Here is a 54,960-nt window from a genome sequence, read left to right as displayed (position 1 = left end):
CGTGTCGATCCTCGCGAGGTCGGTGCGGCGGCGGGCGCGGGAGAGTTCGGGCTCCAGCCACTCGTCGGCGCGGGCGAGGAGGGCCTCGTCGCTGACGTCCGGCCAGGGGGCGCCGATGGCACTGTGGAGGAAGGCGAGGCGCTCGCGCAGGTTCGACCGGAATGTCAGCAGGGTGCTCACTCCCTCGCGGGCGAGGCCTTCGAGGAGGGCAGACCGGACGAGCAAGGGGTCGGGGCGGTTGAGCGGCTTCTCGGCCAGCTCGATGGCGCCCAGCGATTCCACCCGGCGGGAGACGACTTCGCTCCGCCGGGTGTCCCAGTGGACTTCGGCACGGTTGCTGAGCAGCGGCGCCCCGGCGGCCAGGGCGGTGGCCTCGTCGAGCGCCGCCGCGTGCAGGATGCGCGCCGAGTGCGACCCCGCCGGGCGGTCGGCGACGGCGACGGCGAGCCAGGGCAGGGCGCCGAGCACGGTGCCGGGGGCGAGTTCGGCGGCTGTGCCGGAGGCCATCAGGTACGGGCTGCGTTCGCCGGGGGCGGGCCGTTCGACGCGGGCGCGGGCGATCCGCTCCGGGAAGGCGAGGGCGACGACGAGTCCGGCGGCGGCCGCGTCGGGCAGGTCGGTGGCGGGTTCGTCGGAGGTGGCGCGGAGCAGGCGGCGGACTTCGTCGCGCCAGCGGCCGGCGTACGGGTCCTTCGTGGACCGGACGGTCCGCCAGACCGCCCCGAGGTCGTCGCCCAGTGCCCGCGGCGGCTCCTCGGAGAGCAGTGCGACGACCTCGGCCGCCCGTCGCGCTCCGACCGCCGCCGCCCCGTCGACGAGGGCGCGCCCCAGTCGGGGGTGCAGCCCGGTGCGGGCGAGCCGGACGCCACGCGGCGTGGCCCGCCCGTCCGGGGAGACCGCGCCGAGGGCAGTCAGGGTCTGTCGGGCGGCGGCCATCGCCCCGGCGGGCGGGGCGTCGGGCAGGGCGAGGCCGGTGGCGTCCGGGTCGCCCCAGCAGGCGGCCTGGAGGGCGAAGGGGGTGAGGTCGGCGAGCGCGATCTCGGGGGTGGGGAAGCGGGCGGCGAGGGCGTCCTCGGCCTCGTTCCAGCAGCGGTAGACGGTGCCGGGGGCTTCGCGCCCGGCGCGGCCGGCGCGTTGGCGGGCGGCGGCGAGCGAGGCGCGGACGGTGACCAGCCCGGCGAGGCCGCGGGCGTGGTCGGTGCGGGGTTCGCGGGCCAGTCCGGCGTCGACGACGACCCGGACGCCGGGCACGGTGAGCGAGGATTCGGCGACGGCGGTGGTGAGCACGACCCGCCGTGAAGGGGACGGGGTGAGCGCGGCGTCCTGGACGGCCTGCGGGGCGCGGCCGTGCAGTTGGAGGACATCAACAGAAGGCAGGCCGCCCAGCTGCCCGGCGACCCGGGAGATCTCGCCGACGCCGGGCAGGAAGCAGAGCACGTCCCCGTCCCGCTCGTTCAGCGCTCGCCGCACCACCGCCGCGACGTGGTCGAGCAGCGCCGGGTCGACCCGGGTGCCGTGGGCGGGCCGGACGGCGCGCGGCGGCGGTGCCCAGACGACCTCGACCGGGTGGGAGGTCCCGTGCGCCTCCACCACCGGGGCGCCGCCGAGGAGTTCGGCCCAGGCCTCGGTGTCGGAGGTGGCGGAGGCGCAGACCAGGCGCAGTTCGGGCCGCAGCGCCGCCCGGACGTCCAGCAGGAAGGCGAGCGCGGTGTCGGCGTCGAGGTGCCGTTCGTGGCACTCGTCCAGGACGACGACGTCCACGCCGGGCAACTCCTGGTCGCGCTGGAGGCGTTGCAGCAGGACGCCGGTGGTGACGACCTCGACGACGGTGTCCGGCCCGGTGCGGCGCTCGCCGCGCACCGTGTACCCGACCTCGCGGCCCACGGACGAGCCGAGCAGCCAGGCCATCCGCCGGGCGGCGGCCCGTACGGCGAGCCGGCGCGGTTCGGCGACCAGCACCCGGCGTACGGGCCGGCCGTCGGCGAGCAGTCCGGCCAGGGCGAGCGGCACCAGGGTGGTCTTGCCGGTGCCGGGCGGCGCGGCGAGGACGGCGGTGCCGGGGCCGTCCAGCGCGTCGTGCAGGGCGGGCAGGGCGGTGCGGACGGGCAGTTCGCGCCAGGCCGGGTTCAGCAAGACATCAGCCCCGTTCGGCGACGAAGATCGCGGTCCCGGGGATCAGCCGTCCGCGCAGCGGGGACCAGCCGCCCCACTCCTGCTCCAGGCCGGCCGGCCACTCGGGCTCGACCAGGTCGACCAGCCGGAAGCCGGCGGCGACGAGTTCGCGGACCCGGTCGCCGACGGTGCGGTGGTGCTCGACGTAGGTGGCCCGGCCCTGTTCGTCCTGCTCGACGTAGGGGGTGCGGTCGAAGTAGGAGGAGGTCGCGGTGAGGCCCTCGACGTCGGGCTCGTCCGGGAAGGCCCAGCGGATCGGGTGGGTCACCGAGAACACCCAGCGCCCGCCGGGCCGCAGGACCCGGTGGACCTCGCGCATCAGGGCGGCGGTGTCGGCGCTGAACGGGACGGCGCCGTAGGCGGAGCAGGCGAGGTCGAAGGAGGCGTCGGCGAAGGGGAGGACGGCGGCGTCGGCCTGGACGACGGCGACGGGCGTGGTGCCGCGGCCGAGGTCGATCCGGCGGGAGTGCTGGAGCTGGCGGTAGGAGATGTCGAGGGCGACCGGCCGGGCGTCCCGGGCGGCCAGCCAGCGGGAGCACTGGGCGGCGCCGGCGCCGATCTCCAGCACGTCGCGGCCGGCGACGTCGCCGAGCAGGCGGGCGTCGGCCTCGTCCAGGCCCTCGGGGCACCAGGTGAAGCGGTCGTCGCCGAGGAACTCGCCGTGCTCGTCCTGGTACTCGTCGGCGTTGCGGTCCCACCAGTGCCGGCTGGCCCGGCTGCTCTCCCCGGTGCCGGCCGCGCGGCGCACCGCGTCGTCGCCCTCTTCCTCGACCCGCGCGGCGGAGGTGTCAAGATCGTGCAGGTCTGCTTGGGGGGTGGTGGCCACGGTGACAATGCCCATCGCGTAGGGTATGGAGTGCGGAAGCGCCGCTGCCGCGAACCGGCCCGTCAGGGTCCGGATCCTGGCGGTGGCATCCGGGGACGTGGCCCCTTCGGGCGCCGCCGCGAGGCGCGCATTCGGAGGATATGGCCTGATCCGTACCGGGCTCCACCGTCTTGCCGTCCTTCGGCATTGACCGTGCCTGGCCGTCCCCGTATGCTACAAGTTGCGCTGCGGGCCTGCGCGCCTCGGACGGAGCAGGTCGCGCTCGCATCTGTCGAAGACCCCACGGTCGCAAGACGGACGCCGGTTCTCGTTGTTACGGGACCACCGGTGTGCCGTGTTCTTGGCTGTCCGGCTTTCGGTGGGAGCGATACGGGCCCTCCGCGTGGCATTACCTACGACTTTCATGTCCGTACCGGAGCCCTTTTCCTAATGACGAGCCCCACCGACTCCTCCCTCAGCACCACCCCGCAGGTCGCGGTCAACGACATCGGCGACGCGGAGGCCTTCCTCGCCGCCATCGACGAGACCATCAAGTACTTCAACGATGGCGACATCGTCGAGGGCGTCATCGTGAAGGTCGACCGTGACGAGGTCCTCCTCGACATCGGTTACAAGACCGAGGGCGTCATCCCGTCCCGCGAGCTCTCGATCAAGCACGACGTTGACCCGCACGAGGTCGTCGCCGTCGGTGACAACATCGAGGCCCTGGTTCTCCAGAAGGAGGACAAGGAGGGTCGTCTCATCCTGTCCAAGAAGCGCGCTCAGTACGAGCGTGCCTGGGGCACGATCGAGAAGATCAAGGAAGAGGACGGCATCGTCACCGGTACCGTCATCGAGGTCGTCAAGGGTGGTCTCATCCTCGACATCGGCCTCCGTGGCTTCCTTCCGGCCTCGCTCGTCGAGATGCGCCGCGTCCGCGACCTCCAGCCCTACGTGGGCAAGGAGCTCGAGGCCAAGATCATCGAGCTGGACAAGAACCGCAACAACGTGGTCCTGTCCCGCCGTGCCTGGCTGGAGCAGACCCAGAGCGAGGTCCGCCAGACCTTCCTCACCACCCTGCAGAAGGGCCAGGTGCGCTCCGGCGTCGTCTCCTCGATCGTCAACTTCGGTGCCTTCGTGGACCTGGGTGGCGTCGACGGCCTGGTGCACGTCTCCGAGCTGTCCTGGAAGCACATCGACCACCCGTCCGAGGTTGTCGAGGTCGGCCAGGAGGTCACCGTCGAGGTTCTCGACGTTGACATGGACCGCGAGCGCGTCTCCCTGTCGCTGAAGGCGACCCAGGAGGACCCGTGGCAGCAGTTCGCCCGTACCCACCAGATCGGCCAGGTCGTTCCGGGTAAGGTCACCAAGCTGGTTCCGTTCGGTGCGTTCGTCCGCGTGGACGAGGGCATCGAGGGTCTGGTCCACATCTCCGAGCTGGCCGAGCGCCACGTCGAGATCCCGGAGCAGGTCGTCCAGGTCGGCGACGAGATCTTCGTCAAGGTCATCGACATCGACCTCGAGCGTCGCCGCATCAGCCTGTCGCTCAAGCAGGCCAACGAGGCCCTGGGTGCCAACCCGGCCGAGGTCGAGTTCGACCCGACCCTGTACGGCATGGCCGCCTCGTACGACGACCAGGGCAACTACATCTACCCGGAGGGCTTCGACCCCGAGGCGAACGACTGGCTGCCCGGCTTCGAGAAGCAGCGCGAGGAGTGGGAGCGCCAGTACGCCGAGGCGCAGTCGCGCTTCGAGCAGCACCAGGCGCAGGTCATCAAGAGCCGCGAGGCCGACGCCCAGGCCGCCGAGGAGGGTGGCGACGCCGTCGCCGCTGCCGCCGGTGGTTCCTACTCGTCCAGCAGCGACGAGGGCTCGGGCGCCCTGGCCTCCGACGAGGCCCTGGCCGCTCTGCGCGAGAAGCTGGCCGGCGGCCAGAGCTGAGGCTCTCGCTTCCCGCTAGCCGATAGCTAGACGGTGGGCTCCACCCGGATTTCCGGGTGGGGCCCATTTGTTTTTCCCCATGCGCTTTCCGTCATTTGCTTTTCGCCCTGACTTATCACGCCCTGACTTATGTGTGGTTTATGTGAAGGAAAGTGTGAGATGGGGCTCATTGCCCATCTATAGGCCGTAGTTCGGGTTGCCCCTAGATTGAGGGGAGCCGCCCGAAAGGCTCCTCATGCGCACTCCCTCTCCCGCCGCCCCCACCGCCGTGGTCGGCGGCAGGCTCGCGGCCGTCGGCCGGTTCTGCTTCCGCCACCGCCGCTGGGTGCTCGGCCTGTGGGCCGTCGTCCTGGTGGTCGGCGTCCTGATCGGGGGCCGGGTCTTCGAGGGCTCGGTGGCCGGGGCCTCCTCCGCCAGCGCCGAGGCCGACCGGGGCGGTGCGGTGGTCGCCGCCGCCGACCCGGCCAAGGGCACCGTCACCGCCGTGGTGGACGGCCGACCGGTGGACGATCCGCAGGTGAGGGCCGCCGTCGAGCGGGCCACCGCCGAGATCGCCGCCCTGCCCGGGGTCTCCTCCGCCCTCGACGCGTACGGCACCGGACCGGCGCCGGCCGCGCTGCGCTCCGCCGACGGGACGGCGAGCCTGGTCACCGTACGGATGGCCGACACCGCGAGCACCGCCCAGACCGACGCCGTCACCCAGCGGCTCGCCGCGCTGAACGGGGCGGGCGGCGCCCACGTCACGGTCGGCGGGGACCTGGTGCTCCAGCAGGAGGTCAAGAAGCAGACCGAGAAGGACACCCGGTTCGGCGAGCTGGTGACGCTGCCGCTCACGCTGATCGTCATGGTGCTGGTCTTCGGCGGGCTGGCGGCGGCCGCGCTGCCGGCGATCGGGGCGGTCGCCTCGGTGGGCGGCGCGCTGCTGGCGATGTTCGGGTTCAGCCGGATCATGGACATCGACACCAGCGTGCTGCCGATCGCCACGGTGCTGGGGCTCGGCCTCTCGATCGACTACGCGCTGCTCATGGTGAATCGTTTCCGCGAGGAACGCGGCCACGGCGCGGACATCGCCGCCGCCGTCGAACGGACCGCGGCGACCGCCGGACGCACCGTGGCCTTCTCCGGACTGACCGTCGCCGTCGCCCTCTCCGGTCTGTTCGTCTTCACCAGCCCGGTGCTCGGCGCGGTGGCCGCGGCCGGGGTGAGCGTGGTGGTGATCGCCGTCGCCGCCGCGCTGACCCTGATCCCCGCCCTGCTCGGCTTCGCCGGCGCGCGGATCAAGGCGCCCACCGCGCCCGTGGCCGACGAGGGGTTCTTCAGCCGGACCGTGCGCCGGGTGCGCAAGCGGGCGGTCCTGGTCACGCTCGCCTCGGTGGCGCTGCTGATGGCGGCCGGGGCGCCGTTCCTCCACGCCGAGATGCGCAGCTCCGGCGCCGCCGTCCTGCCCGCCTCCTCGGCCGGACGGCAGGTCGCCGAGACGATCGACCAGCGCTTCCCGCAGGCCTCGGCCGCGCCGATCACCGTGGTGGTCGAGGGCGGGGCACCGGTGGCGCAGGCGTACGCGGACGAGGTGGTCGCCAAGCTGCCCGGGGTGAGCGGGGTGCGGGCCGTGTCGCCGGTGGGCGACGCGGTCTCCACGATCGACGTCCTGGTGCCCGGGGACCCGCAGGGCGGGCAGGCCAGGCAGGTGGTCGAGGAGCTGCGGGCCGACCGCGGCGGGCTGACCACCTACGTCACCGGCGGCGCGGCCTCGGTGGTGGACTTCCAGGACGAGCTGCTCTCGCGCGGACCGTGGGCGCTGGGCCTGGTCGCGGCCGGGACGCTGGTGCTGCTCTTCCTGATGACCGGCTCGGTGGTGATGCCGGTCAAGGCGCTGCTGATGAACCTGCTCTCGCTGGGCGCCTCGCTCGGCGCGCTCACCCTGGTGTTCCAGGACGGCTGGTTCAGCGGGCTGCTCGGGTTCAGCCCGACCGGCGGGCTGGAGACCTTCATACCGGTGCTGGTCTTCGCCTTCGCCTTCGGGCTGTCGATGGACTACGAGGTGTTCCTGCTCGCCCGGATCAGGGAGCTGACCCTGCGCGGGCACGACTGCGTCCGGGCGGTGGAGCTGGGCGTGCAGCGCAGCGGTCGGATCATCACCTCGGCGGCGCTGCTGATGGTGATCGTCTTCGCCGGGTTCGCGCTCGGGGACATGCTGATGGTCAAGCAGATGGGCATCGCGCTGGCCGTCGCCGTCGCGGTGGACGCCACCCTGGTGCGGTGCCTGCTGGTGCCCGCCGCGATGAGCCTGTTCGGTGAGTTCAACTGGTGGGCGCCCGCCCCGCTGCGGCGGCTGCACCGGCGGTTCGGACTGAGCGAGCACGTCGACCTGCCGGAGATCGGGGCGGCGGATGTCCCGGCGCCGCGGCCGGTGGTGCCGGCGGCGGAGAGCGGGTCGGTGCCGGAGATCGGGGCGGCGGTGGTCCCGGCGCCGAGGCCGGCCGACGGGGAGGCGGCGGCCCGCGACGGCCTGGTGGGCTCAGCCCAGCCGGCGTAGCAGGTCGACCGCGGCGCGGAGCCGCTCCCGTTCGGCGGGGTCGAGGCGGGACTCGATGGCGGTGGCGATCCGGTGTTCGCGGCGGGCGCGCTGGTCGAGCAGGGCGGTGCGGCCGGCCCCGGTGGCGGTGACGAGCAGCTTGCGGCCGTCGGTGGGGTGGGGCTGTTGGACGACCAGTCCGGCCTCGGTCATCAGCGCGACGGTGCGGGCCATCGACTGGTGGCGGACCCGCTGGAGGGCGGCGAGTTCGGCGACCGTGCAGGAGCGTTCGTCGCGGACCAGCAGGCCGAGGACGGCGGCCTGGTTCTGCGGCAGTTCGTCGCTGTCGCGCAGGGAGCGGACCAGGCTGCCGAGGGCGGCGCGCAGGTCGGCGGCGAGTTCCAGGGTGTCCGGGTGCGGGGCTTCGCTGGTCATGGGGGAAGTCTATCGGCAAAATGTCCAGCACTGCTGTACAGCCTTGCTGTAGGGTTTCGAGCATGCGAATCACCAAGTTCGGACATGCCTGCGTACGCGTCGAGCACGGCGGCAGCACGGTCGTCGTCGACCCCGGGAGCTTCACCGACCCCGCCGCCCTGGCCGGGGCGGACGCCGTCCTGATCACCCACGAGCACATGGACCACTTCGAGGAGTCCCGGCTGCGCGCCGCGCTGGAGGCCGACCCGGCGCTGCGGGTGTGGACCAACCGGGCCGTCGCCGACCAGCTGGACGGCGTGGCGCAGCGGGTCGGCGTGGTCGGCGAGGGCGACGCCTTCGAGGTCGGCGGGCTCGGCGTCTCGGTGCACGGCGAGTGGCACGCGGAGATCCACCGGGACCTCCCGCCGGTGCGGAACATCGGCTTCCTCTTCGACGGCCGGCTGTTCCACCCCGGCGACGCGTTCACCGTGCCGCCGCACGCCGTGGAGACCCTGCTGCTGCCGATCGCGGCCCCCTGGAGCAAGGCCTCCGAGGTGGTCGACTACGTCCGGGAAGCCTCGCCGCGCCGGGCGGTGCCGGTGCACGAGGCGGTGCTCAGCCCGATCGGGCTCGCCGTGCAGACCCGGCTGGTCGGGCCGGACGGGCCGGGGACGGGTGCGGAGCTGTTGGTGCTGGGGGAGGGCGAGAGCCTGGAGCTGGGCTGACCGGGCCTGTGCTCGACCGGATCCGGGCTTCGCCGGGCCTGTTCGGGTCGGAGCCGGGCCGACCGGGCCTGGGCCGGCCGGGCCTCTGCTGACGGGTTCGAGGGGGCACCGGTAGCCTGACGCCATGCTGAAGATCGGACTGACGGGCGGCATCGGTGCGGGCAAGAGCGAGGTGTCCCGGCTGTTCGCCGCGCACGGCGCGGTGATCGTGGACTCCGACGTGATCGCCCGCGAGGTGGTCGCCCCCGGAACGGACGGTCTGGCGGTCGTGGTCGCCGAGTTCGGACCGGGGGTGCTGCGGGAGGACGGCTCGCTGGACCGTCCGGCGCTCGGCGCGGTCGTGTTCGCCGACCCGGAGCGGCTGAAGGCGCTGAACGCGATCGTCCACCCGCTGGTGCGGACCCGCTCCGCCGAGCTGGAGGCGGCGGCCGCGCCGGACGCGGTCGTGGTGCACGACGTGCCGCTGCTGGCCGAGAACGGCCTGGCGCCGCTGTTCGACCTGGTCGTGGTGGTGGACGCGGCCGACGAGGTGCGGCTGGACCGGCTGGTGCGGCTGCGCGGGATGGCCGAGGAGGAGGCCCGGGCCCGGATGGCCGCGCAGGCCTCCCGGGACGGGCGGTTGGCGATCGCGGACCTGGTGATCGACAACGGCGGCGGCCTGGCGGAGCTGGAGGCGCGGGTGGCCGAGGTCTGGGCGGAGCTGGTGCGGCGCGCGGCGGCCTGACGCCGGGTCGGCCCCCGGCGGCCGATCGGGGCGGCCGGCGGCCGTCGGCCCGAGCAGTCGTCGGACCGAGTGGCCGGGAAGGGACTGGTGGAAGGCTCCGGCGGGAGGGGAGCATGGCGGAATGGATGATCGTTTCTCGCCCGCGCCGCCGCTCGCCGGACAGCCTCCCGCCGGACAGTCTCCCGCCGAACAGCCGCTCGTCGGAGCGCCCGTGGTCGAACGGCTCGCGCAGTACGGCCGCGCCGAGCAGGCCGAGATCCTCGGCCCCGGGGACGACCCGTACGGCGTCGCGTACACGGGGCTGAGCTTCCGCCCCAAGGAGATCCACTTCGGCATCCGGGCCGCCGACGGCCGGCTCGTCGCCCACACCGGACTGGTGCCGCTGCCGCTCACCGTGGGCGGCACCGACCTGGCCGTGATGGGCGTCGGCGGGGTCTGCGTCGCGCCCGACCGGCGCCACGGCGGCCTCGCGCAGGCCGTGGTCGGGGCCGCCCTCGACCACGCGCGCACGCTCGGCCACCGGTACGCGCTGCTGTTCTGCCGCCCGCCGCTGGCCGCGTTCTACCGGGGGCTCGGCTTCCGGGAGGTGGCCGAGCGGGTGACGGTGGAACAGCCGGAGGGACGGCTGGCGGAGATGCCGCTGCGCACCATGTGGGCGCCGCTGGCCGTCGGGGCCGGGTGGCCGGAGGGGCCGGTGCGGCTGCGGTCGCTGCCGATGTGAGACGCGCTCGCGCATGAGGCGCGCTCAGGTGCGGGGCTTGATCAGGCCGTTGTGACCGTCGCGGCCGGGGTGCCCGCGTCCGCGTGCGCCACGGCGGCGCCGGCCAGGGCGCGGATCATGGGGTGCGCCCGGGTGCCGTCGCCGGACAGCTCGGGCTGGAAGAGCGAGGCCAGGAAGAACGGGTGGCCGGGCAGCTCCAGGACGCGCACCTCGCCCGACTCGTCCGCGCCGCTGAACCGCAGGCCGTGCGCGGCCAGCCGCTCCAGGTAGGCGCCGTTGAGGCCGTACGCGCAGTGGTAGCGCTCCAGGGTGCGGGTGGCGCCGAGGACCCGCTCGGCGAGGCTCCCCGGGGTGACGGTGACGGCCCCCTCGTGGCCGACCAGCGAACAGGCCAGCGGGACGATCACCTGCTGCTCCGCGTCCGGGTGGTCCTCGCCGTTCACGGCCCCGGCCAGGCCGCAGACGTTCCGGGCGTACTCCAGCACCGCGTGCTGGAACCCGGCGCAGGTGCCGAGGAAGGGGATGCCGCGCTCGCGGGCGGTCCGGACGGCGGCCAGCGCGCCGGCCTCGCTGCGGAACGGGCTGCCGGGCAGCAGCCAGACCGCGTCGAAGCCGTCCAGGGCGCCGGGCGCGGCGGCGTCCCCGGTCGGGATCCAGTAGGCGTCCAGGACGAGGTGGTCGTGCTCGGCGAGGGCGTCCAGCAGGCCGGGGATCCGGGCGTGCGAGCGGACGGCGGGGGAGCGGTCGCCGACGAGGGCGACCCGGGGGGTCTGATGCGTCATGCGGCTATCCTGACCCCGCACCCGAGATCAGCGCCAACGATGATTCCTTAAGCTTCGATCAGAACGGTTGATGTCCACCGTGGACCCGCAGCAGCTGCGCACCTTCGTCACCGTCGCCCGCCTCGCCTCCTTCTCGGAGGCGGCCCGGGAGCTCGGCTACACCCAGTCCGCGGTCTCCCAGCAGATCGCCGCGCTGGAGGCGGACCTCGGGACCGCGCTGCTGCTCCGCCGCCCGGTCGGCCCGACCGGGGCCGGGCAGCGGCTGCTGGAGCACGCCGCACCGCTGCTGGTCCGGCTGGAGGCGGCGCGCGCCGACGTCGCACGCCTGGCGGGCGCTGCGAACACCCGGCTGGTGCTCGGGGCCACCGCGCTGGCGGTCGGTGCGGCACTGGGGCGCGCACTCGGCGAGGTGCGCCGGGCGTACCCGAGGGTGGAACCGGTGGTCCGGGTCCTCGCCCAGGACGTGCTGCCCGCCCAGGTCGCCACCGGCGAGGTCGACCTCGCCCTGGTCGACGGACTGGCCGCGCCCAGCGACCCGCTGCCGCTGCCCGACGTCGGGCCGCTGCGCACCGTCGCGGTGGCCGAGCGGCCGGTCGCCGTCGCGCTGCCCGTCGGCCACCCGCTGGCCGGGCGCGCCGGCCTCGCGCTCGCCGACCTCTCCGCCGCCCGCTGGCTGGACGCCCCCGACCTCACCCCGCCCGCGGCCCGGCTGTGCGCGGCCGCGGGCGTCGACGGCTTCCGGCCGGCCACCCGCTACCAGGGCACCGACCTGCACGGACTGCTCGCGCTGGTGGCGGCCGGGCACGGGCTCACCCTGCTGCCCGAGCCGGTGCTCGACGCGGCGCCCGGGGTCGGGTACGCGCCGATCGCCGCGCCCCGGCTGGTGCACCGCACCGAACTCGTCCACGGCAGCCTGCCGGAGGGGCCGGCGGCGCTGCTGGCGCGGCTGCTGGAGTCGTCCCGGGGCTAGAGGTCTGCGGCCTTGGAAATCGGTTGCGCGGGCCAATGGTGCCGATGGAATGATCAGGCGATGAGCACCGGAATCATCATCAGACAGGTACGGGTCGAGGACTGGCAGCGGGCCCGGGACCTCCGCCTCGACGCGCTGCGGGACCCGGTCGCGGCCGTGGCCTTCCTGGAGGTCTACGAGCAGGCCGTCACCAAGCCCGACGAGTTCTGGCAGGACCGCACGACCCGGGCGGCGACGGACCCGCACGCGGCGCAGTTCATCGCGGAGGCCGAGGACGGGCGCTGGCTCGGCAGCATGACCGGGGTGGTCGAGCTGACCGGCGGGAACGGCGCTCTGGAGGGCGACGTCATCGAGGTCGACCAGGTGCACGTGGTCGGGGTGTTCGTCCGCGAGGAGGCGCGGGGCACCGGGCTGGCGCTCGACCTGATCCGGACCCTCCAGGAGTGGGCGTGGTCGCTCACCGGGCCCAGGATCGAGCGGGTGCGGCTGTTCGTCCACGAGGACAACCCCCGGGCCGAGGCGATGTACCGGAAGGCCGGCTTCGAGCCCTCCGGGGTGACGCTGCCGGCGCCCGGCGGCCTGGCCGGCCGGGAGGTCGAACTGGCGGTCCTGCGGGGCTGACCGCACGGCCGGGAGGCGGGGGCGGGGAGACGGGCGCGGGGAGACGGGGGCGGGGCGCTCGTCGGGGCGCGGTTGTGGAGACGCGGTCACCAGGCGTTCACGTCACGGATCTGACGGTGGTCGGCCGGGTGGTGCTGTCATGAGCACAGTCGCCCGGCGAGAGGCCGGGCCGGACCAGGAGTGCTTCCCCCATGATGCTCCGTCACCGTCTCACCGTCACCGCCTCGGCGGCCGCCCTCGCCGCCGCCGGGCTCGCCGCCGGCACCGCGCAGGCCGCCGCCCCGGCCCACGGCACCGCCCAGAAGGCCCGTACGCTCGCGGCGAGTTGTTCGCAGGCGTACCTGCCGCTGCCCGACCCGTCCTGCACCCCCGGTGCGTACAACCCGGACGTCACCCAGGCGACCATCGGCCAGACCATCTGCGTCTCCGGCTGGACCGCCACCGTCCGCCCGCCGACCAGCTACACCAACGCGCTGAAGGTGCAGCAGATCGCGGCCTACGGCTACGCGGACACCAGCACGGCGGACTACGAGGAGGACCACCTCGTCCCGCTGGAGCTCGGCGGCGCCCCGCGCGACCCGGCCAACCTGTGGCCCGAGCCGCGCTACGGCAGCCAGCCGGCGCAGAGCAAGGACTCCGTCGAGACCAAGCTCAAGAACGCGGTCTGCGGCGGCCGGGCCGGCCTCGACGACGCGCGCGCCGCGATCGCGAAGGACTGGACCACCGCGCTCAGCGTCCTGGGGCTGTGAGCCCGGGCCTGATCTGATCGGGCCGCCCGGTCCGTCCGCCCCCGTCCCGGTCCTCGGGAGGGGTCGGGCGGACCGGGCGCGCGCCGGACGTCAGCGCCCGTCGCAGCCGGGGAGCGCCTCGCACATCGCCGCCGTCATGCCGGTGCCGACGGCCTTGTCCTCGGGGGCCTTCCAGGCGTCCTTGGGCTGGGCACCGGCCTTGGTGGTGGCCCAGACGGCCAGCTCGCTGACCGTACCGCCGTCGCCGACCACGTACTCGTGCAGGGTGACGGTGCCGCCGTCGGCCTGCGGAACGGTCAGGACGGCGGCGAAGTACGGCGCGTCCGGGGCGCTTTCGACCTTCACGGTGGCGCCGGGCGCGGTCTTGGCACAGGACTTGAGCGCCTCCGCCAGGCGGGCCTCGGCCATGTTGGTGGACTGCTTGGCGGCGCTGCTGTGGACCGGGTCGCCGTGGAACAGCAGGGTCTGCTGGGCCGCCCAGCGGTCCCCGCCGAAGCCGACCTCGGACTTCGCGGCGGCGGTGCCCGTGAACAGCGGCTCGTCGTCCTTGGCGATCGCGGCGCGGCACAGCTCCAGGCCCTTGAACTGGACCGGCCCGGAGACCTGCTTGGCGTTGGCCGCCAGCGGCGTGTAGTGGTAACTCTCGTCCATCGGGATGTTCTTGGTGTCCATCCAGGCCTTGTCCGGGATGCCCTTGTCGGAGCCGGCGGGCTTGGTGGGGTTGGTGCTGGGCGTGGGGGCCGCGGCGGGGAGGGCGGTCTGGCCGCCGTCCCCGCTGTCGGGCCCGCAGGCGCTGAGCGCGCCCAGGCAGACGAGGGCGGCGGCGGTGGCGGTGACGACTCTGGTGGTGCGCAACTGACTGTTCCTCGGGTGTCCGGTGGCGTGGAACGGGGTCGGCCGCGCACCGCCCTGCCGTTGGGGGCGAAGGGCGGGGTCGGCCGCGGGCCGCTGGTGCGCGGCGCCGGCCGTCCGTCCTCGCCGCCCGCGCGACGCGCGGTCGCGGGCACTCGGCATGGCGGGCCTCCCCCTGTGCGTTAGGGCCGTCGGCTCCTCGGCCCGCCGCCCGCCTCGGAGATGAGGGGCGGTCAGGGTCGTGGCGGCGCATCGGCGGCGGTCGAAACCTATGCCACCGAACGGCCGCTCGCAAAGCCGGGTTCCGGCCGGAGGCCCGGATTCCCTTTGGGGTTGGTGGGTCCTGTGGGGTGGGTGGGGTCGGGTGGCGGACGGCGTGCGGGGGATCCCCGGGGCGCGCGACCGGCACCGCGCGCGGGCCGGGTGCGGCACATCCGGGCTGGTGGGGGGGTGTGCCGGGCCCGGCGACCGGCGGCGAAGGGGTGCGCGATGTCAACACCCGGAGCTGAACCGCGCGACGGGCGGCGGCCGTCGAACGGGGAGGAGGGAGCGCGCCGTAGTGCGGGTGAGCCGTTACGCGTGGGTGCCGTTACGCATGGGTGCCCGGGACGCCGAGCTGCTGGGCGAGCCAGGGGAGGGCCTGGGCGAAGGACGCGGCACCGGTCTGCCAGGTGTGCCTGCCGGAGCCGACCACGTTCACGGTGCGGATGCCGTCCTTCCGGGCCGCCGCCTCCAGGGCCCTGGCGGAGTCGATCTGGCCGTGCTCCTCGTCGCCCTGGGCGAAGTAGCCGGAGACGCCCTGGTACTTGGGGTGGTGGGCGAGCGCGGTCAGCGGGTCGTGGGCGGCCCAGGCCGCGGCGTCGCCCCCGTACAGCTCCTGGACGGTGTGGTCCTTGTCGCCGGTGGACGGGCCCTTGTCGCCGGAGAAGTCGCCGAAGTGGGTGAAGACGTTCGGGTGCTCGACGGTGAGGTCGACCGCGCAGGTGCCGCCCATCGACCAGCCGGCCACGCCCCACTTGTGCGGGTCGGTGGCGGCGTTGAAGGTCTTCTGGACGAACGGCGGGACGTCCTTGAGCAGATGGCTCTCGGCCTGGCCGTGCGGACCGTCCACGCACTCGGTGTCCACCCGGAAGCCGCCGGTGGCGTCCACGAACACCAGGATCGGGGCGAAGCCGTTGTGCCGGGCGGCGAAGGCGTCGGCGGTCTTCACGGCGTTGCCCGAGCGGATCCAGTTGTCGGGCGCCGCGAACTCGCCGCCGATCATCTCCAGGACGGGCAACTTGGGCCGGGTCTGGCTGCGGAACCAGGCGGGCGGCAGGTAGACCAGCTCCTGGCGGTGGGCGAAGCCGCTGGCGGTGTCCGGTATGTCGACCTGGACGATGCGGCCCGTGCCCGTCCGGCCGTGGATCGACTTCAGCTCGTCCAGGGTGATCTGCTCCGGCAGCGGCTGCCCGCCGAGCTCGCCGATCGCGTCGTCCAGCGTCGGGTAGTAGCCGGTGGCGATGTTCACGCTGTTCGCCGCGCAGAACAGCGCCAGCAGCACGGTCGGCGCCACCAGCGCCCGGCGCCACCACCGCGCGCCGCGCCAGCCGAAGCCGAGCACGCACAGCGCCGCGACCGCCACCCCGCTCCACAGCCAGACCCCGAACGGGACCGGGTCGGTGATCCCGCCCAGCGTCAGCACGGCGACGGCGCCGGCCGCGGTGAGCGCCAGCGCCGTCCCGAGCGCGATCGGCCCCCGCCTCCGCAGCCACGCCCGCTCCCGTCGGGCGGCGGTGGCCAGGAGCAGCGCGAGGGCCGCGGCCTGGACCGTCCACGGGAACCAGCCGTCGAGCAGGGAGACGTTCATAGGGCCGGAGGCTAGGGGCGGAGGATGAGAGGCTGGTTAGAGGCTGGCAGTTCGCTGGAAGAGCGCTGTGAGGAGGAAGGGGACGCCGAAGGCCTCGGAATCCGGGCCGTGCGCCGCCATCGGGCGGATCTCCAGCGGCTCGAACTCGCGGAACAGCGAGCGCAGTTCGGCCGGCGAGTAGGCCAGCCCGCCCTCCAGTGAGCCGAGCCGGTAGAGCTCCTCGTCGGGCCGCTCGGAGCCCATCGCCCCGGCCGCGAAGGTGGTGACGGCGAAGTGCCCGCCCGGGGCGAGGGCGCGGTCCAGGAGGGCCAGGTAGCCGACCCGGCGGTGCGGCGGCAGGTGGTGCAGGCAGCCGGAGTCGTAGACCAGGTCGTAGGTGTCGCAAGGGAGTTGGACCTCGAAGATGCTCGCCCGGTGGAAGCGCGGGCGGGCTCCGGGGCCGGCCTCGTGGGCGCGCTCCTCGGCCCAGGCGAGGGCGGTGGCGGAGAGGTCGACGGCGTCCACCTCGAAGCCGAGCGAGGCCAGATGGATCGCGTTGCGGCCGGTGCCGCAGCCCAGGTCGAGCACCCGGCCGGGGGCCGGCGGCAGCAGGCCGCGGTCCAGGTAGGAGACCAGGTTCTCGTCCGGCTTCGGCGCGAAGAACGGGCGCTCGGCGGACCGGTCCTCGTAGAACCGGTCCCAGAACGGTTCGGCCGGCCGGAAGAAGCCGTCGAGGAGGGCGAGGACGTCTTCGGTGGTGCGGATCGTACGGTTCATACGGCCGAGCGTAGGACGCTCGGGGGGTGGGCGCGATCGCGGCAAAAGCCGCTGGGTGGTGGGCTGTTGGGGGCTTCCTCGCCTTGGTGTGGGCGGGTGCCTCGGGGGCGTGGAGGAGGGCGGCGTCGCTGTCGCCGGAGGCCGGGACGGGCCGTTTCCGTCGGGCGGGGAGAGGTGCCGGGGAGGGGGCCGACATCACGCTTCGATCAAGGATTCCCGGCAGGGATTCCCAGGCTTCCGCCAGTGAGGTGGTGTACGTTCGAAAAGTTTTGCCCGCTCCAAGCTCCGCTCGCCATGCCCGCCGCTCACCCGGAAGACCAAGTGCCTGCTGTGATACAGCCGACGACCGCCCAGACCCACGAAGCCCGACCGCTGCGCCCCTCCCGCCGGAGGCGGGCGACCGCCCTCGCCGCCGCGGCGCTGGCCGCCACCCTCCTCACGGCCGGGTGCAAGGCCTCGGCCGACGAAACGTCGTCGGCGGCGACGCCGATTCCGATCCCGAGTGTGATCGGAATGCACGGGGACAAGGCCAAGGACGCCCTCCAGCAGCCGGACGCCCGGGCCGCCAAGACCGTGACGTTCCAGGACGTCCACGCGGGCGAGTCCCACACGCGGTCGGTCCTCATGCCGAGCCACTGGAAGGTCTGCTCCCAGCAGCCGGCCGCCGGGGAACCCTCGGCGAAGGACACGACGGTGACGCTGTCCGTGGTGAAGAACGAGGAGGACTGCCCGGGAGGCGCCGCGCCCGCCCCGGCGGACCCCGCCCCTGCCCCGGCCCCGGCCTCCCCGACCGCGACCGCACCGGCCGATCCGGCGGCACCGAGCGTTCCCGCGGCGCCCCCAGCCCCGGCCGCCCCGGCTCCCGCCGCTCCCGCTCCCGCCGCCCCGCCCGCCCCGGCCCCGACGCACGCCCCGCCGGCGCCGCAGCCCGCCGCACCCTCGGAACACCAGGCGTCAGCCTGCACCACCGATTCCAAGGGCAACTGCATAGTCCGGGGTCGCATCTGCCCCAACAGCGCCCACGGCGACACCGGCAGCGACGCCAACGGCCGTGTTCTCACCTGCCGGGACAACAACGGCTGGCGCTGGGAGTAGCCACCCGACCAGCCGGGGCGGTTTGTCGGCCGCCCCGGCTCGGTCGCGGGCTACGGCACCCGGCCGACGACGGCGGTCGGCTCGTCGAGGAAGACGAGCTGTTCCTCGACGGTGATGCGGAGCCCGAACCGGTCCGGGCCCGGCCGGTTCTGCTTCTCCCACCAGGCGTGGGCGTCCTCGATCTCGGTCCAGAGGCGGCGCGGGCCGTACTGCCGGACGGCGAAGCGGTCCTCCTGCCGGCCGTCGTGGTCGACGGCGGCCCACGAGCGCGCGTCCGTCGTGGCCACCCAGAGCCGGGAAGTCACTCCTTCGGCATCCGGCTCGTGCTGCCAGGCCGTCCACACGTCGCCGAGCTTCAGCCCGAGGGCGAACCGCGCGTCCAGGTCCTCGCCGCTCACCTGCCACGGTGAGAGCCGGGTGGTGGACTCCTCGGGTTCGTGGTCGTCACGGACGACGTCCCGGAAGATGCGCAGGTCGATCCGCTGGCCGCGCATCAGCATGAACGAGGCGTCCGGGCTGAACCGCCCGGTCGCGCGCCCGCCTTCGACGGTGAGGGTGAGCAGTCCCCAGGAGAGCATCGGGCTCTCCCACGGCGTCACGATGGTGCCGCCGGGGCGGGTCTGCTCGATCCACGCCGTCGGCACCCGGCTGACCGAGCAGGTGGAGACGACCCGGTCGTACGGCTGCCGCCGGGCCCAACCAAGGGCTCCGTCCCCGCAGACGACCTCCACGTCCACGCCCGCCGCGTTCAGGGACGAGTGGGCCCGCCAGGTGACCGCGGGGTCGATCTCGATCGAGACGACACGGCCGGGACCGGCCCGGTGCGCGAGCAGAGCCGCGTTCCAGCCGGTGCCGGTGCCGACCTCCAGGACGGTCTGGCCGGGGCGGGCATCGAGTGCTTCGAGCATTCGCACGACCATCGCCGGTGAGGACGCCGAGGACGACGGCCAGGCGTCGGAGCCGTCGGCCGGCTCCACGCCGTCATTGACCTGGGTGACGACCGGAGCGTTGTCGTAGGCGGCCGCGAACCAGCGGTCGGGCTCGGAGCTGATGTCGCACGGTTCGAGGTCGCCGCTGTCGTCGGAGAGCCAGATCCGCTCCGGGAGGAAACGGTGGCGCGGGACCGCCGTGATGGCGTCCTTCCACTCCGACGGGACGGGACGACCGAGCTCTTCGCTGATGGCCCGCAGCAGGCCGCGCGAGGCGGCCTGCTGCGGGTGGAGGCTCTCCGTCACTTGTCCTTCTTCTCGTGCTTCGGGGCGGGCGCCGGGCGCGAGGTGTCCTTCGACGGCTTGTCCTTGCCCGGGTCCTGGTCGCCCGCGTGCTTCCCTGCCACCCCGATCGCGGGTCCGCGGTGGCCACTGCTGCGGGTGTGCGGCCCGGTGGGCCGGTACCGGTCCGGCGGACGCGGTGTCGTCGGCCTGGGCTCGGACTTCGGTTTCGGCTGCGGTGGGTCGGTGACCTGCAAGGCACTGCTCCGCTCAGCTCGTAGGAGTGGTGACGCTGGAGACGGTAGGCAGTGGGGACGTAGGCAGTCGACGAACTTGCCGGAGCTTGCTCGGAGTCATCCGAGCGCATCGATGGCGCTGGTGATGAGCGACCTCGCATCGGCCCCGTAGACAGCGATGCCTGCCAGTTCGGAAAACGCCTGGCCGTACTCGGCGATCTCGGCGGGCTGAGTGATGGTGAGGTGGGCGGAGACGAGTTCGACGTTCACCTGCATGTCGTCATACATCGTGAAGGACTCAACCGGCCAGCCAGACCCCCTGGTCGAGCCGAGCGGGATCACCCCGAGGCTGACGGACGGCAGGGTGCCGACCGCGATCAGATGGGCGAGTTGACCGACGAGGACGTCCGGGGTGCCGATGACCGTCCGAAGTACCCACTCCTCGACCAGGACGGCGAAGCGGTGGTCTCCGGTGTGCAGCACCTTCTGCCGATCCATCCGAACCGCGACGGCGTCGTCGACGTCGTCGGGAGTGCTGCGCAGCGACACGATCGTGTTGAGCACGGCACGCGTGTAGGCCGCTGTCTGAAGCAGGCCGGGGACGACCCACGACTGGTACATGCGGAATCGGCGTGTGCGGTCGAAGAGGGGACGCACGGATTCCTGCGCCCGTTTGAGACCTGTCCGCTCAAGCCGGCGCCATTCGATGTACATGCCCTCGATGTTCCGGGCGGTTGCGATGAGGTCCGCTGCCTGATCGGGAGCGCCGCAGATGGCGGTCCAGACACGGATGTCGGCCTCTGACGGCATGACGCGACCGCTCTGGATCTTGGAACATTTGGATTCGTGCCACCGCGCAGCTTCGGCCAGCGCCCGCGCGCTGAGTCCGGAATCTCGCCGGATGTCGCGCAGACGCTGGCCGAGGGTTTGCTTCGCTTGCTGGACACTGGATGACGCGGACACGGGTCAGGTCAGCCGGAAGTCCTCGTGCGGCACCCCGCGCCTCCACACGGCCTCGAAGGCCGAGGTACAGAGAGCCACGGTGTCGGGTTCGGTGCTGACTTCGTCGTCCACGAAGTCGCCCTCGCCGCTGAAGTGGTGGACCAGGAGGTACTGGCCGTCGATGAGCCAGAAGTCGTTGCCCGGGAGCGCCAGATCCGTCGTCTGGCGGCGGGGGAGCCACCGGACCTGTTCGCCGGAAGCGAGGTTCCGGAACGTGATCTCGTGCTCGAAGCGGATGTACTCGCTCGCCGGTTCGGAGACGATGCGGGCTCGTCGCACGTCGACTCCGCGACCGGTGGTCTCCTCGATCAGCTGCAGCCAGGGGCTCCACCATGAGGAGCGGTCGGCCGGATCGTCCCGGTGCCCGCTGAGCCAACGGAGGAACAACGGGTCGTCGCGCATGTAGCCGTCGCGCATCTCAAGGTGGAGCGCCGACCTGGTGCAGCTCCGCAGCAGGTCCTCAAGCGTGGGGGCCACCGCCACCGTTCACCTCCGGGAAGAACCGCATCATGCGCTTGGGGAATTCGATCACGGTCTCGTGCGCGGGGATGTCCATGTGCGTGAGACGTTCCGGGTCGAGCACCTTCCAGCCCTGGAGGATGTAGTTGCCCGTCACGTCGTCGAAGTAGACGGTCGGGGACTTGCCTTCAGGACTGTCAGGGTCTTGGCCGAGCTTGTGCAGCGCCATGATGGGCCTCCTGGTGGCCGGAGTCGATCGCTTCGAACGATCTTCCCGTGGAGATGGCTCTCCGCGCGATGAACTTGCTCGAACTTGCCCGCGGTCGACCAGGTTCCGGATGGACCGCTGCGTCGCGAATCCGTTGGCCGAAGCGACGCGGCGCCCATAAGGGGTGGGCGGCCCCGCGTTGGGTGCGGGGCCGCCCGAGGGTGAGGGGGTGGGGAAGTCTTAGCTCTCTTCGTGCCTTGCGGTTACGAGACTGGCCCGGATCCCATGGCGCCCCCATCGTCAGCCCCGTGGTGAGGAGTTCGCCGGTCAGTGGGGGATCAGGCGGTGCAGGAGGCGGACGTACGGGCTCCAGCGGGCGGGGTGGGGGACGGTGCCGCCGACTGCCCGTACCGCCCGGTCGAGGCAGTCCTCCAGGAGGGCGTCGTGCAGCCAGCGGAAGGCGAGGGGCCAGGCGAGCAGGGCCGGGCCGTGCAGGCGCATGGCGATGGTGTGGCGGAGGACGGTGGTGTCGCCCGCCGGGTGGACGGTGAACTCGTGGTGGCCGTCGAAGCCGCGCGGGCCGTCGAAGCGGAAGCGCACCCGCTGGCCCGGCGCGTAGTCGGAGACGGTGTAGCGGACCGGGCCGTGGCCGCCGGTGGCGCCGGGGGCGAGCGGGCGGTCGAACCGCATCCGGGGCCAGCGCGGGCCCGGCCAGAGCCGGTCGTCGGGGCTCGCGAGGCTGTCGATGAGGGCGCCGACGGTCTCCGCCGGTGCCGGGACGGTGCGTTCGTGGATGTTGAGCACGGCCATGCCGGGGCTCCCCTCCTGGTTTTGGATGATCCCCTCCAATTGAATTGGAGAGTACTTTCTACTACATGCCCAGGCCACCCCGCCATGACGAATCCGCCCTCCTCGACGCCGCCGTACGGCTCGCGGCCGCCGGTGGGCCGGCCGCCGTCACCATGTCCGCCGTCGCCCGGGAGAGCGGCGCGCCCAACGGGTCCGTCTACCACCGCTTTCCCCAACGCGCCGCGCTGCTGGCCGAGTTGTGGCTGCGGACGGTCGAGGAGTTCCAGGACGCCTGCCTGCCCGCCATCGACGCGCACGAGGAGCCGCACCTCGCGGCGGGCGCGCTCGCCCGGCAGGTCGTCGCCTGGTGCCGGGCCCACCGGGAGCGGGCCGTCGTCCTGCTGCACGGCCCGGAGGCCTTCGGTCGGGCGGAGTGGTCCGAGGAGCAGCGGCTGCGCGACCGGCAGGGCGGCCTCCGGGTGCGGGAGGCCCTGGCCGGGCTGGCCGGGCGGCTCGGCGCCGCCACGCCGCTGGACCTCGACCGGGTCACCCTGGCCGTCACCGGCCTGCCGCTCGCCGTCGTCCGCGGCCCCCTGCACGCGGGTGCGCCGCTGCCGCCGCACGCGGAGGAGCTGGCCGAGCAGTCCGCGATCGCCCTGCTGCGGGGCGCCCCCTAGGATCGGTGGATGATCACCGTTCCGGCCGGCCGCGTCACCCTCTCCGACCGTCGTACCCAGCGCAGTTGGGCCGTCGACGTGGCCGCGTACGAGCTGGCGGCCTGTCCGGTGACCCGTGGGCAGTACGAGGGCGCGAGCGGCGACCGGCGGCCCGCGCACAGCGTCTCCTGGTTCGACGCCGTCCACTACTGCAACGAGCTCTCCCGGCGCGAAGGCCTCGCCCCCGCCTACCGGGTGGACGGCGAGGAGGTCTCCTGGGACCGCGCCGCCGGCGGCTACCGGCTGCCCACCGAGGCCGAGTGGGAGCACGCCTGCCGCGCCGGCACGGACGGCCCGCGCTACGGCCCGCTGGACGAGATCGCCTGGCACCGCGGCAATTCGGACGAGCGGCCGCACCCGGTGGGCGAACTGCTCCCCAACGCCTACGGGTTGTACGACCTGCTCGGCAACGTCTGGGAGTGGTGCTGGGAGCGCTACGACCCCGAGGTGTACGGCGACTACCGGGTCCTGCGCGGCGGCGGCTGGTTCGACGAGCACTGGAGCTGCCGCGCCTCCGTCCGCCGCCGCAGCCACCCGACCCTGCGGATCGACGACGTCGGATTCCGGCTCGCCCGCTCGATCGTCAGGTGAAGGCGGCGCCGACGTCGTGCCCGGCGCGGTGAATCGCGAGGCGATGGGGCAGGCGCGGGGCAGGCGCGCGGAATTTCCGACGGAATGAGGAACCGGTGCCACCGGATCCTGCGTTGACGCCGACATGAGCGAAGAAAGCGTCACCCTGCGCCCGATGGTCGAGGCCGACCTCGGCGCCCTCGAGGAGCTGGTGAACGATCCGCAGGCGCTGGGTGAATTCCAGTGGTACGGCTGGCGGGACCCGCAGCGGCACCGTCGTCGCTGGGCGGCGAGCGGGCTGCTGGAGGACGAGCAGGTGATGCTCGCGGTCGTCGTCGACGGCGCGTTCGGCGGCTTCGTCGCCGCCAACCGCAGCGGGGTGCGGCCGTCCGCCCCGTACTGGAGCCTGGGTGTGCAGCTGGTGCCGGGGGCGCGTGGGCGGGGGATCGGCACCCGGGCCCAACGGCTGCTGGTGGACTACCTGTTCGCGCACTCGCCGGTGATGCGGCTGGAGGCGGACACCGAGGCGGGCAACCTGGCGGAGCAGCGCGTCCTGGAGAAGCTCGGCTTCACCCGGGAGGGCGTGCAGCGAGCGGTGACCTTCCGCGGCGGCGAGTGGCGCGACGTCGTCCGGTACAGCCTGCTGCGCACCGACCCGCGTCCCTGACCCGCGTCGCAAAGCGTCCGCAAAACGTCCCTAGGAAACCCCGAACCACTCCTCGGCGAGGGCGTCCAGCGTCCGCGCCGAGGGCTTCAACTCCCGGAGGTACCACGGCAGGTTGCTGTAGACGTGGAGCAGCGTGTACGCCATCAGCAGGCGCGGGTCGACGGCATGGCCGTAGGCGTCCAGCAGGTGGCCGAGCAGGTGCGGGTCGGCCCGGGTGGTGAAGAGGCAGACGGCGACCAGGTCGTAGGCCGGGTCGCCGATCATCGCGGGCTCGAAGTCGAGCAGGCCGGTGAGGCGCCAGCCGTCGGCGGGGTCGGTGAGCAGGTGCTCGCGCATGAACTCGGTGTGCAGCAGCGCGCGCCCGGGGGCGGTGGGGAGCGGGGCGGCGGCGAGGAAGTCCGGGATCTGCTCCAGCCACTCCTCGGCCAGCCCGCGCTCGCGCTGGCGGTCCACCGCGCCCGCCCGTTGGCGCGAGAGGAAGGCCGGCCAGTCGCCGGGGCCGAGGGTGTCGGCGAGCGGTTCGGGGTCGAGGACGTGCAGGGCGGCGAGCGCCTCGCCGCAGCGGCGGGCGATCCGTTCGCGGTCGGGCCGCGGGATGCGCGGCCAGGCCGGGGCGAGGCCCTGCCCGGGCAGCCGGGACATCAGGAGGTAGCGCCAGCCGTTGGCGTCCTCGCCGGCCTGGTGGAGGGTCGGGGTGGGGATCGGCAGGGCGCCGTCCAGCCGGGTGAGCACGCGCTCCTCGACGATGCCGTCCCGGGCGCCGGCCGCCGGGAACAGCTTGAGCACGAGCGCGTCGCCGACCGCGTACACCGGGACGGAGCCTTCCTGGAAGCGCTCCAGGGGCAGGCCGGCGAGGCCCAGCCGGGCGCAGAGCGCCTCCGCGCCGGGGCGCATCACCGTCTCGTCGGGGACGACCGCGTCCCACTCCTTGTCCGTCAGCACCAAGGGCAGCACGGCGGCACCGTAAGCAGGCGGGCACCCGTGGCGCAAAGGCTTTTCAGCGCCCGCTCCGGCGGTCAGCGCCCGCTCCGGCGGTCAGCGCCCGCTCCGGCGGCCAGTGTCGGCTCCGGCGGTCAGCGCCCGCTCCGGCGGGTGCCGCAGGCCTCGACGGCCGGCGGGACCGGCTCGGGCCCGGTGTCCGGGTCGCGGGTGAGCAGGTAGCGGGCGCCGGGGCCGGCCTCGCCGGCGCGGTCGGCGGCGTTGTAGAGGGCGCAGCGGGTCAGCGAGAGGCAGCCGCAGCCGATGCAGCCGGTGAGCTTGGCCTTCAGCCGCTCCAGTTCGGCGATCTGCTCGTCGATCCGGCTCTGCCAGGACCCGGCGACCCGGTCCCACTCGGTGCCGCTGGGGGCCGGGCGCGCGGGGAGGCGGTCGAGGGCGACCCGGGCCTCGTCCAGGGAGAGGCCGACCCGCTGGGCGGCGCGGATGAAGGCGATCCGGCGCAGCGTGCCGCGGGTGTAGCGGCGCTGGCCGCCGGTGGTGCGGGTGGCCTGGATCAGGTCGAGGCTCTCGTAGTAGCGCAGCGCGGAGGGGGCGAGGCCGCTGCGGTCGGCGAGTTGGCCGATGGTGAGCAGGTCGGTGTGGTGCGGGCCGGGGGTCCGACGGCCGTCGGAATGGGCGGTCATGGGAGCCCACTGTAACCGCTTGACCTCAAGCTGGCTTTAAGTTGCACCATCGTGGTCATGACGACGAACGCGACTGCGGGCACCGCCACCGGGGCCCGGTTCGAGGACCTTTCGGCCCTGATGGGCCTGATGACCGGCGACGAGAAGCACGGCCCCGCCGCCACCTCCACGCTGGACGCGATCTGGGTGCTGTACGACCGGGTGCTGCGGGTCACCCCCGCCTCCGCCGAGGCCCAGGACCGGGACCGCTTCCTGCTCTCCAAGGGCCACGGCCCGATGGCCTACTACGCGGTGCTGGCGGCCAAGGGCTTCATCTCCCCGGAGGTGCTGCCGAGCTTCGGCGGCTACGACTCGCCGCTCGGCCGCCACCCGGACCGCACGCTGGTCCCCGGCGTGGAGATCGCCTCCGGCTCGCTCGGGCACGGCCTGCCGCTGGCCGTCGGCACCGCGCTCGGGCTGCGGGCGCAGGGCCTGACCGACCCGGCGGTGTGGGTGCTGGTCGGCGACGGGGAGTTCGACGAGGGCTCCAACGCCGAGGCGGTGGCCTTCGCCGGGGCGTACGGACTGGACCGGCTGCACGTGGTGGTGATCGACAATTCCTCGGCCACGCACGGCTGGCAGGGCGGTATCGCCCAGCGGTTCGCGTCCGAGGGCTGGTCGACCGCGACGGTGGACGGCCGCGACCACGAGGCGCTGCACCGCGCCTTCACCGCCGAGCACCCGGGCCGCCCGCACGTGGTGGTCGCCCGGGTCGAGCCCAGGGACTCCTGAACGGGCGGCCCGCCCCCGCCGGGCCCGACCACCGACCACCCCCGCAACGAAAGGCACTTCACCGATGGACACCATGCGTGACCGCTTCGTGGACGTCACCACCCGCCTGCTGGACGAGGACCCCCGGCTGGCGGTGGTGCTCGCGGACATCACCGCGGCCTCCTTCGCCCCGGCCCAGGAGCGCCACCCCGACCGGGTCGTCAACGTCGGCATCCGCGAGCAGCTGCTGATCGGCGCGGCCGGCGGCCTGGCCCTCACCGGGATGCGCCCGATCGCCCACACCTTCGCCAGCTTCCTGATCGAGCGGCCCTTCGAGCAGGTCAAGCTGGACCTCGTCCACCAGGGCGTCGGCGCCGTGCTGGTGAGCGCGGCGGGCTCGTACGACTTGCCGGCCGGCGGCCGCACCCACATGTCCCCGGGCGACGTCGCCCTGCTGGACACCCTGCCGGACTGGACGGTCCACGTTCCCGGCCACCCGGACGAGGCCGAGCGGCTGCTGCGCCACGCCTACGCGGACGGCGACCGCAACGTCTACGTCCGGCTCTCGGAGCACCGGAACGCGGCCGCGCTCCCGGTCGAGCCGGGCCGCTTCGCCACCGTCCGGACGGGCTCGCGCGGCGTGGTGCTCGCCGTCGGGCCGATGCTGGACGCGGTGCTCGCGGCCACCGGGGGCCTGGACGTCACCGTGCTGTACGCGGCGACGGTGCGCCCCTTCGACGCCGCCGGGCTGCGCGCGGCGCTGGGCGACCGGGCGGACGTGGTGCTGGTCGAGCCGTACCTGGCGGGCACCTCCGCCAACGAGGCGCACGCGGCGCTCGCCGACCGCCCGCACCGGGTGCTGGGCCTGGGCGTGCCGCGTGAGGAGCACCGGCACTACGGCTCGATCGAGGAGCACCTGGCCGCCTACGGCCTGGACGCCCCGTCGCTGCGGGAGCGGATCGGCACCTTCCTCTGGTAGCCGGCCGGGTGAGCCGGTCGGGTCGGCCGACGGCTCAGGTCAGCACGATCGCCACCGCGTCCGCCGCCACCCGCACCGCCGTCCCCTCCAGTTCCGCCGCCCCGAAGGCCGCGACCACCTCGCGCCCGGCGGCCCCCAGCGGCAGCGCGGCCTCCCGCGGCCCGAGGTTGACGGCGATCCGGTACGGCCCCCGGTGCACCACGAGCAGGCCCGCCGCCTCGTCGTGGGTGACCCGTACGGCGCCGAGGTCGGGGTCGGACAGTTCCGGCCGCTCGCGCCGCAGCCGGATTAACGTCCGGTACCAGGCGAGGAGTTCGCTGTGCGGGGCGCGCCGGAGCTCCGTCCAGTCGAGGACCGAGCGCAGCACGGTGGCGGGTTCCTGCGGGTCGGGGACGGCCTCGGCGGCCCAGCCGTGCTCGGCGAACTCCCGCCGCCGGCCCTGTCGGACGGCCTCGGCGAGGTCCGGGTCGGTGTGGTCGGTGAAGTACTGCCAGGGGGTGGCGGCGCCCCACTCCTCGCCCATGAAGAGCATCGGGGTGAACGGCGAGGTGAGCACCAGGGCCGCGCCGCAGGCGAGCCGGCCGGGGGAGAGGCCGGCCGAGACGCGGTCGCCGAGCGCCCGGTTGCCGACCTGGTCGTGGGTCTGGAGGTAGCCGAGCAGCCGGTGGCCCGCGTCGAGCGGGGTGAACGGGCGCCCGTGGGTGCGGCCGCGGAAGGAGGACCAGGTGCCGTCGTGGAAGAACCCCCGGGTGAGCGTCCGGGCGAGGGCGGCGAGCGGCTCGCGGGCGAAGTCCCGGTAGTAGCCGTGGGATTCGCCGGTGAGCGCGCAGTGCAGGGCGTGGTGGAAGTCGTCGCTCCACTGGGCGGTGAGGCCCTGCCCGCCCGCCTCGCGCGGGGTGGTGGTGGCCGGGGTGTTGCGGTCGGACTCGGCGACCAGGAACAGCGGCCGGTTGGTGGCGGCCGCCAACGTCCCGACCTCGGTGGAGAGTTCCTCCAGGAAGTGGACGGCCCGGTCGTCCGCGAGGGCGTGCACGGCGTCCAGCCGCAGTCCGTCGATCCGGTAGTCGCGCAGCCAGGCCAGCGCGCTGCCGATCAGGTAGGCGCGCACCTCGTCCGAGCCGGGCGCGTCCAGGTTGACCGCCGCGCCCCACGGGGTGTGGTGCCGGTCGGTGAAGTACGGCCCGTACGCGGGAAGGTAGTTGCCCGACGGGCCGAGGTGGTTGTGGACGACGTCCAGCACCACGCCGAGGCCCTTGCGGTGGGCGGCGTCCACGAAGCGCTTGAGCCCCTCGGGCCCGCCGTAGGGCTCGTGGACGGCCCAGAGGGAGACCCCGTCGTAGCCCCAGCCGTGCTTGCCGGGGAACGGGCAGACCGGCATCAGCTCGACGAAGTCCACGCCCAACTCGACCAGGTGGTCCAGGTGTTCGGCGGCGGCCTCGAAGGTGCCGCGGGGGGTGAAGGTGCCCACGTGCAGCTCGTACAGCACCGCGCCGGGCAGTGCCCGGCCGTGCCAGCCGGTCCGCGACCAGCGGAACCCGGCGTGGTCCACGGCGCGGCTGGGCCCGTCCGGGCCGTACGGCTGCCGGGCCGAGCGCGGGTCGGGCAGCGGCGGGCCGTCGTCCAGCCGGAAGGCGTAGTCGCCCGCCGGGGCCTCGCCGGACCACCAGCCGTCCCGGTCCGGGCAGCGGGCCAACTCGTGGGCCGTACCGTCGACTTCGACCCGCACCCGGGTGGCGGCGCGGGGCGCCCACACCTGGTAGACCGGCATCAGCCCCTCCTCGTCAGCAGCGCCACCGGCAGCGCCGTCAGCAGCTCCGCGACCGGCACCGCGCCCGCCGGGAAGCCCCGCCCGGTCAGCTCGTCCGTCCACGGCCCGCCCGCCGGCAGCTCCAGCACGGTGTCGCGCCAGCCGCCGGCCCGCTCCAGCCCGTACGGCAGCCGGGTGACGGCGGTGACCACGTCCGCGCCCCGGGCGAAGGCCAGCAGGTGGTCGGCGGCCGGGCCGACGGCGGGCAGCGGGCGGTAGGAGTCGAGCGGCCGGGAGCGGCGCAGGTGCAGGGCGGTGGCGGTGAGGTGCAGCTTCTCCCGGGCGAGGTCGCCGGGGCGTGGTGCGGCCGCGTCGGTGAGCCGCACGGCCAGCGCGCCGAGGTCCACCACGCCCCGGTTGTCCGGGTCCACCAGGGTGTACAGCGGCTCCTCGCCGCCCTGGTAGAGGTCCGGCACGCCCGGCACGGTGAGGTGCAGCAGCGCGGCGGCCAAGGTGTTGGCGCGGGCGTACGGGGCGAGGGCGTGCACGGCGCCCTCGACCCGGGGGAGCAGCCCGGGGTTGCCGTGGACGGAGCGGGCGCGCTGCTCCAGGGCCCGCTCGTAGCGGGGGTCGGGGGTGGTCCAGGAGGTGTGCAGCTTGGCCTCGCGGACGGCCTTGAGCAGGGCGGCGACCAGCCGGTCCGGGTCGATCGGCCAGGCGGCGACCAGGGTGTGCCAGAGCAGCCAGTCGGCGTCCCGGTCGAGGCCGGGCGCGGCGGGGCCCGCCGCGGTGGACCAGGCGTCGACCTCGGCGGCCCAGGCGTCCGGCCGCTCGGCGAGCACGGCGAGCCGGGCCCGGGCGTCGGCGCTGCGCTTGGTGTCGTGGGTGGAGAGCACCGTCATGCCGTGCGGCCAGGTGCGTTCCTGGGCGCGGCACCAGTCGTGGAACTCCGCCGGGTGCAGCCCGGGCCGGGCCGGCTCGCCGCCGACCTCGTTGAGGCCGGGCAGGGCGTTCCAGCGGTAGAAGGCGGTGTCCTCGACGCCCTTGGCGGCCACCGCGGCGGCGGTCTGGGCGAAGCGCGCGCAGAACTCGTCCTTGTCCGCGCCGCGGCCCAGCTCCCCGAGCGCGAGCGCGGCCACCAGCCGGTCGGTCGGGTCGGCGGAGCCGTCCAGGGCGGCCCGCAGCTGCCGCGCCGAGGCGGCCGGGACGGCCTCGCCGGGCCGGGCGTACGGCCGGTACGCCGGGTAGCCGGTGAGCAGCCGGCCGAGCGCCGCGCGCAGCTGCCCCGGCGCGTGGTCGGCGTGCGCGGGCTCGGCGGCGCCGATCCGCAGCGCGATCCGGACCAGCCGCTCGACCTCGGCGGCGAGTTCGCCGTCCGGCCCGGTCATGTCGGCCCGCCCGCGCCGGGCCTCGGCGACCGCGGGGTGCGGGTCCGCGCAGAGGTCCCGGACCGGGCCGCCGTGCAGGAAGGACTCGTACGCCCCGGCCAGCCGGCAGGCGCCCGCGTGGTCGAGGAGCACGCCGTCGATCCGGCGCAGCGCGTCGTAGCCGGTGGTGCCGGCCACCGGCCAGTCCTCGGGCAGCCGCTCCTCGCCGGTGAGGATCTTCTCGACCACCACGTACGCGCCGCCGGTGGCGTCGGCCAGGCGCCGCAGGTAGCCGCGCGGGTCGGCGAGCCCGTCGGGGTGGTCGATCCGGAAGCCGTCCAGGACGCCGTCGGCGTGCAGGGCGAGCAGGACGGCGTGGGTGGCGGCGAACACCTCCGGGTCCTCGGCGCGCAGCGCGATCAGCTCGTTGACGGTGAAGAAGCGCCGGTAGTTGAGCTCGGTGCGGGCCAGGCGCCACCAGGCGAGCCGGTACCACTGGCGGGCGAGCAGCTCCTCCAGCGGGAGCCCGGCGGTGCCGGGGCGCAGCGGCAGCTCGTGCTCGTGGTAGCGCAGGGTGTCGCCGTCCACGGTGAGCCGGTCCAGCACGGCGCCGAGCCGGTCGCCGAGCAGCGGCAGCAGCACCCGTCCGCGCCCGGGGGCGTCGGCGGGGCCCGGCTGGGCGGTCCAGTCGATGTCGAACCAGTGCGCGTACGGCGAGTCGGGCCCGTCGCGCAGCACCTGCCACAGCGGCCGGTTGAGCCGTTCGGGGGCGGGCACGGCCATGTGGTTGGGCACCACGTCGGCGATCAGGCGCAGGCCGTGGCGGTGCGCCTCGGCGGCCAGCGCGCGCAGCGCCGGTTCGCCGCCGAGCTGCTCGCTGATCCGGGTGTGGTCGACGGTGTCGTAGCCGTGGGTGGAGCCGGGGACGGCCTCCAGCAGCGGGGAGAGGTGCAGGTGGGAGACGCCGAGGGCGGCCAGGTAGGGGACGGCGGCGGTGGCGTCGCGGAGGGTGAAGCCGGGTTGGAGCTGGAGGCGGTACGACGACGAGGGGACGGCGGCGGCCGGGCGGGGCTGCGCGGGCTCGGCGGCGGGGGTCATAGCTCCATAGGTACCCGGGGGAGGCCGCCGCCAAGACCCGCTGCTGACCCGAACAGGTGACCGCCCCGGCCGTCCGACGGCGCCACGCGCCCCCGTACGAGCCGGTCCGGGGCCGCCGTCACCGTGCTACGCGGGCCGTTGCAGCACCATCAGCGAGCGGTCGGTGAGCCAGAGGGAGTCCCCGGCCTTGACCCGGGCGCCCGTCCCCGGGGCGGGCAGCCGGGACCGGGCGGTGTCGACCACGACCTGCCACTCCTGCCCGTGGTCGGCGGGCACGGTGAACTCCAGCGGCTCGAAGTGGGCGTTGAACAGCAGCAGGAAGGAGTCGTCGACGATCCGCCCGCCGCGCCGGTCCGGTTCGGAGATCGCGTAGCCGTTGAGGAAGACGGTCAGCGACTTGGCGTAGCTGGCGCCCCAGTTGCGCTTGGTCATCTCCTCCCCGGCCGGGGTGAACCAGGCGATGTCGGTGAGGTCGTCGAACCCGCCGACGGCCGGCCCGCCCGGGCCTTGCGGGCCGGGGCCGTGCCCGCCCCGGCCCGGTACGGCGGAGGCGGGCCCGGCCGCCCCCGGCCGCCCGGACACCGGCCGGCCGTGGAAGAACCGCCGCCGCCGGAACACCGGGTGGTCGCGGCGCAGCCAGATCATCCCCTGGGTGAACTCCAGCAGCCGCGCCTGCGGCCCGTCGTCCTGCGGCCAGTGCACCCAGGTGAGCTCGTTGTCCTGGCAGTAGGCGTTGTTGTTGCCCAGCTGGGTGCGGCCGAGCTCGTCGCCGTGCGAGAGCATCGGCACGCCCTGGGAGAGCATCAGGGTGGCGATGAGGTTGCGCTGCTGGCGCGCCCGCAGCTCCTCGACGGCCGGGTCGGCGGAGGGGCCCTCGACGCCGCAGTTCCAGGAGCGGTTGAAGGACTCGCCGTCCCGGTTCTCCTCGCCGTTGGCCTGGTTGTGCTTCTCGTTGTACGAGACCAGGTCGCGCAGGGTGAAACCGTCGTGGCAGGTCACGAAGTTGATCGAGGCGATCGGCCGGCGGCCGTCGTCCTGGTAGAGGTCGGAGGAGCCGGTGAGCCGGGAGCCGAACTCGGCGAGGGCGGCGGTCTCGCCGCGCCACAGGTCCCGCACGGTGTCCCGGTACATGCCGTTCCACTCCGTCCACAGCGGGGGGAAGTTGCCCACCTGGTAGCCGCCCTCGCCGAGGTCCCAGGGCTCGGCGATCAGCTTGGCCTGGGAGACCACCGGGTCCTGCTGGACCAGGTCGAAGAAGGAGGAGAGCCGGTCCACCTCGTGGAACTGCCGGGCGAGGGTGGCGGCGAGGTCGAAGCGGAAGCCGTCGACGTGCATCTCGGTGACCCAGTAGCGCAGCGAGTCCATGATCAGCTGGAGCACGTGCGGGCTGCGCATCAGCAGGCTGTTGCCGGTGCCGGTGGTGTCCTCGTAGAAGCGCTGGTCCCGGGCGAGGCGGTAGTAGGAGACGTTGTCCAGGCCGCGCAGCGACAGTGTCGGCCCCAGGTGGTTGCCCTCGGCGGTGTGGTTGTAGACGACGTCCAGGATCACCTCGATCCCGGCCGCGTGCAGCGCCTTGACCATGGACTTGAACTCCTGCACCTGCTGGCCGCGGTCGCCGGTGGAGGAGTAGGAGGAGTGCGGGGCGAAGAAGCCGACGGTGTTGTAGCCCCAGTAGTTGGCCAGGCCCAGGTCCCGCAGCCGGTGGTCGCGGACGAACTGGTGCACCGGCATCAGCTCGATCGCGGTGACGCCGAGCTTGGCCAGGTGCTCGATCACCGCCGGGTGGGCCAGGCCCGCGTACGTCCCGCGGATCTCCTCGGGGATGCCGGGGTGCAGCCGGGTGAGGCCCTTGACGTGGGCCTCGTAGATGACGGTGCGGTGGTAGTCGGTGCGCGGCGGGCGGTCGGTGCCCCAGTCGAAGTACGGGTTGATGACCACCGAGTGCATGGTGTGCGGGGCGGAGTCGAGGTCGTTGCGGCGCTCGGGGGCGCCGAAGTGGTAGCCGTAGACCGACTCGTCCCAGTCGATGTGGCCGCTCATCGCCTTGGCGTACGGGTCCAGGAGCAGCTTGGCGCTGTTGTGCCGCTGGCCCAGGCCCGGGTTGTACGGGCCGTGCACGCGGAAGCCGTAGCGCTGGCCGGGCTGGATGCCCGGGAGGTAGGCGTGCCGGACGAAGGCGTCCGTCTCGCGCAGCTCGACGGCCGTCTCGGAGCCGTCCTCGGCGATCAGGCACAGCTCGATCCGGTCGGCGCTCTCGGAGAACACCGCGAAGTTGACGCCGGCCCCGTCGTAGGTGGCGCCGAGCGGGTAGGGAGTACCGGGCCAGACCTGCATGACTCCTCAACTTCCTTGCTGCCGACGGAAACTGACGTGTAGTCCGATGAATGGCCCAGCCGTCCGCCCGGACCCGGACGCTCTCTTCCCGGCCGGACGGCCGGGCATGTGCGCAAGCGTGCGCCGTGACGCACGGCACAGTCGCCGTGACGCGCGGCACAGCGCATACTCCCCGAGCCCTCCCCCGGCGTCCGGGAGATCCGGCCCGGGTTGGGCCGAACGAGCGCCCGTCGGGCATTCGTGTGAAGAGTGCTCCCGGTGGTGCGGGAGAGCCCCCGGGCATCCGGCTGCGGGCGGCTCGCGACGGGCAGTACCCTTGATCGTCCGGCCGCCTGGGCCGACTCCCGACAGCCCGTCAACGGTCCCCGCGCCCGCGGGGGTCGGTGCGGCGACCAGATGAGGTGGCGCATGGTGTTCCCCGCCGGCGGCCGCGGCACCGGGCCCGACGGGCCCGGCCGGGGCGCGGCCCGCAGCGAGGCGCCCACGGTGGTCATGCGCCCCACCCTGACCGGCCGGGCCCTGGTGCCCGCCCAGAGCGGCCCCGTCGAGATACCCGCCCTGGCCTGGTCGGCCGCCGAGTGGGAGGACGCCTACCAGCGGGTCCGGCTGTCCGGCCGCGCCTACGTCTGGCTCAACCTGGTCGAGCAGCGGCTGCGCGCCCTCGTCGACGAGGTGCTGCACCCGATCTACGCCCCCGCCCACGGCGAGGACTGGGTCACCGCCGCCGCAGGCCCGGCCGGCGAGGAGTGGGCGCACCGGGCAGGCGCCGTGCGCGAGGTCAGCCGCCGCAAGGGCTACCTGCTCGACCCCGCCGACGACGACCCGCTGGTCTTCCTCACCCTGCCCCAGCTGCGCGAGCTGATGGTGCAGCACTGGCCCTGCTTCGAGCCGTACCTCGCCGACCGGCGCGAGATCGAACTGGCGCTGGACGAACTGGAGGTGGCCCGGCACGTCGTCTCCCGCAACCGGGTGCTCACCCAGACCGTGCTGGCCCAGACCGAACGCGCCGCCGCCCGGCTGCTGGCCGTGCTGGACGGCGGCGCCGGCGGGGTGCCCGCCGACGTCGTCGAGTCCCTGGTGGCCGGCCGGTACGCGGACGTCGTCGCCGTCCACGCCGACCGGGTCCGGCTCCAGCGCGACCTGCCCGTCGAGGACCTGCTGGACGGCGCCCGGCGCCTGGACGCGCTCGGCATCGGCCTCGGCATGCTCTGCCAGAACTACACCGGCAAGCGCCTGGTGCGCCTCGCCGGCGAAGGCTGCCGGGTCCGGCTGCTCTTCCTCAACCCGGCGAGCAGCGCCGTCCGCCGCCGCGAACGCGAACTCGGCCTCGGGCGCAGCGAGTTGTCCCGCTCCATCGAGATGAACATCATGCACGTACGGCGGGTCCGGGCCCGGCTGCGGGACCAGGGCGGCTTCGAGATCCGGGTCTTCGACGAGACCCCGCGCTTCACCGCCTACCTGGTCGAGGGCCCCCGCACGCCCGGCCAGGCGGGCGGCCGCCGCCAGGGCCGCGACCTCGGCGTCATCCAGCCCTACCTGCGCCGCGCCCGCGGCATGGAGTCCCCGGCCCTGGTGCTGCGCGGCGGCGCCGGCCAGCAGCCCGGCGGCACCGAGCCCGGACTGCTGGAGGTGTACCGCGAGGAGTTCGAGGGCATCTGGGCCGACTCCCGGTCCGTCTCCTAGGCCGGTTGGTCGGGGCGGTGGCGCGGCTGCCAGACTGCGGGCCGTGAACAGCGACCCCGCCTGGATCCTGCGCCCCGCCACCCCCGACGACCTCGAACCCGTCACGGCCCTCAAGGCCCGGGTCATGCGCGCCGACCTGGAACGCCTCGGCCGCTGGGACCCGGCCCGCTCCCGCGAGCGGGTGCGGGCGTCCTTCTCGACCAGGTACACCTCCGTACTCCTGGTCGACCGGGCCTTCGCGGGCTGCGTCACCGTTCGCCCCGACGAGCGGGGCGGACGCCACCTGGAACTGTTCTACCTGGCCCCGCACCTCCAGGGGCGGGGCCTGGGCACCGCCGTCCTGCGCCACCTCCTCGCCGAGGCCGACGCCGCCGGAGAACCGTTTCGCCTCGTCGTCCTCCGCGGCAGCGCCGCCCAGCGGCTGTACGAACGCCACGGCTTCACCGTCGTCCACGAGGACCCGGTCGACGTCCACCTGCACCGCCCCGTCGGCGGGACCGGAGTCCGCGAAGCCGAAGCCCGCGCCGAAGCCCGCGCCGGGGCACGGCGGCTGACGGCGTAACCGACGGCATAACTGGCGGCATAACGATTCCCCCAAACGCCCTGGTCAGGGCCGTGACCCCCGTGGTAGGTGTAGCCCCCGTGAAGATCACGGGGGAGAGCGGGGCCGTACTGCGCCTCGACGACGTACACCGCACCTACGGAACCGGGCCGGAGGCCGTACGGGCACTCAGAGGGGTGGACGTCGAGTTCGCCCGCGGCGGGTTCACCGCCGTCATGGGCCCCTCCGGCTCCGGCAAGAGCACCCTGCTGCAGTGCTGCGCCGGCCTCGACCGGCCCGACAGCGGCCGGGTCACCCTGGACGGGACCGACCTCTCCGGGATGGGCGAGACCGAACTGACGGTGCTGCGCCGCGAACGGATCGGCTTCGTCTTCCAGGCCTTCAACCTGGTCGGCTCGCTCACCGCCGAACAGAACGTCGGCCTGCCGCTGCGGCTGGCCGGCCGCCGACCCGACCCCGCGCAGGTGCGCCGGGCCCTCGCCCAGGTCGGCCTCGGCGAGCGCACCGGACACCTGCCCTCCCAGCTCTCCGGCGGCCAGCAGCAGCGCGTCGCCATCGCCCGCGCCCTGATCACCCGGCCCCGGATGCTGTTCGCCGACGAGCCGACCGGCGCCCTCGACTCCGCCAGCAGCCGGGACGTCCTCGCCCTGCTGCGCGACCTCGTCGACCGCGAGGGCCAGAGCACCGTCATGGTCACCCACGACCCCGTCGCCGCCGGCTACGCCGACCGCGTCCTCTTCCTCGCCGACGGCCGGATCGTCGACGACCTGCCCCGCCCCACCGCCCAGCAGGTCGCCGAGCGGATGACCGCCCTGGAGACGGCGGCATGACCGCACCGCTCACCCTGCTGCCCGTCGCCGCCGCGAGCCTGCGCCGCCGCAAGGCCGCCTTCGCCGGCTCCTACGTCGCCCTCACCCTCGGCGTCCTGCTCGTCGCCACCACCGGCAGCCTGCTGAACGAGACCGCCGGCGACGACTCCCCGCTCGGCGCGCCCTCCCTGCACAAGGTGCTCCAGTTCACCGCCGCGATGGCCGCCTTCGTCGCGGTCTTCGTCGTCGCCGGAACCTTCGCCTTCGCCGTCGCCCAGCGCCGCCAGGAGATCGCGATGCTGCGCGCCGTCGGCGCCACACCGCGGCAGATCGTCCAGCTGATCACCGGCGAGGCCGCCGTCGTCGCCCTCGCCGCCGCTGTCAGCGGCTGCCTGCTCTCGCTGCCCGGCGCCCCCGCCCTCGCCGCCTGGCTGGCCGCCCGCGGCGCCGCCCCCGACGGGTTCACCGCGCGCCCCGCCGCCGGGCCGATGCTGCTCGCCGCCGCCGTCGGCCTGCTCGTCGCCCTGCTCGGCGCCGTCACCGCCGCCCTGCGGGCCGGCCGGGTGCGCGCCGTCGAGGCGCTCGGCGACGCCGCCGCCGACCGCAAGGTCATGACCCCGCTGCGCTGGACCGGCGCGCTGCTCGGCCTGACCGCCCTGGCCGCCACCGTCGGCTACTACCTGGCCGCGCCCACCCTGCCCGCCGCCCCCGGCGACCAGCCCGCCGACCCGCAACTCGCCTCCCAGTGGGTCCTCGGCGCCGACCTGCTCGCCATCACCGCGCTCGCCCTGTTCGCACCGGCCGTCGTACCGCCGCTGCTGCGGCTGCTCAGCGCCCCGCTCACCCGGGCCGTCGCCGCCGCCCCGCTGCTCGCCCGGCAGAACGCCCTCACCGCCGTGCGCCGCACCGTCTCCACCGCCACCCCGGCCTTCCTCACCATCGCGCTCACCGGCACCGTGATCGGCTCCACCGCCGCCTTCGCCGACGCCATGACCGCCCAGAACCGGGCCACCGCCGCCGCCCGGTACGTGCTGCGCCCCGGCGCCGCCCCGCTGCCCGCCGACGCCGCCCGCCGGCTCACCGCCGCCCGGCCCGACCTGCACGCCACCGCCACCACCGCCACCGTGGTCACCGGCCTCGGCGCCGCCACCGCCGACTTCGACGACCACGGCGAGGACTCGCCCGCGAGCGTGCCCTCCGCCGCCACCGTCGTCGACGGCGACCTCGCCACCGCCTGGACCCTGCCCGCCGTCGACGGCAGCGCCGCCGACCTGCACGGCGCCACCCTCGCCGCCTCCACCGACCAGGCCTGCGGCCACGGCTGGAAGCTCGGCGACCAGGTCAACCTGCGCCTCGCCGACGGCACCGTCACCAGCCTGCGGCTCGCCCTGGTCTACCGCACCCAGCTCGGCCTGGACGAGGTCCTGCTCAGCGGCGAGGCCGCCGCCGGCCACCTCGCCGACGCCCGCCCCGCCGCCGTCCACCTCGACGCCGAACCGGCCGACCGGCTCGGCGGCACCCTCACCGACGCCCGCGACCCAGGACCCGACCCCGGCGCCCACTACGCCTGGATCGCCACCACCACGATCCTCGGGCCCGCCCTGCTCTATGCGCTGATCGCCATCGTCAACACCATGGTGATGAGCACCGCCGACCGCCGCCGCGACTTCGCCGTCCTGCGGCTGGCCGGGACGGTGCGCCGCCAGGTGACGTGGATGGTCGCACTGGAGGCCGTCCTGGTCGTCGCCACCGCCGCCCTGCTCGCCCTCGCCGTCACCGCGCTCACCCAGTACGGCACCACCGCGCTGCTCGACCACCGCGTCCTGGCCGGCCAGGCCGCCGTCCCCCTCCGCCTGCCCTGGACCCCGCTCGCCGCGAGCACCCTCCTGTGCCTGCTGCTCGCCGTCGCCTCCAGCGTCCTCCCCACCCGCCTCGCCCTCCCCACCCGGCCCCCGGCCCGGTAGCGCGTGCCTCCCGTCACGCCCGGCCGGGTCGGGCGTGACGGGTTGTCAGTACGTCCACGGGTTCAGCACGGTCGCACCGGTCCGCGCCAGGTGCTTGACGTTGCGGCTGACGAGCGTCCAGCCGTTCGCGATGGCCGTGGCCGCGATCAGCGCGTCGGGCGGATCGATGGTGGCCCCGAGGCTCTTGAGTCGACGGTGAACGGAGAGGTATGCGGCGGCCTCCCGCTCTCCGATGACGGCGATCCGCCCCTCGTACTCCGCCCGGAGGCCGTCGAGGACCCGTCCGAGAGCGGCCTGACGCACCGGGTCGGAGACGGCTCTGACGCCTGCCTCGATCTCCGCGACGGTGATGACGCTGAGGGAGTGCTCGGTGGCCGGGACGGACCGGGCCCATGCGATGACGGCGGGGGCCGGCTTCGGCCGCGTGGTGATTTCGGCGACCACGTTCGTGTCCAGCAGATAGGTCACTCGGGGTCCCCCTCGCCGTCGTAGGAGCGCGCCCCGAACTCCAGCCCGTCGAAGGGCGTCGTCAGGAGGAAGTCCAGGAAGCCGTCGGTGCCCAGCGTCGCCCAGCGGTGCAGCATCGCGGGAAGCGCGTCGATGTCGGTGTCGGCGAGCTCGGCGTCGAAGTGTTCGACCTGGTCCTCGGGCAGTGACCCGCGGATCTCTCTGATGGTCCGCAGCGGATGGGGCTCGTCGTGCCGGTGAGGGGGCACGGGCAGGTTCGGGGCGGTACTCATGGTCGGCTCCTTCGTGCGGGTCCGAGGGACAGCGTAGGGCGACCGGGTCCATGATCGGGCTCCCCGCGGGACGGGTTGTCGGTGGGGCGGGTGATGATAGGGGCTGTTTCGAGAGGCAGGACGGAAGGACACACCTGATGAGCTGGTGGCAGCAGCCACTGGTCGGCTTCGACCTGGAGACCACGGGCACCGACCCGGCCGTGGACCGCATCGTCACGGCCGCGCTCGTGGACACCGTCGGGGCCGCCCGGGTGGACGCCGCGCACTGGCTGATCGACCCGGGGGTGCCGATACCCGCCGAGGCGGAGGCGATCCACGGGATCGGGGACGAGGTGGCGCGGAGCAAGGGCAGGCCGGCGAAGGAGGCGGTGGAGGAGATAGCCGCCGCGCTGTGCGAGCGGATCGCCGCCGGGCGGCCGGTCGTGGCGTTCAACGCGCCGTTCGACCTGTCGCTGCTCGACGCCGAGCTGCGCCGGCACGGGCTGGCGACGCTCGCCGAGCGCCTCGGGCGGCCGGTCGGGCCGGTGCTGGACGCGCTGGTGATCGACCGGGCCGTGGACAAGTACCGCAAGGGCTCGCGCACCCTGCAACGGGTCTGCGAGCTGTACGGGGTGGAGCTGACGGACGCCCACGAGGCGGGCAGCGACGCGCTGGCCGCCGTCCGGGTCGCCGTCGCGCTGGCCGGGCGCTACCCGGCCGAGGTGGGGGCGGTGCCGCTCGCGGAACTGCACCGTCGGCAGATCGACTGGTACCGGCAGTGGGCCGAGGGCCTCCAGGCCTGGCTGCGCCGCGGCAAGGACCCGCAGGCGGTGGTCGACCCGCGCTGGCCCGCCCGGTGAGGCCCGCCGGCCGCGTCCCCGACCTCACGGGACGGAACACCTAGGCCTGCGGTCGGACACCCTCCGGCGGGGGCACGATGGCGGCCTCGGCGGTGTCCGGTGCGAGCGGGTCGTAGCGGACGGTCATGAGCTGTCCGACCCTCGGCGCGAGGTAGGCCTGGATGCGGATCGCGCAGACCAGGCTGCGCTGGACGCCGTCGGGGGTCGTGTAGCCGACGGTGAGCCGGAACTGGGGCTGGGCGTAGCCGCTGGGCTCGCCGGGTTGGACGGCGGTGACGGTGCCGACGGTGCTCACCCCGTGGGCGGCGAGCCGGTCGGCGACCGTCCGGGCGGCGCGGTACGCGCGGTGCTGCGCGCGGAGCCGGGACTCGGAGTGGACGACCAGCGGCAGGGTGAGCGCTGCCAGGATCACGAGGGCGGGCAGGGCGGGCCGGTACGGTCCGCCGGGGCCGAAGGCCGCGCCGAGCGGCCCGAGCAGCAGGGCGAGGAACAGCACGCCGCCGGGGGGAAGCCGGTTCGGGGCCCCGGCTCCGGGGGAGCGGCCGACCCGGCCCGCCGCCAGCATGCCGGTCAGCCAGCAGAACAGGGCGCCGGCCCAGTACGCCTGGGTGGCGGCCGAGCCGAGGCAGAGCTGCTGGGTGCAGGTCTCCGGCTCCCGGTAGGCGACCACCCCGGCCGCGAACAGCCGGCCGGCCAGCGCGCACAGCGCCAGCAGGAGCAGCGCCGCGACCGCCCGGCCGAAGCCCAGGCGCGGTTCCAGGTAAGGGAGTTGCTTGCTCGACGGGGGACCGGCAGTCATGCCCGGAGGCTAGTGCGACGGCCGGGGCGGGCGGTACGCGCGCCCGCCGTCCGGTCGGTGAACGAGGGGGAAACTCCGCGGCGGCGGGCCCCGACGGCCCTACGCGGCAGGGAAGTCGAAGGTGTAGCCCTGGGCGACCAGCCAGGGCAGCAGCTGCTTGAGCGCGGCCACGGTCTGGCCGCGGTCGCCGCCCCCGTCGTGCATCAGGACCACGCCGCCGGGCTTGAGCTGCTTCTGCACGGCCGAGACGATCGCCGGCGTCCCCGGGCGGGCCCAGTCGCGCGGGTCGACGGACCAGCCGAGCGAGGACATCCCGAGGCTCGCGGTGATGTGCTCGTTGTCGGCGTTGAAGCCGCCGCCCGGGGCGCGGAACCAGCCGACCTCGGTGCCGGGGCCGCCCGCCTGGAGGATCATGTTCCGGGCGGCGGTGATCTCGTACGCGGCCTTGTCGTGGGGGAGCTTGGCGAAGGGCTGCGGGTGGTGGACGCTGTGGTCGCAGAGCCGGTGCCCGGCGGCCAGGATCCGCTTGACCATGGCGGGGTTGGCGGCGGCGTTCTGGCCGATCTGGCAGAAGGTGGCCTTGGCGTGGTACTGGGCCAGCAGGTCGAGGATCTGGCCGGTGGCGGGGCCGGGGCCGTCGTCGAAGGTGAGCGCGACGGTGCGGCCGCCGGAGGCGGTGGAGCCGATCACGGTGCCCGCCCCGGTGTGCGGGGGCGGCGCGGCGGGCGAGGACGGGTCGGCGGCCGGTGCGGTCGGGGTGGCCGGTGCGGTGGGCGTGGCGGAGAGGGGGGTGCCGGTGGCCGCGGTCGGGTGCGGCTTGGCCGGCGCCGACGGGGAGGAGGGGGAGGCGGCCGGGGAGCCCGCGCCCGGCGGCACGGCGTCGGAGCCGGGGGTCGGCGTGAGGGCGGTCGCCGCCGTCCCGCTCGGCCGGGCGTCGGCCGGGGACGCCGTCCCGGAGGTCGCCGCCGCGCTCGGCGGCTGGAGCGCCCCGCTGGCGGTCCCGCACGCGGCCAGCCCCAGGGTGGCGGCCACCGCGGCACAGCCCGCGAGCAGCCGGCGCCGGGATCGGGACAGTCGGTTCGGGGCGGAGGGGCGGCGGGCGGTCCGGTGCATGGCGGCGGCTCCTGAGGTGCGAGTACGGTGCCGATCTCTCGGGTCAGGATGACTGTCCGATAGGACGCCGATCGTACGTGCACCGGTTGCCGACCGGACCGAACCGCCGTAAGAGTCTTCTCACACTCGCCCCGGTGGCGGCCCCGCGCCGCCGCGGGTACCGGAGGCGCCCGTCAGAACGGGTACCAGCGCACCTCGGTGGCCCCGTCCCGCAGCGAGTCGACCCGGCGCCGGAACTCCTTCAGCGCGGCCGGGTTGCTGGCCGCCTGCTGCGCCACCCAGGAGGCGCTGGCCGTCTCCCGGGCGCCGCGCAGCACCGTGAAGCCCGGCCACTCGCGCACGTCCCAGCCGTACGCCTCGGTGAACGCGCGGTACTCCTCGGCGGGCACGCCGTACCGGTCCTGGCTGAGCGCGAGGACCACCAGGTCGTGCTCGCGCAGGTCGTTCGCCATGAACTCCAGGTCGAGCAGCACCGGCCCGTCCGGGCCGACGTGGATGTTGCGCGGCAGCGCGTCGCCGTGGATCACCCCGGGGTGCAGCCGCGGGACGAGGTCGGGCAGGGCAGCCTCGAAGGCGTTGCGGCGGTGGCGCAGGAAAGCGACGTCCGCCGGGTCGACGTGGCCCTCGGCGGAGGCCAGCCAGCGCTCGACCGGGGCCAGCAGGTCGCGCCGGCCGAGCGTGAAGGGCGGCGGCGGCAGCTGGTGCAGGGCGCGCAGCAGCGGGGCGAGGTCGACCGGGCGGGCGGGCCGGACGGCGGGCGCGAGCCGGTGCCAGAAGGTGACGGGGTGGCCGTCGGCCAGCTGCGGCTCGGGCGCCACCGCGTCGTACGGGCGGACCACCGGCACGTCCTGGCCGGCCAGCCAGTGGGCGAGCGCCAGCTCCCGGTGCGCCCGGTCGTACAGCTCGGGACCGCGGCCGACCTTGGCGACCACGGCCGGGTCGCCGAGGTCGAAGACGGCGTTCTCGCCGAGCGCGAGCAGTGTGGCCCCGTCGGGGGCGGCCAGCCCGGCCGACTCGCAGGCCTGGGCGAGGAGCAGCCGGGCGCGGCCCTCGTCGAAGGGGATCATGACTGGGGTTCCCATTCCGCCGACGTTCATCCGGGGGACCCCGGACGGTGATCATCATGACGCACGGACGCCGGGCCCCGCGCGCTGCGGGGCCCGGCACCGGACGCGTCGGGCGGGTGGGACAAGCCGGACAGGTCGGACGGGTCGGACAGGTCGAACGGGTCGGGGAGGCCGGGGAGGCTCAGACCCCGGCCCGGCGGTGGCGGGCCCCCTCCGTCGGCCCGGCCGGCTGGGCGGGCAGGCCCCGGTCGGCGTCGGCCGGCGGGAGGGGCTCGCCGTGCGAGAGGTCCGGCAGCCAGTTCAGCCAGCGCGGCAGGTACCAGTTGCGGTCGCCCAGCAGGGTCATCACCGAGGGCAGCAGCACCCCGCGGATCACCGTGGCGTCGATCAGCACCGCGACCGCGAGGCCGACGCCCATCTGCTTCATCACCTGCATGGACAGCGAGCCGAAGACCGAGAACACCGCCACCATGATCACCGCGGCGCTGGTGACCACCCCGGCCGTGGAGCGGATGCCGTCGGCGATCGCGGCCCGGGTCGGCAGGCCGCGGTCGTGGCCCTCCTTGATCCGGGAGACCACGAACACGTGGTAGTCCATCGAGAGCCCGAAGAGGATCACGAAGAGGAACAGCGGCACCCAGGACTCCACCGCGCCGACCCCGGCGGTGCCCAGCAGCGAGGCGCCCACGCCGTGCTGGAAGACCAGCGTCAGCACCCCGTACGCGGCGCCGACCGAGAGCAGGTTGAGCACCACGGCGGTGGCCGCGACGACCGGGGAGCGGAAGGTGGTGAGCATCAGCAGGAAGGCGAGGGCGACCACGAAGCCGAAGACCAGCGGCATCGAGTCGCCCATCTTCCGGTTGAAGTCGTACGACCCGGCGGTGTCGCCGGTGACCGGGGCCTCGGTGCCGGGCACCGTGAGGACGGTGGCGGGCACCAGCTCCTCGCGCAGGGTCCGCAGGGCGTCGTTGCTGGTGGCGTCGTTGCCGGTGCCGTTGAGCGGGATGTCGACGGTGGCGACGTTCCTGTCGGCGTGCACCGTGACCTCCACCGGTCCGTGCATCCGCCCGCTCGCCAGGGCCTTCGCCTTGAGGTCGCCGATCGCGGCGGTCATCGCGGGGGAGTCGATGTCGGCGGCCTTGATCACGACGGTGGCGGGGGCGGGGCTGCCGGGGAAGGCGGCCTCGATCTTCTGCGAGGCGGCGACCAGGGCGTTGCCCGCGGGCAGCTGCTGCTGGAAGGTCAGCTTGGCGGTGTGCATGGTGAGCAGCGGCGCGGCCAGGGCCAGCAGGAAGGCGCCGGCGAGCAGGGTGGCGGCCAGCGGGCGGCGCAGCACCGGGGTCAGCACCGCGTTCCAGAAGCGTCCGCCGGTCCGTGCGGCGTCCGGGCGGCGCAGCTTGGCGAGGAACGGCACCCGGCCCTTCTCGACCCGGTCGCCGAGCATCGACAGCAGCGCCGGCAGCACGGTGAGCGAGCCGAGCACGGCGGTGATCACGACCAGGATGGTGGCGAAGGCCATCGCCTTGAAGGTGGCGATCCCGGTGAGGAACATCCCGGCCATGGCGACCACCACGGTGACGCCGGAGACCAGCACCGCCCGGCCGCTGGTGGCGGCGGCCACGGCCAGCGCGGTGGCGGCGTCGCGCCCGGCGGCCCGCTCCTCGCGTTCGCGGCGCAGGTAGAAGAGGCAGTAGTCGACGCCGACGGCGAGGCCGACCAGCAGCATCACCGAGGAGGCGTCGCCGCTGGTGTGCAGGAAGCCGCTGCCGAGCGCGACCAGTCCGGCGGCCGCGACGAAGGCGGTGAGCGCGAGCACCACCGGCAGCACGGCGGCGACCAGCGCGCCGAAGGCGACCAGCAGGATGCCGAGGGCGAGCGGCACGGCCGTCCACTCGGCGCGGGCGAAGTCGTTCCCGACCTGGTCCCGCATCCACTTGCCGGAGCTGGCGTCGCCGAGCTGGACGACGGTGAGGTCCGGGTGCTGCCTCTGCACGCCGGCCACCGCGTCCAGCACCGGCTGGACCTGGTCGGCGGCCTCGGTGCGGTCGCCCTTGAGGGTCAGCGTCACGAGCGCGGAGTGGCCGTCGGCGGAGACCGCCTTGGTGTCGTACGGCGAGCGGACCTCGGCGGCCCGGCCGGTGCCGTTCACGGCGGCGACCACCTGGCCGACGGCGGTGCGGAACTCCGGGTCGTCGGCGGTGCGGGTGGCGCTCTGGACCAGGACGGTCTCGCCGGCCGGGCTCTTCAGCCCGGCCTCGTCGAGGATCCGCGCGGCCCGGGAGACCTGCCCGGGGACCGACTCGGCGTCGGTGATCCTGACGCTGCCGTGGGCGGAGCCGAGCGCGGCGGCCAGGACGACGAAGAGCAGCCAGCCGAACACGGCGGTCTTGCGGTGCCGGGCGCTCCAGGCGCCCATCGCGGCCGCCAGGCCGAGTCTGGACTTCACGGGCTTCACGGTGGTTTCCCCCCTGGGAGAGCGGCGGTCGTCGCCGGACGGGAGCGGCGGGGGCCCTGGGTCGGGGGACCGCCGGTCTGGGGTGCGCCGGCTGCGCTCCGGCGTCCCGATCGACAGTAGGGAAGCCGGTCCTGACGGGTAATCCGGCTGGCGGGTGGCCGTTTCCTGGTGCTTCCTTCGGGGCCCGGGTGGGGTTTTCCCTACCCTCCGACCCCGAGATCTCCTCCTGGGGGGTAGGGGATGCTCCTCCACCCTGAGGGGGAGATGACTCCACCCGGAGCACGAGGTCAGGAGGGGTGCGTCCGGGAGAGACTGGGCCGGGGCCGCTTCGGGCGGCCCGACGGGGGTTGAAGCACACGGGGGCTCCTTGCCGGGCGGCAAGCAAGTACTCGTAGGATGATGCCCCAAACCTACTTACCTGCCGACCGGCAAGGGAGTGCCGTCGGCACTCCCCGCGCCGGTCCTGCCGTCGCCCAGCGTCCCGTCCCCCAAGGGCTGCGGTGAACCATGCCCAGGAGGCACACGAGCATGTTCCACCGACTAGGACAATTCGTCGTACGCCGCCCCTGGTGGGTGATCGGCGCATGGCTGATCGCCGCGGTCGCGATCGTCGCGACCGCCCCGCCGCTGAAGGCGAACACCGACGAGGCCGCCTTCCTGCCCAAGCACTACGAGTCCATCCAGGCCGCCGAGCTCCAGCAGAAGGCCTTCCCGTCCAACATCTCGCCCTCCGCGCTGCTGCTCTTCGAGCGCACCGACGGCGGCAAGCTGGACGAGGGCGACGCGGCGACCATGGCCAAGGTCACCCAGGGGCTGGCCGACAAGAAGATCCCGCTGGTCGAGCTGGTCGTCCCGGTCTCTCCGGCGTCCTACTCCCAGGACCACAAGTACGCGATGTCGATGGTCTCCATCGACAAGACCAAGATGCAGTCGGACGAGTTCACCGACGCCGCGAAGAAGCTCCGCGACGAGGGCACCGCGCTCGCCTCCGGCAGCACCCTGAAGTTCCAGGTCGGCGGCCCGGCCGCGATGAACCTGGACCAGAAGGACGCCGGCAAGACGGCCGGCATGCTCATCGGCCTCGGCACGGTCGTGATCATCCTGCTCACGCTCGGGATCATCTTCCGCAGCCCGATCATCGCGCTGCTGCCGATCCTCTCGGTGATCATCTACTCGATGGTCGCCAACGGCCTGATCGCGGACGCCAGCAAGCTGTTCGGGCTCAAGGCCGACAACTCGATGGAACAGATCCTCACCGTCGTGCTCTACGGCGTCGGTACCGACTACTTCCTGTTCCTGATGTTCCGCTACCGCGAGCGGCTGCGGGCCGGTGACGACCGCAAGCAGGCCGTCGCCAACGCGGTCGGCCGGGTCGGCGAGGCGATCGCCTCCGCCGCCGGTGCCGTCGTGGTCGCCTTCGCCGTGCTCGTCCTGTCCAGCCTCGGCATGTTCAAGGCGCTCGGCCCGTCGCTGGCCATCGCGGTGGCCGTCACGGCGATCGCCTCGGTCACCCTGGTGCCCGCGATCCTCTGCCTGATCCCCGAGAAGGTCCTGTTCTGGCCCTCCAAGGCCTGGCAGCGCGAGCCGTCCAACGCCCGCTTCGCCGCGATGGGCCGCAGCGTCGGCCGCCGCCCGGGCGCCGCCGCCCTGCTCTCCGGCCTGGTGATGGCCGGCCTCGCGGTCGCCGCGCTCGGCTACCAGGGCACCTTCGACATGGCCGGCAGCTCGATGCCGAAGACCAAGGAGTCGATGGTCGTCCAGGACACCATGATCAAGGCCTACTCGGCCGGTGCCGCCGACCCCGCGCACATCTACCTGACCAGCCAGAACGGCAACAAGATCGACGTCGCCGGCCTCAAGGGCTACGTGGCGGACCTGGGCAAGGTGGACGGCGTCTCCAGCGCGGCCCTGCCGGACCCGGAGCACGGGGTCAGCAAGGACGGGCTCACCGCCGACATCACCGTCGTCCTCAAGGACGAGGCGGCCAGCAACAAGGCCATCGACACCATCGGCGAGGTCCGCAAGGTCGCCCACGACCACGCGCCCGCCGGCACCAAGGCCTACGTCGCCGGCACCACCTCCGTGTACAAGGACATCAACACGGCGATGGCCCACGACTACAGCCTGGTCTTCCCGATAGCCGCCGTCCTGATCATGGTGATCCTCGGACTGCTGCTGCGCAGCGTGGTCGCCCCCTGGTACCTGATGGCCTCGGTCGGCCTCGGCTTCGGCGCCACCCTCGGCGCCACCACCCTGCTGTTCCAGAACATCAAGGGCGAGCAGGGCCTGATGTTCATGCTGCCGATCCTGATCTACCTGTTCGTGGTCGCGCTCGGCACCGACTACAACATCCTGATGATCGCCCGACTGCGCGAGGAGGCCCAGGAGGGCCGCAGCCCCCGCGAGGCGGCGAGCCAGGCGATCCGGCACGCCGGCCCGACGGTGGCCGCCGCCGGGTTCATCCTGGCCGCGACCTTCGCCACCATGCTGCTGGCCGGCAACACGATGATGAGCGAGATGGGCTTCTCGATCGCCATCGGCATCCTCATCGCGGCCTTCGTGATGGCGATGTTCTTCACCCCGGCGCTCACCGCGCTGCTCGGCCACCGCGCCTGGTGGCCCGGCCACGCGGACGCCCCGGGCCACGGCCACGGCCACGGTCACGGCGAGGGCCCGGCCCCGGTGGCCGGCGCCCACGGGATGCCGGAGCCGGCCGGCCGGCGCTGAGCCGACCGGGTCGGTGTGAACGGTGCCCTGACCCGGCCCTGACCGGGTCGGTACGAACAGGCGGCGCCCCGCTACGGCGGGGCGCCGCTGCCCCGTTTCCGAGGCCACCAAACGTGATCTCCTGGGCGGGAAAATCCCCGGTCAACCCCCGTGCCACCGTGCTACAGTCGAAGCAGTTGCAGTTTTGGTTCCCATGAACGTGGTGTGCGCCTGCTGGTACCAACCGACAGGCGCATTTGTTTTGTCCGGTGTTTCAGTCTCCGGATGGGGATCGCGGCTACCACGGGGATCCACGAGGTGTGGATCCCTGATGCCCCCAGGATTTAGAGGAGACGGTTATGGCTACCGGCACCGTGAAGTGGTTCAACAGCGAGAAGGGCTTCGGCTTCATCGAGCAGGATGGTGGCGGCGCCGACGTGTTCGCCCACTACTCGAACATCGTTGCCCAGGGCTTCCGTGAGCTGTTCGAGGGCCAGAAGGTCGAGTTCGACGTCACCCAGGGCCAGAAGGGCCCGCAGGCCGAGAACATCCAGATCATCGGCTGACGTCAGCCTCCACGCTGACTCGCGATCATCGCGAAGCGGGGGCCCGCACCGCACGGTGCGGGCCCCCGCTCATGCCGCCGTACGGCCGGGGCGGCGCACTCCATGCATCCGACGGCCGACTCCAGCCCGCAGCCCGGGCTGTAGACCGACGGACGGAGAATCCGTGACCACCCCTGCCCGCTCGCCGCGCGACCGCGGCCCCCGCACCACCGACCAGGCCCGCCGCACCGCCGGCGGCGACCGCCCGCGCAAGCCGCGCGGCCGCAGCGGCGCCCCCAAGCAGGCCCGCCCCGCCGCCGCCCCCGAGGCCACCGACTTCACCGTGGTCCAGGGCACCCCGGCCCGGCCCCCGGCGGCGTCCTTCGCCGAGCTGGAGATGCCCAAGGCGATCCTCTCCGCGCTCGGCCGCCAGGGCGTCACCGAGCCCTTCCCGATCCAGGCCGCCACGCTGCCCGACTCGATCGCCGGGCGCGACGTCCTCGGCCGCGGCCGCACCGGCTCCGGCAAGACCCTGGCCTTCGGCCTCCCGCTGCTCGCCCGCACCGCCGGGCGCCGCGCCGACGCCCGGTACCCGCTGGCGCTCGTCCTGGTGCCCACCCGCGAGCTGGCCCAGCAGGTCACCGAGGCGCTCACCCCGTACGCGACCGCCGTCAACCTGCGGATCACCACCGTCGTCGGCGGCATGTCGATCAACAAGCAGGCCAACGCGGTGCGCCGCGGCACCGAGGTCCTGGTGGCCACCCCGGGCCGACTGGACGACCTGATCGGGCGCGGCGACGTCAACCTCTCCGACGTCGCGATCACCGTCCTCGACGAGGCCGACCAGATGGCCGACATGGGCTTCCTGCCGCAGGTCAGCAAGCTGCTGGAGCAGGTCGCCGAGGGCGGGCAGCGGATGCTGTTCTCCGCCACCCTGGACCGCAACGTCGACCGGCTGGTCAAGCGCTTCCTGACCGACCCGGTGACCCACTCGGTCGACCCCTCGGCCGGCGCGGTCACCACCATGGACCACCACGTCCTCCAGCTGGAGCAGGCCGACAAGGCCTCCGCCACCGCGCACATCGCCTCCCGCGACGGCCGCGTGATCATGTTCGTGCACACCAAGCACGGCGCCGACCGGCTCGCCAAGCAGCTGCTCGCCAACGGCGTGAAGGCCGCCGCGCTGCACGGCGGCAAGTCCCAGCCGCAGCGCAACCGGGTCCTGGACCAGTTCCGGGACGGCCACGTCACCGCGCTCATCGCGACCAACGTCGCCGCCCGCGGCATCCACATCGACGGCCTGGACCTGGTCGTCAACGTCGACCCGCCGGTCGACCACAAGGACTACCTGCACCGCGGCGGCCGCACCGCCCGGGCCGGCGAGTCCGGGACGGTCGTCACCCTGGTGCTGCCCGAGCAGCGCCGCGAGGTCAACCGGCTGATGACGACGGCCGGCATCCGCCCGACCGTCACCAAGATCCGCCCGGGCGACGCCGACCTCACCCGGATCACCGGCGCCCGCACCCCCAGCGGCGTGGCCGTGACGCTGGCCGTACCGGTCACCGCCGACCAGGCCGCGGCCGCCAAGGGCGGCGCCGACAAGCCCGCCGGGGCCAAGTCCGGCACCCCCCGCCGCCGGCCCGGCAAGCGCTCCGCGCTGCCCGCCGACGTCGACATGAACGGCAACCCGCGCCGCCCCCGCCCCAAGCAGCGCATCGGCGGCGCCGCCCAGGGCGAGCGCCCGCAGGCGGCCGGCTTCATCGGCCGCTCCTCGGGCCGCGCCAAGCCCGGCAGCGGCACCAAGTCCGGCTCCAACTACGGCACCGGCCGCCAGCGCCGCAAGGCCGACTGACGGCCGTCCCGGCCACACCGTACGGGCCCCGCACACCCCCTCGCAGCAGGGGGCGTGCGGGGCCTCCGGCTTTTCCGGGACCGGCGCCGTGCCGTGCCCCGGCGAAACTGCCGCCCGGACCGACCGCCCAGCTCAGCCCCGGCGCACCCGGCAGCTGCCGGTCCACTGCCGGTTGACGGCCGACCGCGCACCCCCGAGTCTCTGACGCGGCCCACACATCCGACGCCCCGTCACCACGGAGGCGCGGATGGTGAGTCCACGTGATCCCCCCACTCGGAAGGACGACCGTCCCATGCGCCGAACCTCCGCCCTGCTGACCACCGCCCTGCTCGCCGGGGCCGCCGCCCTGGCCGCCCCGGCCACCTCCGCCCAGGCCGCGCCGGCCTGCGGCGCGTGGGCCTCCGCCTGGAACGCCGTCGGCAGCTGTACCGGCCTCGACCCGATGCAGACCTGGACCGTGACCGCCAACTGCCTCTACTGGAACTCCAACCACACCGTGCAGTTCTCCCGCCCCGCCATCGGCGGCATCGCGATCGGCGACGGCACCATGTCCGCGTCCTGCGGCATCGGCGACAGCGTCCAGTTCCCGCGCGTCGTCCTCGGCGCCGTCCCGCCGGCCGGCCCGACCGGCCAGATCTCCGGCTACGCGAGCAAGTGCGTCGACGTGAAGGGCGCCAACGTCGGCAACGGCACCGCCGTCCAGATCTACGACTGCAACGGCTCCGTCGCGCAGAAGTGGCGGATCGGCGTCGACGGCACGATCCGCGCCCTCGGCAAGTGCATGGACGTCTCCGGCGGCAACACCGGCAACGGCACCAAGGTCCAGATCTACGACTGCAACGGCAGCGGCGCCCAGCAGTGGCAGGCCCGCCCCGACGGCTCGCTCCTCAACCCGCAGTCCGGCCGCTGCCTGGACGACCTCGGCTTCTCCACCGACAACGGCAACCAGCTCGGCATCTGGGACTGCAACGGCGCCGCCAACCAGAAGTGGAACCTCCCGGCCTGACGCCCGAGCCCCCTTCACCGCGGTCCGCCGCCCCCGCACCACACCGGGGGCGGCGGACCGTCTTCGGTGCCGGACCGACCGCTTCGACGGTGATGTTGGTGAGATACAATGCTATGGACATCGCCAACATTGCTCAACGGAGGTGCCGGATGTCCGTAACGCAGATCGACATCGATGAAGAGGCCCTGGAGCGGGCGATGGCCCTTGCCGGAGTGCGGACCAAGAAGGAGGCCGTGAACCTCGCTCTGCGCTTCTACGCGGAGCGGCAGGAACGCGCGGCCCGTATCGGCAGGCATTTCCAGCGGGCCCGGGCGTGGGGGGCCGTCGAACACGCCGAGCAGCTGCACCGGACCGAGAAGGACGCCCGGTGATCTACCTCCTCGACACGTCCGCGCTGGTGCGGCTGCTGCGCGAGCCCAAGCTCCAGGACGCCTGGTATGACGCGATCGACGCGGGGTCGATCGCCTCGTGCTACCCGCAGCGCGCCGAGTTCCTCTACAGTGCGCGCGACGGCCGGGAGTTCGACGAGATCTCCGAGATGTACGCCGAGCTCTACCCGGACGTCTCGGTGCCGAAGAGTGCGGGACGCTGGATCGACACGGTGCAGCGGCGGATGGCCGTCGCCGGGCAGCATCGCAGTGCCTCAGCCGTCGACCTGCTGATCGCGGCGACGGCTGCGCATCACGGCCTCACGGTGCTCCACGACGACGCCGACTACCGCACTGTGGCGCGGCATGCTGCCGACCTCGACGAGCACAACATCCTGGATCACGTCTGACCGGCGTCGTGAGGGTCAGGCGGTGAGGGCCGGGGTGGTGTCCGCGGTGTGGCGGGCCTGGTCGTAGCGGTGGAGGAGGAGGGCCGCCAGTTCGGGGGACGGGCCGAGGACGTCGGCCACGAGGTCCGCGTCCTCGGCGGCGGCCGCGATGCGGTCGGGGAGGAGGCCGGGGGCGAGCAGGTAGGGGGCGACGGCGGTGCGTTCGGCGCCGGCGGTGCGCAGGGCGGCGAGGGCGTCGGGGACGCGGGGGCCGGCGGCGGAGGCGTAGGCGACCTCGACGGCGGCCCAGCGGCGGGTGCGGCGCCACTCGGCGGCGACCGCGCGGGTCGCGGCGTCGGCGGCCGGGTCGGAGGAGCCGGCGGCCGCCAGGACGACGCCGGTACGGGCCCGGGCGGCGGGTGAGCCGACCGCGAGGCCGGCTTCGGCGAGGCGGCGGTCCAGGGCGGCCAGCAGCAGGGGGGAGGGGCCGAGCACGTCGGCGACCGGCAGCCGGGAGCCGGCGGCGCGCAGGGCGGCCGGGATGTCGTGCTTGGCGTGGAAGGCCCGGTTGAGCAGCAGCGGCACCGCCACCGCGTCCGCGAGCCGTCCGACCACCTGGGGGATCCGCGGCGCGCAGTGGTCCAGGTAGGCGGTGGCGACCTCGGTGCCGGGCCGCTGGGCCCGCACCTCCTCCACGAGCGCGGCCACCGTCGCGGCGTGGCGCGGGTCGCGGCTGCCGTGGGCGATCAGGAGGAGGGCGGGCATCAGCGCTGCCTCACTTGCCGGTGGCCAGCAGGCCGCGGTTGCGCAGCACCCGGCGTTCGACGGGGGTGAAGACGAGGAGCTCGATGGCGATGCCGACGAAGAGGATGAGGATGATGCCGAGCAGGACGCCGGACATGTCGGAGAACTCGCGCTGGTCCTCCAGGAAGCGGCCGAGGCCGCGGCCCAGGTCGGGGGAGGAGGCGACGAGTTCGGCGGCCATCAGGGAGCGCCAGGAGAAGGCCCAGCCCTGCTTGAGGCCGGCGAGGTAGCCGGGCAGGGCGGCGGGGATGAGGACGTGCCGGGCGCCGGTGAGGCCGGTGGCGCCGAGGGTGCGTCCGGCCCGCAGGAACAGCGGGGGGACCTGGTCGATGCCGGCGACCAGGCCGTTGGCGATGGAGGGGACGGCACCGAGCAGGATGACGGCGTACATCATCGAGTCGTTGATGCCGAGCCAGATGACGGCGGCGGGCACCCAGGCGACCGAGGGCAGCGACTGCAGGCCCTGCAGGACGGGCCCGATGGCGGTGCGCACCGGTCTGATGCGGGCGACGACGAGGCCGATCGGGGTGCCGATCACCACGGCGAGGAGGAAGCCGGACAGGCCGCGCCAGACGCTGGTCCAGATGATCGAGAACAGCGTGCCCTGGTACCAGAGGTCCTGGGCGGAGCGCCACACGTCGGCGGGGCTGGGCAGCTTGTAGGAGGAGGTGAGCTCCAGGCTGTACGCGCCCTGCCAGAGCGCGAGCACGACGAGCACGCCGATGAGCGGCGGCAGGGCCTTGCTGCGCAGGGCCTCGCCGAGGGAGCCGCGCTGTGCGGTGACGGCGTCGAGGGCGTCCAGGCCGGCGCCGACGCCCGCGGTGTCGGCGGTCCCGTCGTTCCGGTCGTGCTTGTCGTTCCTGTCGTTCTTGTCCAGGACGGGGGTGGTGTCAGTGCTGGCCATGGCGACGGATCTCCCCACGCAGTTCTTCGGTGATCTCGATGGACAGGTCGGCGACGCCGGCGGACTCGATGCGGCGCGGCTGGGGCAGGTCGATGTGCCATTCGCGGGCGACCCGGCCGGGGCGGGAGGAGAGCAGCACGACCCGCTGGGCGAGGCGGACGGCCTCGCGGACGTTGTGGGTGACGAACAGGACGGTCAGCTGCCGTTCGGCCCAGATCCGGGTGATCTCGTCGTGGAGGACGTCGCGGGTGATGGCGTCGAGGGCGGCGAAGGGCTCGTCCATGAGCAGGACCTTGCTGCCCTGGGCGAGGGCGCGGGCCATGGCGACGCGCTGGCGCATGCCGCCGGACAGCTCGTGGACGCGCTTGCCGTACGCGCCGTCCAGGCGGACGAGTTCGAGCAGCCGCTCGGCTTCGGCGCGGCGCTCGGGGCGGGCGACGCCGGCCAGCTTGAGGGCGAGTTCGATGTTCCTGCCGGCGGTGAGCCAGGGGAAGAGCGCGTGCTCCTGGAACATCAGCGCGGGGCGGCCGCCGGGCACCTCGATGCCGCCGGCGGTGGGCCGGTCGAGGCCGGCGACGAGGTTGAGCAGGGTGGACTTGCCGCAGCCGGAGGCGCCGAGCAGGGTGACGAACTCGCCGGGGGCGACGTCGAGGGTGATGTCGTCCAGGACGTGGGTCTGGGCGCCGGGGCGGCCGAAGGACTTGTGCACGTGCGAGATCCGGACGGCGGGCGCACCGCCGTGGGCGTCGGCGCCGGGGGCGTCCGCCGAGGTGGTCAGTGCCGGGGTCATCCGGGCACCTCCTGGATGAGTGGTCTGGCGAGGTCGGGGCCGTGGCCCGGGCCCCGCCCGTCCCGGTGGGCATCGATCGGGGATCGACCGGGCGGGCGGGGGCCGGACCGCGGAGTCGT

51 protein-coding genes (1 of these 51 running past the window's edge) are annotated in these 54,960 nt (G+C 74.0%); 25 read left to right on the top strand and 26 right to left on the bottom strand.

The genetic code is table 11. The features are described from left to right. Positions 1-2,133, bottom strand: the 5' portion of a protein-coding gene (hrpB, locus tag ACFVU7_RS00505) for an ATP-dependent helicase HrpB (RefSeq protein WP_388043593.1). The gene continues 384 nt to the left of window position 1, outside the view; 2,133 of the gene's 2,517 nt are visible here — the first part of the coding sequence; it begins with the start codon at positions 2,131-2,133; the stop codon falls past the left edge of the window. A gap of 4 nt (positions 2,134-2,137) precedes the next feature. Continuing rightward, positions 2,138-3,013 carry a class I SAM-dependent methyltransferase gene (locus ACFVU7_RS00500; protein ID WP_388043591.1) on the bottom strand — a complete coding sequence of 292 codons (876 nt, stop codon included), beginning with the start codon at positions 3,011-3,013 and terminating at the stop codon, positions 2,138-2,140. Between the two features lie 414 nt (positions 3,014-3,427). Between ACFVU7_RS00500 and rpsA the strand changes: the two genes are divergently transcribed. Both rpsA and ACFVU7_RS00490 read left to right on the top strand, forming a co-directional pair. Beyond that, a complete protein-coding gene (gene rpsA, locus ACFVU7_RS00495; protein ID WP_049653883.1) occupies positions 3,428-4,918 on the top strand; it encodes a 30S ribosomal protein S1 in 1,491 nt (496 codons plus the stop codon). A 235-nt stretch (positions 4,919-5,153) separates the two neighbouring features. Beyond that, complete coding sequence (locus tag ACFVU7_RS00490) at positions 5,154-7,454, top strand: MMPL family transporter (protein WP_388043589.1); 2,301 nt, start codon at positions 5,154-5,156, stop codon at positions 7,452-7,454. On the opposite strand, the gene ACFVU7_RS00485 is transcribed toward ACFVU7_RS00490, so the two are convergent. Continuing rightward, complete coding sequence (locus tag ACFVU7_RS00485; RefSeq protein WP_117487382.1) at positions 7,437-7,868, bottom strand: MarR family winged helix-turn-helix transcriptional regulator; 432 nt, start codon at positions 7,866-7,868, stop codon at positions 7,437-7,439. The genes ACFVU7_RS00490 and ACFVU7_RS00485 overlap by 18 nt on opposite strands. A 62-nt stretch (positions 7,869-7,930) precedes the next feature. On the opposite strand from ACFVU7_RS00485, the gene ACFVU7_RS00480 reads away from it, so the two are divergent. From ACFVU7_RS00480 to ACFVU7_RS00470, 3 genes are all read left to right on the top strand, one after another. Then, the gene (locus tag ACFVU7_RS00480; protein WP_117487381.1) at positions 7,931-8,572 is read left to right on the top strand and encodes an MBL fold metallo-hydrolase; all 642 of its coding nucleotides are present in this window, start codon (positions 7,931-7,933) and stop codon (positions 8,570-8,572) included. A 124-nt stretch (positions 8,573-8,696) separates the two neighbouring features. After that, positions 8,697-9,296, top strand: a complete 600-nt coding sequence (gene coaE, locus ACFVU7_RS00475) for a dephospho-CoA kinase (protein WP_388043586.1) — start codon at positions 8,697-8,699, stop codon at positions 9,294-9,296. A gap of 121 nt (positions 9,297-9,417) precedes the next feature. Then, entirely contained in the window at positions 9,418-10,017 is a 600-nt protein-coding gene (locus ACFVU7_RS00470; RefSeq protein ID WP_388043585.1) for a GNAT family N-acetyltransferase, read from the top strand. Between the two features lie 41 nt (positions 10,018-10,058). On the opposite strand, the gene ACFVU7_RS00465 is transcribed toward ACFVU7_RS00470, so the two are convergent. Then, on the bottom strand, positions 10,059-10,799 hold the full coding sequence (locus tag ACFVU7_RS00465) for a hypothetical protein (RefSeq protein ID WP_388043583.1): 741 nt from the start codon (positions 10,797-10,799) through the stop codon (positions 10,059-10,061). A gap of 70 nt (positions 10,800-10,869) precedes the next feature. On the opposite strand from ACFVU7_RS00465, the gene ACFVU7_RS00460 reads away from it, so the two are divergent. From ACFVU7_RS00460 to ACFVU7_RS00450, 3 genes are all read left to right on the top strand, one after another. Further along, positions 10,870-11,769 carry a LysR family transcriptional regulator gene (locus ACFVU7_RS00460; RefSeq protein WP_388043581.1) on the top strand — a complete coding sequence of 300 codons (900 nt, stop codon included), beginning with the start codon at positions 10,870-10,872 and terminating at the stop codon, positions 11,767-11,769. A gap of 60 nt (positions 11,770-11,829) precedes the next feature. Beyond that, the gene (locus tag ACFVU7_RS00455; RefSeq protein ID WP_388043579.1) at positions 11,830-12,390 is read left to right on the top strand and encodes a GNAT family N-acetyltransferase; all 561 of its coding nucleotides are present in this window, start codon (positions 11,830-11,832) and stop codon (positions 12,388-12,390) included. 191 nt (positions 12,391-12,581) lie between these two features. Next, on the top strand, positions 12,582-13,139 hold the full coding sequence (locus ACFVU7_RS00450) for a hypothetical protein (RefSeq protein ID WP_049658561.1): 558 nt from the start codon (positions 12,582-12,584) through the stop codon (positions 13,137-13,139). Positions 13,140-13,229: 90 nt separating this feature from the next. Here ACFVU7_RS00450 and ACFVU7_RS00445 read toward each other — a convergent pair whose 3' ends face one another. The 3 genes from ACFVU7_RS00445 to ACFVU7_RS00435 form a co-directional block, all read right to left on the bottom strand. Next, positions 13,230-13,994, bottom strand: coding sequence for a hypothetical protein (locus ACFVU7_RS00445; protein WP_380738760.1), 765 nt, complete (start codon positions 13,992-13,994; stop codon positions 13,230-13,232). A 586-nt stretch (positions 13,995-14,580) separates the two neighbouring features. After that, positions 14,581-15,840 carry an alpha/beta hydrolase gene (locus tag ACFVU7_RS00440; RefSeq protein WP_388043578.1) on the bottom strand — a complete coding sequence of 420 codons (1,260 nt, stop codon included), beginning with the start codon at positions 15,838-15,840 and terminating at the stop codon, positions 14,581-14,583. Between the two features lie 36 nt (positions 15,841-15,876). Beyond that, positions 15,877-16,596 (bottom strand): class I SAM-dependent methyltransferase, encoded by a 720-nt coding sequence (locus ACFVU7_RS00435; RefSeq protein ID WP_388043576.1) that lies wholly within the window; start codon positions 16,594-16,596, stop codon positions 15,877-15,879. Positions 16,597-16,917: 321 nt separating this feature from the next. Between ACFVU7_RS00435 and ACFVU7_RS00430 the strand changes: the two genes are divergently transcribed. Next, positions 16,918-17,691 carry a hypothetical protein gene (locus tag ACFVU7_RS00430; RefSeq protein WP_388043574.1) on the top strand — a complete coding sequence of 258 codons (774 nt, stop codon included), beginning with the start codon at positions 16,918-16,920 and terminating at the stop codon, positions 17,689-17,691. 50 nt (positions 17,692-17,741) lie between these two features. Here the strand turns inward: ACFVU7_RS00430 and ACFVU7_RS00425 are convergent, their stop codons facing one another. The 5 genes from ACFVU7_RS00425 to ACFVU7_RS00405 all read right to left on the bottom strand — a co-directional run bounded on the left by ACFVU7_RS00425 (position 17,742) and on the right by ACFVU7_RS00405 (position 21,617). Then, positions 17,742-18,926 carry a methyltransferase domain-containing protein gene (locus ACFVU7_RS00425; protein ID WP_388043572.1) on the bottom strand — a complete coding sequence of 395 codons (1,185 nt, stop codon included), beginning with the start codon at positions 18,924-18,926 and terminating at the stop codon, positions 17,742-17,744. 329 nt (positions 18,927-19,255) lie between these two features. After that, on the bottom strand, positions 19,256-20,101 hold the full coding sequence (locus tag ACFVU7_RS00420; protein WP_388043570.1) for a helix-turn-helix domain-containing protein: 846 nt from the start codon (positions 20,099-20,101) through the stop codon (positions 19,256-19,258). A 3-nt stretch (positions 20,102-20,104) separates the two neighbouring features. Next, a complete protein-coding gene (locus ACFVU7_RS00415) occupies positions 20,105-20,617 on the bottom strand; it encodes a DUF6879 family protein (protein WP_074001204.1) in 513 nt (170 codons plus the stop codon). Next, entirely contained in the window at positions 20,601-20,828 is a 228-nt protein-coding gene (locus ACFVU7_RS00410) for a hypothetical protein (protein WP_388043568.1), read from the bottom strand. The genes ACFVU7_RS00415 and ACFVU7_RS00410 overlap by 17 nt, the downstream gene beginning before the upstream one ends. Positions 20,829-21,134: 306 nt before the next feature. After that, a complete protein-coding gene (locus ACFVU7_RS00405; protein ID WP_388043566.1) occupies positions 21,135-21,617 on the bottom strand; it encodes an SRPBCC family protein in 483 nt (160 codons plus the stop codon). A gap of 65 nt (positions 21,618-21,682) precedes the next feature. Between ACFVU7_RS00405 and ACFVU7_RS00400 the strand changes: the two genes are divergently transcribed. The 3 genes from ACFVU7_RS00400 (at position 21,683) to ACFVU7_RS00390 (ending at position 23,549) form a co-directional block, all read left to right on the top strand. Then, entirely contained in the window at positions 21,683-22,273 is a 591-nt protein-coding gene (locus ACFVU7_RS00400) for a TetR/AcrR family transcriptional regulator (RefSeq protein WP_388043564.1), read from the top strand. 9 nt (positions 22,274-22,282) lie between these two features. Further along, the gene (locus ACFVU7_RS00395) at positions 22,283-22,903 is read left to right on the top strand and encodes a formylglycine-generating enzyme family protein (protein WP_388043563.1); all 621 of its coding nucleotides are present in this window, start codon (positions 22,283-22,285) and stop codon (positions 22,901-22,903) included. A 124-nt stretch (positions 22,904-23,027) separates the two neighbouring features. Continuing rightward, entirely contained in the window at positions 23,028-23,549 is a 522-nt protein-coding gene (locus ACFVU7_RS00390; protein ID WP_387966475.1) for a GNAT family N-acetyltransferase, read from the top strand. A 30-nt stretch (positions 23,550-23,579) separates the two neighbouring features. On the opposite strand, the gene ACFVU7_RS00385 is transcribed toward ACFVU7_RS00390, so the two are convergent. After that, a complete protein-coding gene (locus ACFVU7_RS00385; protein WP_388043561.1) occupies positions 23,580-24,503 on the bottom strand; it encodes a phosphotransferase family protein in 924 nt (307 codons plus the stop codon). Positions 24,504-24,622: 119 nt separating this feature from the next. Then, complete coding sequence (soxR, locus tag ACFVU7_RS00380) at positions 24,623-25,171, bottom strand: redox-sensitive transcriptional activator SoxR (RefSeq protein ID WP_388043560.1); 549 nt, start codon at positions 25,169-25,171, stop codon at positions 24,623-24,625. A 57-nt stretch (positions 25,172-25,228) separates the two neighbouring features. Here soxR and ACFVU7_RS00375 point away from each other — a divergent pair, with 57 nt between their 5' ends. Both ACFVU7_RS00375 and ACFVU7_RS00370 read left to right on the top strand, forming a co-directional pair. Continuing rightward, positions 25,229-25,942, top strand: a complete 714-nt coding sequence (locus ACFVU7_RS00375) for a thiamine pyrophosphate-dependent enzyme (RefSeq protein WP_388043558.1) — start codon at positions 25,229-25,231, stop codon at positions 25,940-25,942. A 64-nt stretch (positions 25,943-26,006) separates the two neighbouring features. Continuing rightward, entirely contained in the window at positions 26,007-26,900 is an 894-nt protein-coding gene (locus ACFVU7_RS00370; RefSeq protein ID WP_388043556.1) for a transketolase family protein, read from the top strand. A 34-nt stretch (positions 26,901-26,934) separates the two neighbouring features. Here the strand turns inward: ACFVU7_RS00370 and treZ are convergent, their stop codons facing one another. The 3 genes from treZ to glgX form a co-directional block, all read right to left on the bottom strand. Continuing rightward, a complete protein-coding gene (gene treZ, locus ACFVU7_RS00365; protein ID WP_388043553.1) occupies positions 26,935-28,668 on the bottom strand; it encodes a malto-oligosyltrehalose trehalohydrolase in 1,734 nt (577 codons plus the stop codon). Continuing rightward, the gene (gene treY / locus ACFVU7_RS00360; protein ID WP_388043551.1) at positions 28,668-31,112 is read right to left on the bottom strand and encodes a malto-oligosyltrehalose synthase; all 2,445 of its coding nucleotides are present in this window, start codon (positions 31,110-31,112) and stop codon (positions 28,668-28,670) included. The genes treZ and treY overlap by 1 nt, the downstream gene beginning before the upstream one ends. A 126-nt stretch (positions 31,113-31,238) precedes the next feature. Then, on the bottom strand, positions 31,239-33,446 hold the full coding sequence (gene glgX / locus ACFVU7_RS00355; RefSeq protein ID WP_049657607.1) for a glycogen debranching protein GlgX: 2,208 nt from the start codon (positions 33,444-33,446) through the stop codon (positions 31,239-31,241). A 408-nt stretch (positions 33,447-33,854) separates the two neighbouring features. Here glgX and ACFVU7_RS00350 point away from each other — a divergent pair, with 408 nt between their 5' ends. The 4 genes from ACFVU7_RS00350 to ACFVU7_RS00335 all read left to right on the top strand — a co-directional run bounded on the left by ACFVU7_RS00350 (position 33,855) and on the right by ACFVU7_RS00335 (position 38,464). Further along, the gene (locus tag ACFVU7_RS00350; protein ID WP_063780326.1) at positions 33,855-35,129 is read left to right on the top strand and encodes an SAV2148 family HEPN domain-containing protein; all 1,275 of its coding nucleotides are present in this window, start codon (positions 33,855-33,857) and stop codon (positions 35,127-35,129) included. Between the two features lie 43 nt (positions 35,130-35,172). Further along, on the top strand, positions 35,173-35,691 hold the full coding sequence (locus ACFVU7_RS00345; protein ID WP_388043548.1) for a GNAT family N-acetyltransferase: 519 nt from the start codon (positions 35,173-35,175) through the stop codon (positions 35,689-35,691). Between the two features lie 86 nt (positions 35,692-35,777). Next, positions 35,778-36,521 (top strand): ABC transporter ATP-binding protein, encoded by a 744-nt coding sequence (locus ACFVU7_RS00340; protein ID WP_369808346.1) that lies wholly within the window; start codon positions 35,778-35,780, stop codon positions 36,519-36,521. After that, positions 36,518-38,464: an FtsX-like permease family protein gene (locus ACFVU7_RS00335; RefSeq protein WP_388043546.1), complete on the top strand. Its 1,947-nt coding sequence runs from the start codon at positions 36,518-36,520 to the stop codon at positions 38,462-38,464. Before ACFVU7_RS00340 ends, ACFVU7_RS00335 begins: the two co-directional genes overlap by 4 nt. Positions 38,465-38,509: 45 nt before the next feature. Here the strand turns inward: ACFVU7_RS00335 and ACFVU7_RS00330 are convergent, their stop codons facing one another. Then, the gene (locus tag ACFVU7_RS00330) at positions 38,510-38,932 is read right to left on the bottom strand and encodes a type II toxin-antitoxin system VapC family toxin (protein WP_049659493.1); all 423 of its coding nucleotides are present in this window, start codon (positions 38,930-38,932) and stop codon (positions 38,510-38,512) included. Further along, on the bottom strand, positions 38,929-39,204 hold the full coding sequence (locus ACFVU7_RS00325) for a hypothetical protein (RefSeq protein WP_049659491.1): 276 nt from the start codon (positions 39,202-39,204) through the stop codon (positions 38,929-38,931). The genes ACFVU7_RS00330 and ACFVU7_RS00325 overlap by 4 nt, the downstream gene beginning before the upstream one ends. 137 nt (positions 39,205-39,341) lie before the next feature. On the opposite strand from ACFVU7_RS00325, the gene ACFVU7_RS00320 reads away from it, so the two are divergent. After that, positions 39,342-40,043: an exonuclease domain-containing protein gene (locus tag ACFVU7_RS00320; RefSeq protein WP_049659490.1), complete on the top strand. Its 702-nt coding sequence runs from the start codon at positions 39,342-39,344 to the stop codon at positions 40,041-40,043. A gap of 40 nt (positions 40,044-40,083) precedes the next feature. Here ACFVU7_RS00320 and ACFVU7_RS00315 read toward each other — a convergent pair whose 3' ends face one another. The 4 genes from ACFVU7_RS00315 to ACFVU7_RS00300 all read right to left on the bottom strand — a co-directional run bounded on the left by ACFVU7_RS00315 (position 40,084) and on the right by ACFVU7_RS00300 (position 45,438). Then, positions 40,084-40,842, bottom strand: a complete 759-nt coding sequence (locus ACFVU7_RS00315) for a DUF3592 domain-containing protein (RefSeq protein ID WP_388043544.1) — start codon at positions 40,840-40,842, stop codon at positions 40,084-40,086. 99 nt (positions 40,843-40,941) lie between these two features. Further along, positions 40,942-41,955, bottom strand: coding sequence for a polysaccharide deacetylase family protein (locus tag ACFVU7_RS00310; RefSeq protein ID WP_388043542.1), 1,014 nt, complete (start codon positions 41,953-41,955; stop codon positions 40,942-40,944). 173 nt (positions 41,956-42,128) lie between these two features. Continuing rightward, complete coding sequence (locus ACFVU7_RS00305) at positions 42,129-43,037, bottom strand: phosphotransferase enzyme family protein (protein WP_241852726.1); 909 nt, start codon at positions 43,035-43,037, stop codon at positions 42,129-42,131. A 166-nt stretch (positions 43,038-43,203) separates the two neighbouring features. Then, a complete protein-coding gene (locus ACFVU7_RS00300; RefSeq protein ID WP_388044150.1) occupies positions 43,204-45,438 on the bottom strand; it encodes an MMPL family transporter in 2,235 nt (744 codons plus the stop codon). Positions 45,439-46,005: 567 nt separating this feature from the next. Here ACFVU7_RS00300 and ACFVU7_RS00295 point away from each other — a divergent pair. The 6 genes from ACFVU7_RS00295 to ACFVU7_RS00270 all read left to right on the top strand — a co-directional run bounded on the left by ACFVU7_RS00295 (position 46,006) and on the right by ACFVU7_RS00270 (position 52,364). Further along, positions 46,006-48,204 (top strand): MMPL family transporter, encoded by a 2,199-nt coding sequence (locus ACFVU7_RS00295; RefSeq protein WP_380738717.1) that lies wholly within the window; start codon positions 46,006-46,008, stop codon positions 48,202-48,204. A gap of 338 nt (positions 48,205-48,542) precedes the next feature. Beyond that, the gene (locus ACFVU7_RS00290; protein ID WP_049657493.1) at positions 48,543-48,749 is read left to right on the top strand and encodes a cold-shock protein; all 207 of its coding nucleotides are present in this window, start codon (positions 48,543-48,545) and stop codon (positions 48,747-48,749) included. A 163-nt stretch (positions 48,750-48,912) separates the two neighbouring features. Beyond that, complete coding sequence (locus tag ACFVU7_RS00285) at positions 48,913-50,580, top strand: DEAD/DEAH box helicase (RefSeq protein ID WP_380782936.1); 1,668 nt, start codon at positions 48,913-48,915, stop codon at positions 50,578-50,580. 292 nt (positions 50,581-50,872) lie between these two features. Continuing rightward, the gene (locus ACFVU7_RS00280; protein ID WP_053112563.1) at positions 50,873-51,586 is read left to right on the top strand and encodes a ricin-type beta-trefoil lectin domain protein; all 714 of its coding nucleotides are present in this window, start codon (positions 50,873-50,875) and stop codon (positions 51,584-51,586) included. Positions 51,587-51,735: 149 nt separating this feature from the next. Beyond that, entirely contained in the window at positions 51,736-51,957 is a 222-nt protein-coding gene (locus ACFVU7_RS00275) for a type II toxin-antitoxin system VapB family antitoxin (RefSeq protein ID WP_388043539.1), read from the top strand. After that, entirely contained in the window at positions 51,954-52,364 is a 411-nt protein-coding gene (locus tag ACFVU7_RS00270) for a PIN domain-containing protein (protein WP_388043537.1), read from the top strand. Before ACFVU7_RS00275 ends, ACFVU7_RS00270 begins: the two co-directional genes overlap by 4 nt. Before the next feature lie 15 nt (positions 52,365-52,379). On the opposite strand, the gene ACFVU7_RS00265 is transcribed toward ACFVU7_RS00270, so the two are convergent. Genes ACFVU7_RS00265 through ACFVU7_RS00255 form a run of 3 tightly spaced genes read right to left on the bottom strand, consistent with a single transcriptional unit; the run spans position 52,380 to position 54,841 of the window. Beyond that, positions 52,380-53,108, bottom strand: coding sequence for a sirohydrochlorin chelatase (locus ACFVU7_RS00265; RefSeq protein WP_388043535.1), 729 nt, complete (start codon positions 53,106-53,108; stop codon positions 52,380-52,382). Between the two features lie 10 nt (positions 53,109-53,118). Continuing rightward, on the bottom strand, positions 53,119-54,051 hold the full coding sequence (locus ACFVU7_RS00260; RefSeq protein ID WP_387819481.1) for an ABC transporter permease: 933 nt from the start codon (positions 54,049-54,051) through the stop codon (positions 53,119-53,121). Next, the gene (locus tag ACFVU7_RS00255; protein WP_049655033.1) at positions 54,038-54,841 is read right to left on the bottom strand and encodes an ABC transporter ATP-binding protein; all 804 of its coding nucleotides are present in this window, start codon (positions 54,839-54,841) and stop codon (positions 54,038-54,040) included. The genes ACFVU7_RS00260 and ACFVU7_RS00255 overlap by 14 nt, the downstream gene beginning before the upstream one ends. Between the last annotated feature and the right edge of the window lie 119 nt (positions 54,842-54,960).

This window comes from Kitasatospora sp. NPDC058046 (genome assembly GCF_042885595.1).
Classification (GTDB): Bacteria; Actinomycetota; Actinomycetes; order Streptomycetales; family Streptomycetaceae; genus Kitasatospora.
Note: the sequence above shows the minus strand (reverse complement) of the source record. Positions and strands in the feature narration are given on the sequence as shown.

What these genes read in the sequence shown, in the direction of transcription:
- ACFVU7_RS00500 (WP_388043591.1), bottom strand. Translation starts at nt 3,013, where the DNA reads ATGGGCATTGTCACCGTGGCCACCACCCCCCAAGCAGACCTGCACGAT.
- rpsA (WP_049653883.1), top strand. Translation starts at nt 3,428, where the DNA reads ATGACGAGCCCCACCGACTCCTCCCTCAGCACCACCCCGCAGGTCGCG.
- ACFVU7_RS00490 (WP_388043589.1), top strand. Translation starts at nt 5,154, where the DNA reads ATGCGCACTCCCTCTCCCGCCGCCCCCACCGCCGTGGTCGGCGGCAGG.
- ACFVU7_RS00485 (WP_117487382.1), bottom strand. Translation starts at nt 7,868, where the DNA reads ATGACCAGCGAAGCCCCGCACCCGGACACCCTGGAACTCGCCGCCGAC.
- ACFVU7_RS00480 (WP_117487381.1), top strand. Translation starts at nt 7,931, where the DNA reads ATGCGAATCACCAAGTTCGGACATGCCTGCGTACGCGTCGAGCACGGC.
- coaE (WP_388043586.1), top strand. Translation starts at nt 8,697, where the DNA reads ATGCTGAAGATCGGACTGACGGGCGGCATCGGTGCGGGCAAGAGCGAG.
- ACFVU7_RS00470 (WP_388043585.1), top strand. Translation starts at nt 9,418, where the DNA reads ATGGATGATCGTTTCTCGCCCGCGCCGCCGCTCGCCGGACAGCCTCCC.
- ACFVU7_RS00465 (WP_388043583.1), bottom strand. Translation starts at nt 10,799, where the DNA reads ATGACGCATCAGACCCCCCGGGTCGCCCTCGTCGGCGACCGCTCCCCC.
- ACFVU7_RS00460 (WP_388043581.1), top strand. Translation starts at nt 10,870, where the DNA reads ATGTCCACCGTGGACCCGCAGCAGCTGCGCACCTTCGTCACCGTCGCC.
- ACFVU7_RS00455 (WP_388043579.1), top strand. Translation starts at nt 11,830, where the DNA reads ATGAGCACCGGAATCATCATCAGACAGGTACGGGTCGAGGACTGGCAG.
- ACFVU7_RS00450 (WP_049658561.1), top strand. Translation starts at nt 12,582, where the DNA reads ATGATGCTCCGTCACCGTCTCACCGTCACCGCCTCGGCGGCCGCCCTC.
- ACFVU7_RS00440 (WP_388043578.1), bottom strand. Translation starts at nt 15,840, where the DNA reads ATGAACGTCTCCCTGCTCGACGGCTGGTTCCCGTGGACGGTCCAGGCC.
- ACFVU7_RS00435 (WP_388043576.1), bottom strand. Translation starts at nt 16,596, where the DNA reads ATGAACCGTACGATCCGCACCACCGAAGACGTCCTCGCCCTCCTCGAC.
- ACFVU7_RS00410 (WP_388043568.1), bottom strand. Translation starts at nt 20,828, where the DNA reads ATGGCGCTGCACAAGCTCGGCCAAGACCCTGACAGTCCTGAAGGCAAG.
- ACFVU7_RS00405 (WP_388043566.1), bottom strand. Translation starts at nt 21,617, where the DNA reads ATGGCCGTGCTCAACATCCACGAACGCACCGTCCCGGCACCGGCGGAG.
- ACFVU7_RS00400 (WP_388043564.1), top strand. Translation starts at nt 21,683, where the DNA reads ATGCCCAGGCCACCCCGCCATGACGAATCCGCCCTCCTCGACGCCGCC.
- ACFVU7_RS00395 (WP_388043563.1), top strand. Translation starts at nt 22,283, where the DNA reads ATGATCACCGTTCCGGCCGGCCGCGTCACCCTCTCCGACCGTCGTACC.
- ACFVU7_RS00390 (WP_387966475.1), top strand. Translation starts at nt 23,028, where the DNA reads ATGAGCGAAGAAAGCGTCACCCTGCGCCCGATGGTCGAGGCCGACCTC.
- soxR (WP_388043560.1), bottom strand. Translation starts at nt 25,171, where the DNA reads ATGACCGCCCATTCCGACGGCCGTCGGACCCCCGGCCCGCACCACACC.
- ACFVU7_RS00375 (WP_388043558.1), top strand. Translation starts at nt 25,229, where the DNA reads ATGACGACGAACGCGACTGCGGGCACCGCCACCGGGGCCCGGTTCGAG.
- ACFVU7_RS00370 (WP_388043556.1), top strand. Translation starts at nt 26,007, where the DNA reads ATGGACACCATGCGTGACCGCTTCGTGGACGTCACCACCCGCCTGCTG.
- treZ (WP_388043553.1), bottom strand. Translation starts at nt 28,668, where the DNA reads ATGCCGGTCTACCAGGTGTGGGCGCCCCGCGCCGCCACCCGGGTGCGG.
- treY (WP_388043551.1), bottom strand. Translation starts at nt 31,112, where the DNA reads ATGACCCCCGCCGCCGAGCCCGCGCAGCCCCGCCCGGCCGCCGCCGTC.
- glgX (WP_049657607.1), bottom strand. Translation starts at nt 33,446, where the DNA reads ATGCAGGTCTGGCCCGGTACTCCCTACCCGCTCGGCGCCACCTACGAC.
- ACFVU7_RS00350 (WP_063780326.1), top strand. Translation starts at nt 33,855, where the DNA reads ATGGTGTTCCCCGCCGGCGGCCGCGGCACCGGGCCCGACGGGCCCGGC.
- ACFVU7_RS00335 (WP_388043546.1), top strand. Translation starts at nt 36,518, where the DNA reads ATGACCGCACCGCTCACCCTGCTGCCCGTCGCCGCCGCGAGCCTGCGC.
- ACFVU7_RS00325 (WP_049659491.1), bottom strand. Translation starts at nt 39,204, where the DNA reads ATGAGTACCGCCCCGAACCTGCCCGTGCCCCCTCACCGGCACGACGAG.
- ACFVU7_RS00320 (WP_049659490.1), top strand. Translation starts at nt 39,342, where the DNA reads ATGAGCTGGTGGCAGCAGCCACTGGTCGGCTTCGACCTGGAGACCACG.
- ACFVU7_RS00315 (WP_388043544.1), bottom strand. Translation starts at nt 40,842, where the DNA reads ATGACTGCCGGTCCCCCGTCGAGCAAGCAACTCCCTTACCTGGAACCG.
- ACFVU7_RS00310 (WP_388043542.1), bottom strand. Translation starts at nt 41,955, where the DNA reads ATGCACCGGACCGCCCGCCGCCCCTCCGCCCCGAACCGACTGTCCCGA.
- ACFVU7_RS00305 (WP_241852726.1), bottom strand. Translation starts at nt 43,037, where the DNA reads ATGGGAACCCCAGTCATGATCCCCTTCGACGAGGGCCGCGCCCGGCTG.
- ACFVU7_RS00300 (WP_388044150.1), bottom strand. Translation starts at nt 45,438, where the DNA reads ATGGGCGCCTGGAGCGCCCGGCACCGCAAGACCGCCGTGTTCGGCTGG.
- ACFVU7_RS00295 (WP_380738717.1), top strand. Translation starts at nt 46,006, where the DNA reads ATGTTCCACCGACTAGGACAATTCGTCGTACGCCGCCCCTGGTGGGTG.
- ACFVU7_RS00290 (WP_049657493.1), top strand. Translation starts at nt 48,543, where the DNA reads ATGGCTACCGGCACCGTGAAGTGGTTCAACAGCGAGAAGGGCTTCGGC.
- ACFVU7_RS00280 (WP_053112563.1), top strand. Translation starts at nt 50,873, where the DNA reads ATGCGCCGAACCTCCGCCCTGCTGACCACCGCCCTGCTCGCCGGGGCC.
- ACFVU7_RS00275 (WP_388043539.1), top strand. Translation starts at nt 51,736, where the DNA reads ATGTCCGTAACGCAGATCGACATCGATGAAGAGGCCCTGGAGCGGGCG.
- ACFVU7_RS00265 (WP_388043535.1), bottom strand. Translation starts at nt 53,108, where the DNA reads ATGCCCGCCCTCCTCCTGATCGCCCACGGCAGCCGCGACCCGCGCCAC.
- ACFVU7_RS00260 (WP_387819481.1), bottom strand. Translation starts at nt 54,051, where the DNA reads ATGGCCAGCACTGACACCACCCCCGTCCTGGACAAGAACGACAGGAAC.
- ACFVU7_RS00255 (WP_049655033.1), bottom strand. Translation starts at nt 54,841, where the DNA reads ATGACCCCGGCACTGACCACCTCGGCGGACGCCCCCGGCGCCGACGCC.